Origin of the sequence: Kitasatospora sp. NPDC002040 (assembly GCF_040296785.1) — a bacterium.
Lineage (GTDB): Bacteria > Actinomycetota > Actinomycetes > Streptomycetales > Streptomycetaceae > Kitasatospora.
Genome location: NZ_JBEOXV010000001.1, coordinates 1 through 57,671 on the forward strand (window position 1 = coordinate 1; position 57,671 = coordinate 57,671).

General features: G+C 71.5%; 49 protein-coding genes (1 of these 49 running past the window's edge). 29 read left to right on the plus strand and 20 right to left on the minus strand.

The window, feature by feature from the left end:
• Positions 1-444: 444 nt before the first annotated feature.
• The 3 genes from ABT118_RS00005 (at position 445) to ABT118_RS00015 (ending at position 4,155) form a co-directional block, all read left to right on the plus strand.
• The gene (locus ABT118_RS00005; RefSeq protein WP_350643840.1) at positions 445-1,830 is read left to right on the plus strand and encodes a phosphomannomutase/phosphoglucomutase; all 1,386 of its coding nucleotides are present in this window, start codon (positions 445-447) and stop codon (positions 1,828-1,830) included.
• 97 nt (positions 1,831-1,927) lie between these two features.
• Positions 1,928-3,124 carry a mannose-6-phosphate isomerase, class I gene (manA, locus tag ABT118_RS00010; protein WP_350643841.1) on the plus strand — a complete coding sequence of 399 codons (1,197 nt, stop codon included), beginning with the start codon at positions 1,928-1,930 and terminating at the stop codon, positions 3,122-3,124.
• Positions 3,125-3,261: 137 nt separating this feature from the next.
• A complete protein-coding gene (locus ABT118_RS00015; protein WP_350643842.1) occupies positions 3,262-4,155 on the plus strand; it encodes an NADP-dependent oxidoreductase in 894 nt (297 codons plus the stop codon).
• 13 nt (positions 4,156-4,168) lie between these two features.
• Here ABT118_RS00015 and ABT118_RS00020 read toward each other — a convergent pair whose 3' ends face one another.
• A complete protein-coding gene (locus tag ABT118_RS00020; protein WP_350643843.1) occupies positions 4,169-5,137 on the minus strand; it encodes an LPXTG cell wall anchor domain-containing protein in 969 nt (322 codons plus the stop codon).
• 246 nt (positions 5,138-5,383) lie between these two features.
• Between ABT118_RS00020 and ABT118_RS00025 the strand changes: the two genes are divergently transcribed.
• Both ABT118_RS00025 and ABT118_RS00030 read left to right on the plus strand, forming a co-directional pair.
• Positions 5,384-5,989, plus strand: coding sequence for a GDSL-type esterase/lipase family protein (locus ABT118_RS00025; protein WP_350643844.1), 606 nt, complete (start codon positions 5,384-5,386; stop codon positions 5,987-5,989).
• A gap of 103 nt (positions 5,990-6,092) precedes the next feature.
• On the plus strand, positions 6,093-7,313 hold the full coding sequence (locus tag ABT118_RS00030) for a GNAT family N-acetyltransferase (RefSeq protein WP_350643845.1): 1,221 nt from the start codon (positions 6,093-6,095) through the stop codon (positions 7,311-7,313).
• A gap of 44 nt (positions 7,314-7,357) precedes the next feature.
• Here the strand turns inward: ABT118_RS00030 and ABT118_RS00035 are convergent, their stop codons facing one another.
• The gene (locus ABT118_RS00035) at positions 7,358-7,804 is read right to left on the minus strand and encodes an anthrone oxygenase family protein (RefSeq protein WP_350643846.1); all 447 of its coding nucleotides are present in this window, start codon (positions 7,802-7,804) and stop codon (positions 7,358-7,360) included.
• A gap of 92 nt (positions 7,805-7,896) precedes the next feature.
• On the opposite strand from ABT118_RS00035, the gene ABT118_RS00040 reads away from it, so the two are divergent.
• Positions 7,897-8,475 carry a TetR/AcrR family transcriptional regulator gene (locus ABT118_RS00040; protein ID WP_350643847.1) on the plus strand — a complete coding sequence of 193 codons (579 nt, stop codon included), beginning with the start codon at positions 7,897-7,899 and terminating at the stop codon, positions 8,473-8,475.
• A 30-nt stretch (positions 8,476-8,505) separates the two neighbouring features.
• Here ABT118_RS00040 and dnaB read toward each other — a convergent pair whose 3' ends face one another.
• Complete coding sequence (dnaB, locus tag ABT118_RS00045; protein ID WP_502884472.1) at positions 8,506-10,071, minus strand: replicative DNA helicase; 1,566 nt, start codon at positions 10,069-10,071, stop codon at positions 8,506-8,508.
• A 448-nt stretch (positions 10,072-10,519) separates the two neighbouring features.
• Here dnaB and ABT118_RS00050 point away from each other — a divergent pair, with 448 nt between their 5' ends.
• Complete coding sequence (locus ABT118_RS00050; RefSeq protein WP_350643849.1) at positions 10,520-11,848, plus strand: MATE family efflux transporter; 1,329 nt, start codon at positions 10,520-10,522, stop codon at positions 11,846-11,848.
• A gap of 75 nt (positions 11,849-11,923) precedes the next feature.
• Here the strand turns inward: ABT118_RS00050 and rplI are convergent, their stop codons facing one another.
• The 4 genes from rplI to rpsF all read right to left on the minus strand — a co-directional run bounded on the left by rplI (position 11,924) and on the right by rpsF (position 13,714).
• Positions 11,924-12,370 (minus strand): 50S ribosomal protein L9, encoded by a 447-nt coding sequence (rplI, locus tag ABT118_RS00055; RefSeq protein WP_350643850.1) that lies wholly within the window; start codon positions 12,368-12,370, stop codon positions 11,924-11,926.
• A 17-nt stretch (positions 12,371-12,387) separates the two neighbouring features.
• Positions 12,388-12,624, minus strand: coding sequence for a 30S ribosomal protein S18 (gene rpsR, locus ABT118_RS00060; protein WP_030270170.1), 237 nt, complete (start codon positions 12,622-12,624; stop codon positions 12,388-12,390).
• 67 nt (positions 12,625-12,691) lie between these two features.
• Positions 12,692-13,321 carry a single-stranded DNA-binding protein gene (locus ABT118_RS00065; protein WP_350643851.1) on the minus strand — a complete coding sequence of 210 codons (630 nt, stop codon included), beginning with the start codon at positions 13,319-13,321 and terminating at the stop codon, positions 12,692-12,694.
• Between the two features lie 102 nt (positions 13,322-13,423).
• Positions 13,424-13,714 carry a 30S ribosomal protein S6 gene (rpsF, locus tag ABT118_RS00070; RefSeq protein WP_057228543.1) on the minus strand — a complete coding sequence of 97 codons (291 nt, stop codon included), beginning with the start codon at positions 13,712-13,714 and terminating at the stop codon, positions 13,424-13,426.
• A 296-nt stretch (positions 13,715-14,010) separates the two neighbouring features.
• Between rpsF and ABT118_RS00075 the strand changes: the two genes are divergently transcribed.
• The 3 genes from ABT118_RS00075 (at position 14,011) to ABT118_RS00085 (ending at position 16,690) form a co-directional block, all read left to right on the plus strand.
• Entirely contained in the window at positions 14,011-14,316 is a 306-nt protein-coding gene (locus ABT118_RS00075) for a hypothetical protein (protein WP_350643852.1), read from the plus strand.
• Between the two features lie 203 nt (positions 14,317-14,519).
• Positions 14,520-15,638: a lipid II:glycine glycyltransferase FemX gene (locus tag ABT118_RS00080; protein WP_350643853.1), complete on the plus strand. Its 1,119-nt coding sequence runs from the start codon at positions 14,520-14,522 to the stop codon at positions 15,636-15,638.
• Between the two features lie 29 nt (positions 15,639-15,667).
• On the plus strand, positions 15,668-16,690 hold the full coding sequence (locus ABT118_RS00085; protein WP_350643854.1) for an alanine racemase: 1,023 nt from the start codon (positions 15,668-15,670) through the stop codon (positions 16,688-16,690).
• A gap of 21 nt (positions 16,691-16,711) precedes the next feature.
• Here the strand turns inward: ABT118_RS00085 and ABT118_RS00090 are convergent, their stop codons facing one another.
• Positions 16,712-18,268, minus strand: coding sequence for a glycosyltransferase family 87 protein (locus tag ABT118_RS00090; RefSeq protein WP_350643855.1), 1,557 nt, complete (start codon positions 18,266-18,268; stop codon positions 16,712-16,714).
• A 115-nt stretch (positions 18,269-18,383) separates the two neighbouring features.
• On the minus strand, positions 18,384-20,975 hold the full coding sequence (locus ABT118_RS00095) for a transglycosylase domain-containing protein (RefSeq protein ID WP_350643856.1): 2,592 nt from the start codon (positions 20,973-20,975) through the stop codon (positions 18,384-18,386).
• Between the two features lie 322 nt (positions 20,976-21,297).
• Between ABT118_RS00095 and ABT118_RS00100 the strand changes: the two genes are divergently transcribed.
• The 3 genes from ABT118_RS00100 to ABT118_RS00110 all read left to right on the plus strand — a co-directional run bounded on the left by ABT118_RS00100 (position 21,298) and on the right by ABT118_RS00110 (position 24,620).
• Positions 21,298-21,963: a PadR family transcriptional regulator gene (locus ABT118_RS00100; RefSeq protein ID WP_350643857.1), complete on the plus strand. Its 666-nt coding sequence runs from the start codon at positions 21,298-21,300 to the stop codon at positions 21,961-21,963.
• A gap of 133 nt (positions 21,964-22,096) precedes the next feature.
• Positions 22,097-23,179 carry an inositol-3-phosphate synthase gene (locus tag ABT118_RS00105; RefSeq protein WP_350643858.1) on the plus strand — a complete coding sequence of 361 codons (1,083 nt, stop codon included), beginning with the start codon at positions 22,097-22,099 and terminating at the stop codon, positions 23,177-23,179.
• Between the two features lie 133 nt (positions 23,180-23,312).
• The gene (locus ABT118_RS00110) at positions 23,313-24,620 is read left to right on the plus strand and encodes an MFS transporter (RefSeq protein WP_350643859.1); all 1,308 of its coding nucleotides are present in this window, start codon (positions 23,313-23,315) and stop codon (positions 24,618-24,620) included.
• Positions 24,621-24,700: 80 nt separating this feature from the next.
• Here the strand turns inward: ABT118_RS00110 and ABT118_RS00115 are convergent, their stop codons facing one another.
• Both ABT118_RS00115 and ABT118_RS00120 read right to left on the minus strand, forming a co-directional pair.
• Complete coding sequence (locus tag ABT118_RS00115; protein ID WP_350643860.1) at positions 24,701-25,417, minus strand: restriction endonuclease; 717 nt, start codon at positions 25,415-25,417, stop codon at positions 24,701-24,703.
• 295 nt (positions 25,418-25,712) lie between these two features.
• On the minus strand, positions 25,713-27,134 hold the full coding sequence (locus ABT118_RS00120; protein WP_350645064.1) for a CCA tRNA nucleotidyltransferase: 1,422 nt from the start codon (positions 27,132-27,134) through the stop codon (positions 25,713-25,715).
• Positions 27,135-27,416: 282 nt separating this feature from the next.
• Here ABT118_RS00120 and ABT118_RS00125 point away from each other — a divergent pair, with 282 nt between their 5' ends.
• The 7 genes from ABT118_RS00125 (at position 27,417) to trxA (ending at position 37,318) form a co-directional block, all read left to right on the plus strand.
• A complete protein-coding gene (locus ABT118_RS00125; protein ID WP_350643861.1) occupies positions 27,417-29,729 on the plus strand; it encodes a DUF6049 family protein in 2,313 nt (770 codons plus the stop codon).
• Positions 29,730-29,773: 44 nt separating this feature from the next.
• A complete protein-coding gene (gene murJ / locus ABT118_RS00130; RefSeq protein WP_350643862.1) occupies positions 29,774-32,023 on the plus strand; it encodes a murein biosynthesis integral membrane protein MurJ in 2,250 nt (749 codons plus the stop codon).
• A 232-nt stretch (positions 32,024-32,255) separates the two neighbouring features.
• A complete protein-coding gene (locus ABT118_RS00135) occupies positions 32,256-34,166 on the plus strand; it encodes a protein kinase family protein (RefSeq protein ID WP_350643863.1) in 1,911 nt (636 codons plus the stop codon).
• Between the two features lie 16 nt (positions 34,167-34,182).
• The gene (sigM, locus tag ABT118_RS00140; RefSeq protein WP_350643864.1) at positions 34,183-34,890 is read left to right on the plus strand and encodes an RNA polymerase sigma factor SigM; all 708 of its coding nucleotides are present in this window, start codon (positions 34,183-34,185) and stop codon (positions 34,888-34,890) included.
• Positions 34,887-35,726, plus strand: a complete 840-nt coding sequence (locus ABT118_RS00145) for an anti-sigma factor family protein (RefSeq protein ID WP_350643865.1) — start codon at positions 34,887-34,889, stop codon at positions 35,724-35,726. The genes sigM and ABT118_RS00145 overlap by 4 nt, the downstream gene beginning before the upstream one ends.
• Before the next feature lie 168 nt (positions 35,727-35,894).
• Entirely contained in the window at positions 35,895-36,860 is a 966-nt protein-coding gene (trxB, locus tag ABT118_RS00150) for a thioredoxin-disulfide reductase (protein ID WP_350643866.1), read from the plus strand.
• 131 nt (positions 36,861-36,991) lie between these two features.
• Positions 36,992-37,318, plus strand: coding sequence for a thioredoxin (trxA, locus tag ABT118_RS00155; RefSeq protein WP_350643867.1), 327 nt, complete (start codon positions 36,992-36,994; stop codon positions 37,316-37,318).
• A 104-nt stretch (positions 37,319-37,422) separates the two neighbouring features.
• Here trxA and ABT118_RS00160 read toward each other — a convergent pair whose 3' ends face one another.
• The 9 genes from ABT118_RS00160 to rpmH all read right to left on the minus strand — a co-directional run bounded on the left by ABT118_RS00160 (position 37,423) and on the right by rpmH (position 44,100).
• Entirely contained in the window at positions 37,423-38,052 is a 630-nt protein-coding gene (locus tag ABT118_RS00160) for a GNAT family N-acetyltransferase (RefSeq protein ID WP_350643868.1), read from the minus strand.
• A gap of 131 nt (positions 38,053-38,183) precedes the next feature.
• Positions 38,184-39,266, minus strand: a complete 1,083-nt coding sequence (locus ABT118_RS00165; protein WP_350643869.1) for a ParB/RepB/Spo0J family partition protein — start codon at positions 39,264-39,266, stop codon at positions 38,184-38,186.
• A complete protein-coding gene (locus tag ABT118_RS00170) occupies positions 39,263-40,318 on the minus strand; it encodes a ParA family protein (protein ID WP_502884473.1) in 1,056 nt (351 codons plus the stop codon). The genes ABT118_RS00165 and ABT118_RS00170 overlap by 4 nt, the downstream gene beginning before the upstream one ends.
• 158 nt (positions 40,319-40,476) lie before the next feature.
• Complete coding sequence (gene rsmG, locus ABT118_RS00175) at positions 40,477-41,262, minus strand: 16S rRNA (guanine(527)-N(7))-methyltransferase RsmG (RefSeq protein ID WP_350643872.1); 786 nt, start codon at positions 41,260-41,262, stop codon at positions 40,477-40,479.
• Between the two features lie 185 nt (positions 41,263-41,447).
• Entirely contained in the window at positions 41,448-41,966 is a 519-nt protein-coding gene (locus ABT118_RS00180; protein ID WP_350643873.1) for a Jag family protein, read from the minus strand.
• 81 nt (positions 41,967-42,047) lie between these two features.
• Positions 42,048-43,199 (minus strand): membrane protein insertase YidC, encoded by a 1,152-nt coding sequence (gene yidC / locus ABT118_RS00185; protein WP_350643874.1) that lies wholly within the window; start codon positions 43,197-43,199, stop codon positions 42,048-42,050.
• Positions 43,200-43,202: 3 nt separating this feature from the next.
• The gene (gene yidD / locus ABT118_RS00190; protein ID WP_350643875.1) at positions 43,203-43,517 is read right to left on the minus strand and encodes a membrane protein insertion efficiency factor YidD; all 315 of its coding nucleotides are present in this window, start codon (positions 43,515-43,517) and stop codon (positions 43,203-43,205) included.
• A complete protein-coding gene (rnpA, locus tag ABT118_RS00195) occupies positions 43,514-43,942 on the minus strand; it encodes a ribonuclease P protein component (RefSeq protein ID WP_350643876.1) in 429 nt (142 codons plus the stop codon). The genes yidD and rnpA overlap by 4 nt, the downstream gene beginning before the upstream one ends.
• Before the next feature lie 20 nt (positions 43,943-43,962).
• On the minus strand, positions 43,963-44,100 hold the full coding sequence (gene rpmH / locus ABT118_RS00200; protein ID WP_035799375.1) for a 50S ribosomal protein L34: 138 nt from the start codon (positions 44,098-44,100) through the stop codon (positions 43,963-43,965).
• A 504-nt stretch (positions 44,101-44,604) separates the two neighbouring features.
• On the opposite strand from rpmH, the gene dnaA reads away from it, so the two are divergent.
• The 9 genes from dnaA to ABT118_RS00245 all read left to right on the plus strand — a co-directional run.
• The gene (gene dnaA / locus ABT118_RS00205) at positions 44,605-46,554 is read left to right on the plus strand and encodes a chromosomal replication initiator protein DnaA (protein WP_350643877.1); all 1,950 of its coding nucleotides are present in this window, start codon (positions 44,605-44,607) and stop codon (positions 46,552-46,554) included.
• A 1,022-nt stretch (positions 46,555-47,576) separates the two neighbouring features.
• Positions 47,577-48,707, plus strand: coding sequence for a DNA polymerase III subunit beta (gene dnaN, locus ABT118_RS00210; protein WP_350643878.1), 1,131 nt, complete (start codon positions 47,577-47,579; stop codon positions 48,705-48,707).
• A gap of 136 nt (positions 48,708-48,843) precedes the next feature.
• The gene (gene gnd / locus ABT118_RS00215; RefSeq protein ID WP_350643879.1) at positions 48,844-49,719 is read left to right on the plus strand and encodes a phosphogluconate dehydrogenase (NAD(+)-dependent, decarboxylating); all 876 of its coding nucleotides are present in this window, start codon (positions 48,844-48,846) and stop codon (positions 49,717-49,719) included.
• A 30-nt stretch (positions 49,720-49,749) separates the two neighbouring features.
• Positions 49,750-50,883 (plus strand): DNA replication/repair protein RecF, encoded by a 1,134-nt coding sequence (gene recF, locus ABT118_RS00220; protein ID WP_350643880.1) that lies wholly within the window; start codon positions 49,750-49,752, stop codon positions 50,881-50,883.
• A 49-nt stretch (positions 50,884-50,932) separates the two neighbouring features.
• Positions 50,933-51,445: a DciA family protein gene (locus ABT118_RS00225; protein ID WP_184916473.1), complete on the plus strand. Its 513-nt coding sequence runs from the start codon at positions 50,933-50,935 to the stop codon at positions 51,443-51,445.
• A gap of 273 nt (positions 51,446-51,718) precedes the next feature.
• Positions 51,719-53,719, plus strand: a complete 2,001-nt coding sequence (gene gyrB / locus ABT118_RS00230; RefSeq protein ID WP_350643882.1) for a DNA topoisomerase (ATP-hydrolyzing) subunit B — start codon at positions 51,719-51,721, stop codon at positions 53,717-53,719.
• Between the two features lie 50 nt (positions 53,720-53,769).
• The gene (gyrA, locus tag ABT118_RS00235; protein ID WP_350643883.1) at positions 53,770-56,361 is read left to right on the plus strand and encodes a DNA gyrase subunit A; all 2,592 of its coding nucleotides are present in this window, start codon (positions 53,770-53,772) and stop codon (positions 56,359-56,361) included.
• A gap of 147 nt (positions 56,362-56,508) precedes the next feature.
• Positions 56,509-57,249, plus strand: a complete 741-nt coding sequence (locus tag ABT118_RS00240) for a DUF3566 domain-containing protein (RefSeq protein ID WP_350643884.1) — start codon at positions 56,509-56,511, stop codon at positions 57,247-57,249.
• Positions 57,250-57,462: 213 nt separating this feature from the next.
• Positions 57,463-57,671, plus strand: the beginning of a protein-coding gene (locus tag ABT118_RS00245) for a class I SAM-dependent methyltransferase (RefSeq protein WP_350643885.1). It continues 1,165 nt past the right edge of the window; 209 of the gene's 1,374 nt are visible here — the first part of the coding sequence; the start codon lies at positions 57,463-57,465; the stop codon falls past the right edge of the window.

Genomic DNA, 57,671 nt, shown 5'->3' on the forward strand with positions numbered 1-57,671 from the left:
GCGGTGATCCGCTCGACGTTCTCCGCCTCGTTGTACGTCGGAATGATCACCAGCACCTCACCGAGATCGGCGAAGGAGCTCTCCTGGTCAGCCGTGGTCACGTCTCTGATGCCTTTCGGGGTACAGCAGGTCAGCAGCGAGCCCGGGCGGTCGCTGTCCGGGGCCTCGGGTCCGCAGAAGTACATCGTAGAAGTACCGGAATAGCGCATGCTACGACGGCCGGGGCCCCCACGGGTCACCGGGCGCTGATCCGCCCGCCGCACCGGATAGTCTTCCTGTTCAACTTGCACACCCGTGGGTCGCGAAGCAGCCGGTCGCTCGCGTCCGCCTCGCCGCCCGCCCGCGCGCCCCTGCGCTGGTCGGAGCACCCGCGAGGTCGGACCTTGCCCGCCGGTGTCGACCGATCACGTGCGGCCCGGCCGCACTCAAGCAGGTGGAGTGGTTGTGCGGGACCTGAAGCAGCTGGTGAAGGCGTACGACGTTCGTGGTGTGGTGCCGGATCAGTGGGACGAGTCGTTGTCGTTCGCTTTCGGTGCGGCGTTCGTGCGGGTGGTGGGTGCTTCGGCGGTGGTGGTGGGGCACGACATGCGCCCCTCCTCGCCCTCGCTGTCGCGGGCGTTCGCTGAGGGTGCCGCGGCGTCGGGTGCGGATGTGGTGGAGATCGGGCTGTGCTCGACCGACCAGCTGTACTACGCGTCGGGGTCGATGGACCTGCCGGGCGCGATGTTCACCGCCTCGCACAACCCGGCCCAGTACAACGGCATCAAGCTGTGCCGCGCCGGTGCCTCACCAGTGGGCCAGGACACCGGCCTGACCGAGATCCGCGAACTCGTCGAGTCCTGGACCGCCGCGGACGACACCGTCACCGTGCCCGCCCTGGACGTGAAGCCGGGCGGGCTGTCGGCGGCGGACAGCCTGCGTGGTTACGCCGACCATCTGCTGGGGCTGGTGGACCTGAGCGCGATCCGCCCGCTGAAGGTGGTCGTCGACGCGGGCAACGGCATGGGCGGCCACACCGTCCCCACCGTCTTCGCCGGACTCCCGCTGGACCTGATCCCGATGTACTTCGAGCTGGACGGGACGTTCCCCAACCACGAGGCGAACCCGCTGGACCCCGCCAACCTGGTCGACCTGCAGGCCAAGGTCGTCGAGACCGGCGCCGACCTCGGCCTGGCCTTCGACGGCGACGCCGACCGCTGCTTCGTCATCGACGAGCGCGGCGAGCCCGTCTCCCCCTCCGCGATCACCGCCCTGGTCGCCGCCCGCGAGATCGCCCGCGCCCAGGCCGCCGGCGAGGCGAACCCCACCGTCATCCACAACCTGATCACCTCCCGCACCGTCCCCGAGGTCGTCCGCGAACTCGGCGCCACCCCCGTCCGCACCCGCGTCGGACACTCCTTCATCAAGCAGGAGATGGCCGAAACCGGCGCCGTCTTCGGCGGCGAGCACTCCGCCCACTACTACTTCCGCGACTTCTGGCGCGCCGACACCGGCATGCTCGCCGCCCTCCACGTCCTGGCCGCCCTCGGCCACCAGGACCACCCCCTCTCCGCACTCACCACCCGCTACAACCGCTACACCGAATCCGGCGAGATCAACTCCACCGTCACCGACCAACAGGCCGCGACCACCCTCGTCGCCGACCACTACGCCGACCTGCCCCACACCACCACCGACACCCTCGACGGCCTCACCATCACCACCCCCACCTGGTGGCTCAACCTCCGCGCCTCCAACACCGAACCCCTGCTACGCCTCAACGTCGAAGCCGACGACGCCACCACCATGGCCACCGTCCGCGACACCGTCCTCACCCTCATCCGCGCCTGACACCCTGACCGTTCGTCAACCGACCCAGCCGACCGGCCGCCGCCCGCCGGTCGGCTAAGGTCGGTCACTCCCGTACCACACCGAACAGGACGTGCCCATGGACCGGCTCGCCAACACCGTCCGTCCCTACCCCTGGGGATCGCTCACCGCCATCCCCGAGCTGCTGGGTGTGGAAGCGACCGGCGAACCCCAGGCGGAACTCTGGATGGGCGCCCACCCGGGCGACCCGTCGCGGGTCGACCGCGGTGAAGGGCCCGTCGCCCTGCACCGGGTGATCGAGGCCGATCCGCAGGGCGAGCTGGGTGCCGAGACGGTGGCCAGGTTCGGCCCGACCCTGCCGTTCCTGCTCAAGGTGCTGGCGGCCGGCGCGCCGCTCTCCATCCAGGCCCACCCCACCCTGGACCAGGCCCGGGCCGGGTACGCCGCCGAGGAGGCCAGGGGCATCCCGCTGAACGCCCCCGAGCGCAACTACAAGGACACCAACCACAAGCCCGAACTCATCTGCGCGCTGGACGAGTTCGAGGGGCTGTGCGGCTTCCGGCCGCCGGCCGAGACCGCCGCGCTGCTCGCCGCACTGGACGTCCCGGAGCTCACCCCGCTGGTCGAACTCCTGCACAACAAGCCGGAGTCGGAGGCGCTCAGCGAGGCCCTCCGCACCATCCTGTCCATGCCCGCCGAGACCGCCGCCACCGCCGTCGCGGCCACCGCGGCCGCCGTCGAGCGGGCCGCCGCGACCGACGACCCGACCGGCCAGTTCGCCGGATACGCCTACGCCGCACGGGAGTTCCCGGGCGACACCGGGCTGCTGACCGGGCTGCTGCTGAACCACCTGGTGCTCCAGCCGGGCGAGGCGCTCTACCTGGGCGCCGGGGTTCCGCACGGGTACCTGCGCGGCACCGGCGTCGAGATCATGGCCAACTCCGACAACGTGCTGCGCTGTGGGCTGACGCCCAAGCACGTCGACGTGGCCGAACTGCTCAAGGTGGTCGAGTTCCGGGCCGAACGGCCGGACGTGCTGCGGCCGGTGGCGGACGCGAACGGCGAGGAGCTCTACCCCGTACCGATCGACGAGTTCCGGCTCTCCCGGTACGTTCTCGACGGCACCGCGCGGGTGCTCGACGGCCGGGCCCCGCAGATCCTGCTCTGCACCCAGGGCAGCGTCCAACTCACCGGTGCGGACGGCACGTTGCTCACGCTGGCCCGCGGCGAGTCGGCCTTCCTCCCGGGGACGGGGACCGACACCGTGGTGACCGGCTCCGACGCGACCGTCTTCCGGGCCACCGTCACGCTCTGACCGGCCGGGCCCCGCCACCCGCCCGCCCCGCAGCCTGGGATCGGCGGTCCCAGGGTGAACGGTGCTCTGCCGCCCGGCTCCGGCCGGTGGAAGTCTCCTCGGTGTCAGCAGCACACCCGCACCGAGGAGTTCCCACCATGCGCGCAGTCACCGTCCGCACCTTCGGCGCCCCCGAGACCATCGAGCTCGCCGACCTCCCGCTCCCCCAGCCGGGCCCCGGCGAGCTGCGGATCCGGACCCTGGCCACCGGCGTGCACCCGGCCGACCTGGCCGTCCGCTCCGGCGCCGTGGCGCAGTACCTCCCGCCGCAGCCCTTCTACCCGCTCGGCTGGGACCTGGCGGGCGAGGTGGACGCCGTCGGCGCGGACGTGACCGGCTTCCGGCCCGGCGACCGGGTGATCGGGCTCTCGCACTGGTTCGCCACCCGCAACGGCGTCCAGGCCGAGTACGCCGTACTCGCCGCCACCGCCGTCGCCCCGGCCCCGGCCGGCGTCCCGACCGCCGTCGCGGCCGCGCTCCCACTGAACGGGCTGGCCGCCCTCCAGGCCGTCGAGGCCACCGGCCTGACCCGGGGTCAGACCCTCCTGGTGACCGGAGCCGCAGGCAACCTGGGCGGGCTGGTGATCCAACTCGCCGCCGCCCGGGGCCTCCAGGTGATCGCACTGGCCCGCCCCGAGGACCACGCGTTCGTCACCCGGTACGGCGCCCGGCACACCGATGCGGTCACTCCCGCCGAGGCGGACGCGGTGATCGACACCGCACTGCTCGGCGCGGCCGTCCTCCCCGCCCTGCGCGACGGGGCCGCCTTCGTCGCCGTCCGCCCGGGCCCGCCGATCGTCGAGCGCGGCATCCGCCACACGGTGGTCGACGTCCGTCCCGACGGAGCCCAGCTCGCCGACCTGGCCGCCATGGTGGCCGCCGGACGGCTCACCGTCCGGGTCGCCGCCGAGCACCCCTTCACCGAGGCGGCCAAGGCCCACGCCCGGCTGGAGGAGGGCGGTCTGCGGGGCGCCGTGGTCCTGGCCTTCTGACCCTCCGGTGGGCTCAGCCCTCCCCGTCGCCCCGACGCCGCCTGGCCACCACCAGGGCGCCGACGCCCAGCGCCATCGCCGCGCCGCCGGCCACCGCGATCACCGGGGCCACCGTGGAGGCACCGGTCTCGGCGAGCTCGGCGGTCCCGGTGGCCGCACTCCCCGGGGCCGGGGTCGGAGCCTGGGTCGGCACTGCGGCGGCGGCCGGGGTCCCGGCCGGGGTCTCGGCCTGGATCACGGTCGAAGCGGCGGTCGCGGTCGCCACGGTCGACGGGCTCGCCGACGGCGTGACAGCGGCGCTCGCGCCGGCACCACCGGCCGGGGTCGGCGTACCGACCGTGCTGGGTACGGCAGTTGCGGTCGGGGTGCCGACCGTCTCCCGGGCCGCGGCCGCCCGCCCCTCGGCCAGTGCCCGGTCCGCCCCCTGCTTGGCGGCGAGCGCCTGCTCCACGGCCTTGCGGGACTCACCGAGCCGACGGACCACGCCGACCCGCCAGTCGTCCACTGCCCGCTTCGCCGCCGCGTTCTCCTGCCGGGCCGGGACCAGGGCTCCCTCGGCAGCCCGGACCGCGAGGTCGGCCCGGTTCAGCTCGCGCAGCGCGGCCACCCGCTCCTCCTCGCCGCCGGTGGCGAGCACGGCCTCGACCACGGCGTAGCGGTCGGCCCGGACCCGGTCCGCAGCGGCCTTGCCGGCCTCCGCGTCCCGGAGCGCAGCCGTCGCCGTGGTCAGCCGGTCCTGCAGCGACTGCGGCACCGGGCCGTGGTCGAGCAGGGCGCCCAGCTCCAGCTCCAGGGTGCTCTGCTCGGCCTTGACCGCCTGGTACGCGGCGTCCGCCTCGGCGGCGGCCCGCTCCAGCTGGGCGACGGTGCTCTGGGCCCGGACCGCCCCGGTGGTCCCGGCGAAGGCGGGGGTGACCGAGATCGCGACCGGTGCCGAGACGGCGAGCACGGCGACTGCGGCGAGGGTGGAACGGAACTTCACGGGAGAGACCTTCTGAAGGGGGTGGAGGCAGGCAGCGGGCACTGCCCGAGGTGGGCGGCGAGGAAGCCGGCCGGGCCCGGCCCGGTGGCCGCGATGTCGGCAGGGGCAGAGCTGCACGAGCTTACGGGACGTATACAACCGATCAAAACGGGCAACGCCTCCTCGCTCCCGCCGACGGCGCCAACTGACTGTCCACGGAGCGGAATTCCGGGCATCCGACCCCGCAGTACTGCCAGGATCGCGGCCATGATCCACAATCTGCGCATCTGCTTCGTCGGCGACTCCTACGTGGCCGGCGTCGGCGACCCCCGCTTCCTGGGCTGGGCCGGGCGGCTGGCCGCCCGCACCATCAGCGCCGGACAGCCGATCACCGGCTACAACCTCGGTGTCCGGCGCCAGACTTCGGCCGACATCCTGAGCCGGTTCGAGCAGGAGTGCGTCCCCCGGCTGGAGATCGCCGACGACCCCCGGGTGGTGCTCTCCCTCGGCACCAACGACGCCACCCACGAGGACGGCCGCCCCCGGGTCGCCCCGGCGGAGTCGGCGGCCAATCTCGCGCTGCTGCTCGACCGGGCCGCCGCCCGGGGCTGGGCCACCCTGGTGGTCGCCCCGCCGCCGGTCGCCGACCTCGACCACCGGGCCCGCACCGCCCTGCTCGACGCGGAGTTCGTCGGCGTCTGCCGGGCCGCCGGCGTCCCGTACATCCAGGTCCACCAGCCGCTGAGCACCAACCCGGTCTGGCTGGAGGAGATCCGCCTCGACGACGGCGCCCACCCGGGCGCGGCCGGCTACGACGAGATCACCGCCCTGATCGCCCCGCACTGGGACACCTGGCTGGCCTCCGGCCGCTGACCGCCGCCGGGGCCAATCCGCTTGACCGGGCCACCGGTCGGCGCTGCACTGGGCGGGGCGCCACGGGGCGTGGTGCCGGTTTCGCGGGGAGGCAGCGGCAGCCATGGAGATCCGTCCAACGACCGAGCAGGACCGCGAGCTCTTCGTCGACACGATGCACGCCGCGTTCGGGCGCTTCCCGGACGCCCCGGCCGACGGCGGCGGGGGCTGGTGGTCGGCGTTCGAGATGGACCGCAACCTGTTCGCCGTGGCGGCGGACGGGCGGCCCGTCGGCACCGCGGGTGCGTACTCCTTCGAGCTCACCCTGCCCGGCGAGGTGCTGCTGCCGGTCTCCGGGGTGACGGCCGTCGGCGTGCTGCCCTCGCACCGGCGCCAGGGCGTGCTGAGCGCGATGATGCGGCATCAGCTCGCCGATCTGCGGGCCCGCGGGGAGGTCCTCTCCGTCCTGCTGGCGTCCGAGGCCCTGATCTACCGCAGGTTCGGCTACGGCCCCGCGACCTACACCCAGCGGCTCACGGTGCCGCGCCACCGGGCCGCCTTCGCCCTCCCCCGGGCCCGCGGCACGGCCGGGACTCCGGCGACCGGCTCGGTCGAGGTGCTGCGGCGGGCCGAGTGCAACGAGCTGCTGGAGCAGGTCTACGACCGGTACCGCCGCGCCCAGCCCGGCGCGCTGTCCCGGCCGCACCGCTGGTGGGCCGCCGGCGCGGGCCAGCCCCCGATCGCTCCGGCGCCGCGCTACGTCGCCGTCCACCGCGACGCCGACGGCGTCCCGGACGGCTACGCCAGCTACTCGATCGGCGAGTCCGAGACCCTGACGGTCGATGAGGCCATCGCCGCCGACGACACCGTCCTCACCGCCCTGGCCCGGTTCGTGCTCGGCCACGACCTGGTCAGCCAGGTCGTGTTCAAGCACGTCCCGCCGGAGCACCCGCTGCGCTGGCAGCTGGAGGACTTCCGGGCCGGCCAGGCGGGCGGTGACACCGACTGGCTCTGGGTACGGCTGCTGGACGTTCCGCAGGCGCTGACCGCGCGCGGCTGGTGCACCGACGGCGAGCTCGTCCTGGACGTCGACGACCCGTTCCTCGGCGAGCACGGCCGCCACCTGCTGACCGTCCGGGACGGCAAGGCCGACTGCGTCCCGACCGACCGGGAGCCCGACCTGTCCCTGGACATCAGCGACCTGGGCTCGGTCTACCTCGGCGGCACCGCCCCGAGCACGCTCGTCCGGGCCGGCCACGTCAAGGCGCACCACCCCGGCGCGGCCGCCCTCGCCGACGCCCTCTTCCGCGCCGAGCGCCCCCCGCACTGCCTGCACTGGTTCTGACGCCGGTTCTGACCGGTAGGCCCGTGCTGCCCCGGCCCGCGGGCTCAGACGAGGGCGGCGGCCAGCAGGGCGAAAGCGGCGACGATGACGGCGACGCGAAGGTAGTGGAAGCGGTCCCAGCGGTTCATCTGCTCCTTCCAGTCGGCGGGCCGGTTCTCGGGGGTCCACGCCTTGCTCCGGTTGTTGATCGGGACCAGCAGCAGGATCGACATGATCACGCTGAGGACCAGCAGGACGGCGGCGGTGACGACGAGGCCGGCCCCCTGGCCGGGCCAGCCGGCGACGGCCCAGACCCCGGCGAGGACGAGCGAGCCGATGTACCAGAACGGCATCACGGCGCCGAGCATCCGGCCCCCGTGAGCACGGCCGAGCTGGCCGCTGTCCTCGGGGAGGGCGCTGAAGATCCGGTTCATGACGAAGGCGACGGAGAACTCCACCCCCACCATCACTCCGACGACCACGACGGTGACGACCTTGAGCGCGTCCAGCATGACGACCCCTCCTGTTTTCTAGCGTTGCTAGGTGATGGAGACAACGCTAGTACTACTGCCGCTCTCTTGTCTAGCAGTGCTAGAATCGAGTCATGTCGGTACAGGAACGAAAGCAGCGCGAACGGGCGGGCCGCGAGCGCCTCATCGTGGCGACGGCCCGCGAACTCGCCGAGCAGCAGGGCTGGGAGGCGGTCACCACCCGCCGGCTCGCCGAGCGGATCGAGTACAGCCAGCCCGTCCTCTACAGCCACTTCCGCGGCAAGCGCGAGATCATCGGCGCCGTCGCCCTCCAGGGGGCCGCCGAGATGGCCGCCGCGGTGCGGGCCGCGACTGCCGCCGCGACCGGCCCGCGCGACCGGGCCGGCGCCCTCGCCCGCGCCTACCTCCACTACGCCGAGAACAACCCGGCGGTCTACGACGCCATGTTCCACCTCGACGGCGGCCTGGCCTTCGCGGAGGAGGACACCCCGGAGCCACTGAAGGACGCCTTCGCCGCCCTGCTGGAGAGCCTCACCGCCGTCGCCGGGGCCGGCGTCCACCCGGGCCTGTTCACCGAGGTCTTCTGGGCCGCCCTGCACGGACTGGCCACCCTGACCCGGGCCGGACGGCTCCCCCCGGCAGAGGCCGGCCGAAGGGTGGACCTGCTGGTCGACCGGCTCGCCGTGGTCTGACCCACCGTCCGCCCGGGCCGACGGGTCAGGTCAGGTCACGTCCCGGGTCATGTCGACGAAGCGGGAGTAGTGGCCCTGGAACGCCACCGTGATGGTGGCGGTGGGGCCGTTACGGTGCTTGGCGACGATCAGGTCGGCCTCGCCCGCGCGGGGGGACTCCTTCTCGTAGGCGTCCTCGCGGTGCAGCAGGATGACCATGTCGGCGTCCTGCTCGATCGAGCCGGACTCGCGGAGGTCGGAGACCATCGGCTTCTTGTCGGTGCGCTGCTCGGGGCCACGGTTCAGCTGGGAGAGCGCGATGACCGGCACCTCCAGCTCCTTGGCGAGGAGCTTGAGGTTTCGCGACATGTCGGAGACCTCCTGCTGTCGGTTCTCAGCCCGCTTCGAGCCGCCGGACTGCATCAGCTGGAGGTAGTCGATGACCACCAGCTTGAGGTCCGCACGCTGCTTCAGCCGGCGGCACTTGGCCCGGATCTCCATCATCGACAGGTTGGGCGAGTCGTCGATGTAGAGCGGTGCGGCCGTCACGTCCGGCATCCGGCGGGCGACCCTGGTCCAGTCGTCGTCCGTCATGTTGCCGGAGCGCATGTGGTGCAGGGCCACCCTGGCCTCGGCGGAGAGCAGGCGCATGGCGATCTCGTTCCGCCCCATTTCGAGCGAGAAGATCACGCTCGGCAGGCCGTTGGTGATCGAGCAGGCCCGGGAGAAGTCCAGCGCCAGGGTCGACTTGCCCATCGCGGGGCGGGCCGCGATGACGATCATCTGGCCGGGGTGCAGGCCGTTGGTGAGCGCGTCCAGGTCGGCGAAGCCGGTCGGGACGCCGGACATCTGGCCCTGGCGGGAGCCGATCGCCTCGATCTCGTCGAGGGCGCCCTCCATGATGTCGGCGAGCGGGGCGTAGTCCTCGCTGGTGCGCTGCTCGGTGACGGCGTAGATCTCGGCCTGGGCCGCGTTGACGATCTCGTCGACGTCGCCCTCGGCGGCGTAGCCCATGCCGGCGATCCGGGTACCGGCCTCGACCAGGCGGCGGAGCACCGCGCGCTCGTGCACGATCTGGGCGTAGTACTCGGCGTTGGCCGCCGTCGGGACGGAGTTGACCAGGGTGTGCAGGTAGCCGGGGCCGCCGACCCGGACCAGCTCGCCGCGCTTGGTCAGCTCGCTGGCGACGGTGATCGGGTCGGCCGGCTCACCGCGGGCGTAGAGGTCGAGGATCGCGCTGTGGACCAGCTCGTGGGCCGGGCGGTAGTAGTCGTGCGGCTTGAGCACCTCGACCACGTCGGCGATGGCGTCCTTGGACAGCAGCATGCCGCCCAGCACGGACTGCTCGGCCGCGAGGTCCTGCGGGGGCACCCGCTCGAAGGCGTCCGAACCGGCCCGCTCCTCGGCGGACTCGCCGGAGTCCTTGCGCTTGCTGCCGCGCTGGAAGTCGCCCTTGCCGAAGCCGCCCTTGCCGAAGCCGCCACCGCCCCCGCCCCCGCCGCTCTCGCTCTTGCGGGAGACCGGGAGCCGGTCGCCGGGGCCGTCCGGGAAGTCCGCCGGGCCCGGCGGGAAGGCGTCGTCGGACGGCTGCCAGTCGTCCTCCGGCGGTGGGGGCACGTCGTGGTCGTCGTACTGGGGGCCGGTCACGCGTCTTCCCCGATCAGCAAGTGGTGCGAATTGTTGCCAGGCGGAGCGAGTGGGGGTGGTCCTCCTTCTTACGCCACCGCACCGACAAATCGCCCGGGAGCGACCCACGCTAAGGTGCCGGAGGCCGATCGGCCAAGATGGTTATCCACAGGGGGTGTGGATGACGGGCCCATACCTGTGGAGAACTCCCGCAATCCTGTGCACAACTCTGTGGACCCCGCTGTGGACAACCCGTACGACTGTCCACTGCACCCGCCCTGACCTGGGACGACCCCTATCGGCGGCTGTGCATGAGAAATTCTTCACACAACCGCCCGGACGGCGGCCGAACGGTTCGATCCCACCACTCGCTCACCGTTGCGAGTAAGAGATCAAAGGGTCTTGCAGCCCTTACCTGTGGATGAGTAGCCTTACTGGAATGAAACCCGCCGCCGTCACCCGCCGCCGACACGACCGGGAGATCCTCGCCCTGGCGGTCCCCGCGTTCGGCGCCCTGGTCGCCGAACCGCTCTTCCTGATGGCCGACTCGGCCATCGTCGGCCACCTCGGCACCGCCCAGCTGGCGGGTGTCGGCGTCGCCACCGCCGTGCTCTCCACCGCCACCGGGGTCTTCGTCTTCCTCGCGTACGCGACCACCGCCGCGGTGGCCCGCCGGATCGGGGCGGGCGACCGCCGCGCGGCCGTCCAGCAGGGCATCGACGGCATCTGGCTGGCCCTGCTGCTCTCGGTCGGCGTGGTCGCCCTCACCCTGCTCCTGGCCCCGCAGGCCGTGGACGCGCTCGGCGCCTCGGCGACCGCCGCCCCGTACGGCGTCACCTACCTGCGGATCAGCGCCCTGGGCATCCCGGCGGTCCTGCTGGTGATGGCCGCCACCGGCGTGCTGCGCGGCCTGCAGGACACCCGGACCCCGCTCCGGGTCGCCATCGGCGGCTTCGCGGCCAACCTGCTGCTCAACCTCGGCCTGGTCTACGGCGCCGGCCTCGGCGTGGCCGGCTCGGCCTGGGGCACCGTGCTGGCACAGACCGGCATGGCCGGGGTGTACGTGCTGGTGGTGGTCCGCGGCGCGCGCCGGGAGGGTGCGGGCCTGCGGCCCGACCTGCCCGGCATCCGCGCCTGCGCGAAGGCCGGCGGCCCGCTGATGGTCCGGACGCTCAGCCTGCGCGGGGTGCTGATGGTGGCGACCGCGGTGGCCGCCACGCTGGGCGACGTGGAGGTGGCGGCCCATCAGATCGCCATGACCATCTGGATCTTCCTGGCCTTCGTGCTGGACGCGATCGCCATCGCCGGGCAGGCCATCATCGGCCGCTACCTGGGCGCCTCCGACGTCCCCGGCACCAGGGCGGCCACCCGCCGGATGATCGAGTGGGGCCTGTGCGTCGGCGTGCTGCTCGGGCTGCTGCTGGTCCTGGCCCGGCCGCTGTACGTCCCGCTGTTCAGCTCCGACCCGGTGGTCCGCCAACAGCTCTCGGACGTGCTGCTGCTGGTGGCGCTGACCGAGCCGGTGGCCGGGGTGGTGTTCGTGCTGGACGGCGTGCTGATGGGCGCCGGGGACGGCCGCTACCTGGCCTGGGCGATGCTCGGCACCTTCGCCGCGTTCGCCCCGGTGGCCCTGCTGGTGCCGGTGCTGGGCGGCGGTCTGGCCGGGCTCTGGTGGGCGATGAACCTGTTCATGCTGGTCCGGGCGGCGTTCCTCTGCCTGCGGATCAGGACCGGGCACTGGCTGGTCACCGGAGCCGTCCGGGCCTGACCGCCCGGGCCCCGGCACGCAGAGCGGCCCGGCTCCCCCGAGGGGGAACCGGGCCGTTCGGTGCTACTGCGTGGTTCAGGCAGCGACGACGGCGACGTCGAGGTTGGCCTGGACGTCGGCGTGCAGCTTGACCGAGACCTTGTGGGTGCCCACGGTCTTGATCGGCGAGCCGATCGCGACCGAGCGCTTGTCCACGGACGGGCCGCCGGCAGCCTTGACGGCAGCCACGACGTCGGCCTGGGTCACCGAGCCGAAGAGGCGGCCGGCGTCGCCGGAGCGAACGGCCAGCTTGACCTGAAGGCCCTCGAGCTGACCCTTGACCGCAGTGGCGGCCTCGATGGTCTGGATCTCGTGGATCTTGCGGGCGCGACGGATCGCGTCCACGTCCTTCTGGCCGCCCTTGGTCCAGCGGATGGCGAAGCCACGCGGGACCAGGAAGTTGCGGGCGTAGCCGTCCTTGACCTCGACGACCTCACCGGCACTGCCGAGGCCGGGGACCTCGTGAGTGAGGATGATCTTCATTCTTCGGTCACCCTCTCTTAGCGCGTGGTGGAGGTGTAGGGCAGCAGCGCCATCTCACGGCTGTTCTTCACGGCCGTGGCGACGTCGCGCTGGTGCTGGGTGCAGTTGCCGGTGACCCGGCGGGCGCGGATCTTCCCGCGGTCGGAGATGAACTTGCGGAGCAAGTTCGTGTCCTTGTAGTCAACGTAGTTGACCTTGTCCTTGCAGAAGACGCAAACCTTCTTCTTAGGCTTGCGAGCAGGCGGCTTCGCCATCATGTGCTCCTGTGGGTACGAAATCTGTCAGCATGACCGGGCTTCCGAGGGCCCGGTACGCACCGCTTTAGAACGGGGGCTCTTCCGAGAAGCCGCCGCCACCGGCCGGGGCACCCCAACCGCCGCCGCCACCCTGGTTTCCACCAGGGGCCGGAGCGCTGGAAGCCCACGGGTCGTCGGACGGAGCCGACTGGCCGCCACCGGAGTTTCCACCCCAGTTGCCGCCGGACTGGCCGCCACCGGAGTTTCCACCCCAGGAGCCGCCCTGGCCGCCGCCGCCACCCTGCTGGCCGCCGCCACCGAAGCCACTGCCGCCGCCGGGACCGCCGGAGCGGTTGGCGCGGGTGACCTTGGCGGTCGCCGAACGCAGGCTGGGACCGACCTCGTCGACCTCGACCTCGAAGACCGTCCGCTTCTCGCCTTCCTTGGTCTCGTAAGACCGCTGGCGCAGTCGGCCCTGCACGATCACGCGCATGCCGCGCTGCAGCGATTCGGCCACGTTCTCCGCCGGCTGACGCCAGACGTTGCACGTGAGGAAGAGGCTCTCGCCGTCCTTCCACTCGTTCGTCTGACGGTCGAAGGTGCGCGGGGTGGACGCGATACGGAACTTCGCGACCGCCGCACCCGACGGGGTGAAGCGCAGCTCGGGGTCGTCGACGAGATTGCCGACGAGGGTAATGACGGTCTCGCCTGCCATGGTGGTGGTGACCTCTCGGAAAGAAGTTCTGCGGTGCTCGTCCGCTGTTTCACGTGAAACAGCGGGCGTGAGCCACTGACGCCTAGGGCGTCAGAGCGTGGCTCAGTGGGTGTCCGGGCGCAGGACCTTGGTCCGCAGAACCGACTCGCTCAGGCTGAGCTGGCGGTCGAGCTCCTTGACGACCTCAGGCGTGGCCTTCAGGTCGATGACCGAGTAGATGCCCTCGGACTGCTTGTTGATCTCGTACGCCAGGCGACGACGACCCCAGGTGTCGATCTTCTCGACCTTGCCGCCACCGGTGCGGACAACGTTGAGGAAGTTCTCGATCAGCGGGGCGACAGCGCGCTCCTCGACCGAAGGGTCGAGGATGAGCATCAGCTCGTAGTGACGCATGGGTAACCCACCTCCTTTGGACTCAGCGGCCACGGTCTCTCCGTGGCAGGAGGGTTGTGCAGCGTCGGCACCGATGCGGTGGTGCCGTACCGAGAACGTAGCCCTCGGCACTGACAACCGGCCCCCAGCCCGGTGAAGGGCAGACGGGGGCACAACTACACCAGTGCAGACCGCACAGCCTACCCGCACCCGTACGGCCCAACAAAATTTAAGGGGCAAAACGCATAGGGGTTGTGATCCACCCCTCATCACCGCAATCTGGACAGAACGGCTCTTCCACCCGGGAGGTGGGCTCCATGGCACAGACCGTCCGCCGTACTCCGCCGTTCACCCTCAACACCGACGGCCACCCGCACCCGCGCGAGAACACGCTGGTCGGGATCGCCGCCGTGCTCGGCCTGCTGGCCTTCACCACCGCGTTCTTCCACAACCTGCACCTGCTCAGCTCATGGGCCGGCCTGTTCGGCATCGTGGCCGCCCTCTGGGGCCAGTTCATCTCGGTCACCACGGCGGAGCGGTTCGTGCTGATGGTGTCGCTCGGGATGGCCGGGGTCGGCTTCTATCTGGGCATGGCCCACGGCGGCCTCTACGGGGGCGTGTGAGCGGCCCCGCGCGCTGATCCGTCGGAAACGGATCCGCCCGCGCGCGTAACCTCCGGTGCCCCCGTCGCGTACATACCTGTGCACACCTTCGCGACGGGGGCACCACCATGCCTCCGGGCGGACACGGACATCCGGCCCCGAAACGGACCATTCGGGCGATAGGGTCACCACTGGACCGGCCGACCTAGGAGGAGCACCCCCGCATGAGCCTGCGCCTGAGGACGATCACCCGCGAGGAACACCTGGCGTTCATCCGGACGCGCCCGTCCGCGAGTCACATGCAGGTGCCGTCCTGGGGCGACGTCAAGTCCGAGTGGCGCACCGAGAGCATCGGCTGGATCGACGAGTCCGACCAGCTGGTCGGGGCCGGCCTGGTGCTCTACCGCCAACTGCCCAAGCTGAAGCGGTACCTGGCGTACCTGCCCGAGGGCCCGGTGATCGACTGGTTCGACCGGGACCTGGACCAGTGGCTCGAACCGATGCTGGCGCACCTCAAGTCGCAGGGCGCGTTCTCGGTGAAGATGGGCCCCCCGGTGGTGATCCGCCGGTGGAACGCGCCCACCATCAAGGAGGCGATCGCGGCCAAGCAGGCCAAGCGCCTGCGCGACCTGGAGCCGGACTGGTACGAGCCGCGCGCCTTCGAACTGGCCGACCGGCTGCGCAAGTCGGGCTGGCTCCAGGGTGAGGACGGCGGAGCCGGGTTCGGCGACGTCCAGCCCCGGTACGTGTTCCAGGTGCCGCTGGCCAACCGCTCGCTGGACGACGTGCAGAAGGGCTTCAACCAGCTCTGGCGCCGCAACATCAAGAAGGCCGAGAAGAGCGGCGTCGAGGTGGTCCAGGGCGGCTACGAGGACCTGGCGGTGTTCCACAAGCTGTACGTGGTGACCGCCGAGCGGGACCACTTCACCCCGCGTCCGCTCTCCTACTTCCAGCGGATGTGGACGGCCCTCACCGACGAGGACCCGAACCGGATGCGGCTCTACCTGGCGTACCACGAGGGCGAACCGCTGGCCGCCACCACGATGCTGACGGTCGGTGAGCACGTCTGGTACTCCTACGGCGCCTCGGCCAACCACAAGCGCGAGGTCAAGCCGTCCAACGCGGTCCAGTGGCGGATGATGCGGGACTCCTACGCGCTCGGCGCGAGCATCTACGACCTGCGCGGGATCAGCGACACGCTCGACGAGGACGACCACCTGTTCGGGCTGATCCAGTTCAAGGTCGGTACCGGCGGCCAGGCCGCCGAGTACGTCGGCGAGTGGGACTTCCCGCTCAACAAGCTGCTGCACAAGGCGCTGGACATCTACATGTCCCGCCGCTGACCGACCGCCACACCCTCGGGGAGAAGCCGATGACCTTGTCGCTGAATCTGGACACCGCCAGATGGCGGGCCCACCAGCAGTCCGTGCTGGCCGAGTACCCCGGCCTGGTGCCGGTGGCCAAGGGCAACGGCTACGGGCTCGGCAACGCCCGGCTGGCCGAGGAGGCGAACCGGCTCGGCACCGGTCTGCTGGCGGTCGGCACGGCCGACGAGGCGCGGGCGGCGGCCGGGGTCTTCGACGGCGAGCTGCTGGTGCTCACCCCGTACCGGACCGGCGAGGAGCCGCTGCCGCTCGGGGTGATCCGCACCGTGGCCCACCTGGAGGCGGCCCGGGCGCTGCCGGCCGGCTCCCGGGTGGTGGTGGAGTGCATGACCTCGATGCGGCGGCACGGCATCGCGCCCGCCGACCTGGCGCACCTGCCGACCGAGGGGATCGTGCTGGAGGGCTTCGCCCTGCACCTGCCGCTGGACCGGCCGGACGGCACCGACCCGGTGGCCGAGGTGGCCCGGTGGGTGGACGCGATCGCGGCCGCCGGGCTGCCCACCGGCACGGTCTACCTGAGCCACCTCGGCCCGGCCGACCTGGCCCGGCTGGCGCAGCGCTACCCGGCCACGGTGTTCCGGTCCCGGATCGGCACCCGGCTCTGGCTCGGCGACCCCGGCGCCCTGCAGGCCCGGGCCACCGTGATGGACGTGACCCCGGTGGCCAAGGGCGACCGGTACGGCTACCGGCAGCACCGCGCCCCCTCGGACGGGCACCTGCTGGTGGTCTCCGGCGGCACCGCGCACGGCGTCGGACTGGAGGCGCCCAAGTACGTGCACGGGATGGTGCCCCGCGCCAAGGGCCTGGCCCGGGCCGGCCTGGCCACCGTCAACCGGACGCTCTCGCCGTACTCCTGGACCGGCCGGCAGCTCTGGTTCGCCGAGCCGCCGCACATGCAGGTCAGCATCCTGTTCCTGCCCACCGGCGGCAAGCCGCCGGTGATCGGGGACGAACTGGCGCTGAACACCCGTCACACCACCACCCACTTCGACCGGGTGGTGGACGGCTAGGGCCTTTCCGGCGGACAGGCCCTAGGAGCTGTGCGGCTGCTCCTTCTGCAGGGACGGCTGCTCGGGCAGCCAGTCCGCCTCGGGGAGCTCGTACTCCTGGTACGTGCGCTCCTCCCGCAGCCGGCGCGCCTGGCCGAGCACGAAGACGTCCGGGGCCTGGTCCAGCACGCCGCCGGACGGGTCGTCACTGCCGTCCCAGCGGACCGGGTCCAGCTCGGGCCGGAGGATGTCGCGCACCACCAGGTAGCAGAGGTACAGGGTGCCGAGCAGGTGCAGCACGATCGCCAGGTGGTACCAGTCCTGGCCGATGCCGTGCTGCTTGGCGTCACCGGTGAAAGCCAGGTAGGACCAGACCCCGAGGAAGTACAGCACCTCGCAGGCCTGCCAGATCAGGAAGTCCCGCCAGCGCGGCCGGGCCAGCGCGGCGAGCGGGATCAGCCAGAGCACGTACTGCGGCGAGTACACCTTGTTGGTCAGGATGAACGCGGCCACCACCAGGAACGCCAGCTGGGCGAAGCGCGGGCGGCGCGGGGCGGAGAGCGCCAGCCAGCAGATCGCCAGGCAGCTCGCGACCAGCAGGCCGCCGATCCAGGTGTTCAGCGTCTCCAGCTGCTTGCCGCGGTCCTGCATGAGGATCAGCCAGAACGAGCCGAAGTCCTCCTTGCGGGTCTGGCTGAAGGTGTAGAAGGTGGCCCAGCCCTTCCAGTTGGCCGCCATCACCGGCACGTTGACCAGCAGCCAGGCGCCGACCGCGCCGCCGGTGGCGGCCCAGAAGGCGCGCCAGCGGCCGGCCCGCCAGCAGAGCACCAGCAGCGGGCCGAGCAGCAGGAAGGGGTAGAGCTTGGCCGCGGTGGCCAGGCCGATGAAGACACCGGCCCAGACCGGGCGGCGGCCGGACCAGTAGGCCATCGCGACGGCGCAGAAGGCGACCGCCAGCAGGTCCCAGTTGATGGTGAAGTTCAGCGCCAGGGCGGGGGCCAGCGCGAACAGCAGCGCGTCCCAGGGGCGGCGGCGGTGGGTCCGGGTGAGCGCCACCACGACGACCACCGCGCAGACCATCAGCATCCCGGCGTTGATCAGCCAGAACAGCTGCTCGCGGGTCTCGGTGCTGCCGTCGCCGGGCGTCAGCCAGGCCGCCACCTGCATGAACAGACCGGTCAGCACCGGGTACTCGAGGTACTGCATGTCCGGGCTGGGCTGCGGCAGCATGTCGACGTACGGCGTCAGCCCGGCGGCGAAGCCGCGCCAGGTGTACAGGTGCGGGATGTCGCTGTAACAGGCGTGGGTGTACTGGGTGGTGGCGCCGCGGAACCAGCCGCCGTCGTAGCAGGGCAGCTTCTGCACCATGCCCAGCACGCAGACCACGATCACCGCGATGGCCAGGAAGCGGGCCGGGATCCACCAGTTGACGCCGAGCAGGGCCCGGCGGCCGGGCGGGCCGCCGAACAGCTCGCTGCCCGCGGCGGAGACCGGGTCCTCGTCCGCAGGGACGACCACCGTGTGGGGCAGCGGCCCGTCGGGGCCTTCCTCCGGCAGCGTGGCCGTGCTGCCGTTCTCGTCACGAGCGCTCGACGTCATGGCGGACATGATGCCGCACCGATCCGGTTCGCAGCAGGTGCCCCCGCCATCCGGTTCCGAACGCACCGGTGGCGGCCCTCCGGGGAGGGCCGCCACCGGTGCTGCCGATCCTGCGTCAGTTCGCGTTGTTGGGCGCGACGCCGTTGGCCGGATCGCTGGTGGGCGGCGTCCCGGTGCCCGTCGCCGTCCCGGTCGGCTTGGGCGGCTTGGTCCTGGTCGAGGACGGCGAGCCGCTCGGGCAGAACGCCGGGATCAGGCACGACTCGGTCGAGCTCGGCGAGTTGGACGGCGAGGCCGGCGCGCTCGGGGTGAGCGACGGGACGGTCGGCGCGATCGTGGTCGGGTCGGGGACCGGTACGGTCGCGCTCGCCGAGGCGGAGGCCGAGGCGGTCGCCGGGGCGCCCGAGGAGTCGACCTGCTCGCCGATCTCGCCCGGCTTCGGGAAGGTCTCCTTCGGCTGGCCGTTCAGGATCGCCTTCATGTAGCGGGTGAAGATGTCGGTCGGGAAGTCACCACCGTGGATCTCGTCCTTGCCCGCGGTGCCGGACAGCGTCATCAGACCGGGCGTGCCCGCCTTCTCCCGCCACATGCCGACCGAGGTGACCAGCGAGGGGGTGTAGCCGACCCACCAGGCCGACCTGCCGCCGTCGGTGGTGCCGGTCTTGCCGGCCACCGGTCGGCCGAGCTCGTTGGTCTTGCTTCCGGTGCCGCTCTTGGCCACGGTCTGCAGCACGTCGGTGACGTTGTCGGCGACGGCCTCCTCCAGCACCTGCTTGGGCGCCGGCTTGACGATGGTCTTCAGCTCGACGCCGTTCTTGACCACCTTGCTGACCGAGTACGGGTCGGTCTGCTGGCCGCGGGCGGCGAACACCGAGTAGGCCGAGGCCATCCGGATCGCGCTGGGCGTGGAGGTGCCGAGCGGGAAGGTGGTGGTCGAGGGGTCGGTCAGGCCGTTGTTCAGGCCCATCGCCTTGGCCAGGTCGCCCACCGTCTTGCCGCCGACGTCCTGGCCGAGCTGCACGAACGGGACGTTGTAGGAGTTCCGCATCGCCTCCCGCAGCGAGACGTAGCCCGGCTTCGACCGGCCGCTGTTCTTCTGGTGGTAGGGCTTGCCGTCCTCCAGCACCGGGGAACCGTCCGGCTTGTGGATCTCCGCCATGTCGTCGGCGAGGTAGCGGCTCTCCGCGTTGATCCGCTTGGGCTTGCCGTCGTTGCCGGTCTCGGTCTGCACACCGGTCTGCATCGCGGCGGCCAGCACGATCGGCTTGAAGGTCGAGCCGACCGGGATGCCCGAGGTGTTGGCGTTGTTGGTGTGGTGGCCCTCCTCGACGCCCTGGCCGCCGTAGATGGCCAGGATCGCGCCGTCGTTGGGCAGCACGGTGGCCGCGCCGATCTGGACGTCCTGGTCCTTCTCCCGCTTGTCCGGCTTCAGGGTGTCGGCCCGGAAGTCGTCCACCGCCTTCTTGAGCGCGTCCACCTTGTCCTTCTGGAAGGTGGTGTGGATCTGGAAGCCGCCCTTGTCGAGCACCGCCTGCGTGACGCTGGTGTCCTTGGCCATCAGGTACGCGTCCGCCATCTCGACCATGTAGCTGACCTGGCCGTTCATGCTGGGCGAGGCCTTCTTGGTGATCGGCATCGGGAACTCGGCGCAGCCGGCCCGCTGTTCCTTGGTGATCGCGCCGGTGGTCACCATCCGGTCGAGCACCTCGTTCCAGCGCTTGACCGCCCGGTCCTTGTTCGCGGGGACGGCGGGGTCGTACAGGGCCGCGCCCTTGAGCAGGCCGGCCAGGAAGGCGCTCTGGCACAGGTTCAGGTTCTTGGCGTCGACGCCGTAGTACGCCTGGGCGGCGGCCTGGGCACCGGTGGCACCGCGGCCGAACCAGCTGGTGTTCAGGTAGCCGGTGAGGATCTTCTCCTTGCCGTCCTCCTGGTTCACCTTGAGGGTGATGAAGAGCTCCCGGACCTTGCGGCTGAGGGTCTGCTCCTGGCTCAGGTAGGCGTTCTTGACGTACTGCTGGGTGATGGTCGAACCACCCTGGGTCTCGCCGCCGGTGGCCATGTTGTAGACCGCCCGCCCGATGCCCTTGGGGTCGATGCCGGAGTCGGTCCAGAAGCTCGCGTTCTCGGTCGAGATGGCCGCGTTCTGCAGGTCCTTGCTGATGTCGCCGAGCTCGACCACCTGCCGGTTGTTGTCGCCCTGGCGGGTCATCTCGGTGTTGTCGGCCCAGTAGTAGATGTTGTTCTGGGTCTGCACGATCTTGTTGAGGTCGGGGATCGGCGTCATCGCGTACGCGATCCCGACCGCCGCCACCCCGCCCGCGAAGAACACCAGGAAGGTGGTGAACTGCAGCTTCCAGGACGGGATCCAGCGCCAGAGGCCGGTCTTGCCGAAGCGCGGGTAGTCGATGAACCGCTTCTTGGCCGGCTTGCCGTTCCGCCCGGTCGGGGGCGCACCGGCACCGCCGCGGCGGCCTCCGCCGTCGCCACCGCTGCCCGCGCCGCCGCCGCCCTTCCGGCGCAGCTCGGCCCGGGTCGGCCGGGGCTGCTGGGCGGTGGGCCGGCCACCGGACGGGCGCTCGCCCGTGCGACCGTACGACGGCGCGCCCTCCGGCGGGCTGCCGTAGGCGTACGGGCGTCCACCGTCGGCCTGGCGGCCCGACGGTTCCTCGCCGCCCGGGTTGGGCGACCTCCGGCGGTGTTCGCTCATCTTCCAGCCACTCCTCGGTCCTCGCGCACGGCCGACAGCCCGTGCACACGCGACAGAGTACGCAGCCGAAATTCGCTACTAATCGGGCATCAGGTATCAACTGCCGCATAACGGCGCCAGATCATTACATGCCCGTTGCCAACCCGGCCCCGGACAGCCCTTGACGCGGGCTCGGCTCCGTCGTCCCGACATCCTGTGATCACATTCACCCGAGTCGCTCTTGCCCGTTCCGTGACCCAGGTTTACTGTTCTCGATATATCGAGCCGATACATCGGAGCGACATAACGCACCGGCATAGCCGGCGGAGGGAGGCGAACGGCAGTGAGCAGGCGCTCGGGAGTGCTGGAGTTCGCCGTCCTCGGCCTGCTGCACGACGCCCCGATGCACGGGTACGAGCTGCGCAAGCGGCTCAACGTGCTGCTCGGCTCGTTCCGTGCGTTCTCCTACGGCACGCTCTACCCCTGCCTGAAGAGCCTGGTCGCCCAGGGCTTCCTGGTCGAGGACAACCCGGACACCGAGTACGTCCCCGCCACCGCGCTCAACGGCAAGCGGTCGAAGATCGTCTACCGGCTCTCGGCCGAGGGCAAGCAGCGCTTCGAGGAGCTGCTCGCCGACTCGGGCCCGGACGCCTGGGAGGACGAGCACTTCGGGGTGCACTTCGCCTTCTTCGGTCAGACCGACCGGGCCGTGCGGATGCGCGTCCTGGAGGGCCGCCGCAGCCGGCTGGAGGAGCGGCTGGAGCGGATGCGAAGCTCGATCGCCCGCACCCGCGAGCGGTTCGACGACTACACCCTCGAACTGCAGCGGCACGGTCTCGAATCGGTGGAGCGCGAGGTCCGCTGGCTCAACGAGCTGATCGAGACCGAGCGGGCCAACCGGACCGGACGACCCGCAGCCGGTGACACCAGTACTTCGGACGGCCGTGGCCAGGAGGCCGGGTCCTCGGACCCGCCGAGGCCACCGCACGACCGCCCGGGGCGTTCCTAGCGGAACGCTGACCTCGCCGCGACCCTCCACAGTGTGCGCGGCGGGACTGGGCGCGACGCGCCCGCCAGAGAACAGAAGTTGAGCGAGAACCGCCCGGAAGGGCGGGCCTCATGATTCAAAGGGAGCAACCGGAATGGGTTCGGTTCGCGTAGCCATCGTGGGCGTCGGCAACTGTGCCGCGTCGCTGGTTCAGGGTGTCGAGTACTACAAGGACGCCGACCCCGCCGGCAAGGTCCCCGGGCTGATGCACGTGCAGTTCGGCGACTACCACGTCCGTGACGTCGAGTTCGTCGCCGCGTTCGACGTCGACGCCAAGAAGGTCGGCTTCGACCTCGCCGACGCCATCGGCGCCAGCGAGAACAACACCATCAAGATCTGCGACGTGCCGCCGACCGGCGTCACCGTCCAGCGCGGTCACACCCTCGACGGTCTCGGCAAGTACTACCTCGAGACCATCGAGCAGTCGGACGAGGCCCCGGTCGACGTCGTGCAGGTCCTGAAGGACCGCCAGGTCGACGTCCTGGTCTGCTACCTGCCGGTCGGTTCCGAGCAGGCGGCCAAGTTCTACGCCCAGTGCGCCATCGACGCCAAGGTCGGCTTCGTCAACGCCCTCCCGGTGTTCATCGCCGGCACCAAGGAGTGGGCGGACAAGTTCACCGAGGCCGGCGTGCCGATCGTCGGCGACGACATCAAGTCGCAGGTCGGCGCGACCATCACGCACCGCGTGATGGCGAAGCTCTTCGAGGACCGCGGTGTCCTGCTGGAGCGCACCATGCAGCTGAACGTCGGCGGCAACATGGACTTCAAGAACATGCTCGAGCGGGACCGCCTCGAGTCCAAGAAGATCTCGAAGACCCAGGCCGTCACCTCCCAGGTCCGCGACCGCGAGCTGGGTGCGAAGAACGTGCACATCGGCCCGTCGGACTACGTCGCGTGGCTCGACGACCGCAAGTGGGCGTACGTCCGCCTCGAGGGCCGCGCCTTCGGCGACGTCCCGCTGAACCTCGAGTACAAGCTCGAGGTCTGGGACTCGCCGAACTCGGCCGGTGTCATCATCGACGCCGTCCGCGCCGCGAAGATCGCGCTGGACCGGGGCATCGGTGGCCCGATCCTGTCGGCGTCCTCGTACTTCATGAAGTCCCCGCCGGTGCAGTACTTCGACGACGAGGCCCGCGACAACGTGGAGAAGTTCATCCGCGGCGAGGTCGAGCGCTGAAGCCTCTGAGCTGACGCACTGTGGGGCCCTGACCACCGGTCAGGGCCCCACAGCCCTTTCCGCGATGCCCCGCCGCTCCGGTCGGGCCATGTTTCACGTGAAACAACGGCGCCGGACGTGGCACCCTTGGCGAGTGGCTCAGACGGGGAACGGCGGCAACTCACTCACCGGCCTGCTCCGGGCTGCCGATTTCCGGCGACTGCTCACGGCCCGGGTGCTCTCCCAGCTCTCCGACGGGGTGTTCCAGGTCTCGCTGGCCTCGTACGTGATCTTCTCGCCCGAACGGCAGTCCAGCCCGGCCGACATCGCCTCGCTGCTGGTGGTGCTGCTGCTGCCGTTCTCGGTGATCGGCCCGTTCGCCGGGGTGCTGCTCGACCGCTGGCGCCGCCGGCAGGTGCTCTACCTCGGCAACCTGGCCCGGTGCGGGCTCGGCCTGGTGACCGGCGCCCTGCTGCTGGCCCGGGTGCCGGACTGGCTCTTCCTCGGCGCCGCCCTGCTGGTCACCGCGCTCAACCGGTTCATCCTGGCCGGCCTCTCCGCCGCCCTCCCCCGGGTGGTCGACCGACCGGACCAGCTGGTCACCGCCAACGCCCTCTCCCCCACCCTCGGCACGGTCGCCGCGGCCTGCGGCGGCGGCCTCGGCTTCGTGGTCCACCTGATCCTGCCGCCGGGGCCCCACGCCGACGCGCTGCTGGTCACCATCGCTGCACTGCTCTACCTCAGCGCCGCCCTGACCGCCCTCCGGATGGCCCCGGACCTGCTCGGCCCGGACCACCACCCCGACCGGCCGCCACTGCGCCGCGCCCTGGCCCTGGCCGGACGTGAACTCGGCAACGGCATAAGGCACTTGGTCTGGGACTGCCGCCCGGCCGCGCATGCGCTGGCCGCCATCACCGCCGCCCGGTTCTGCTACGGGATCCTGGTGGTCGTGGTGCTGATGCTCTCCCGGTACACCTTCAACGACCCCGCCGACAGCGCAGCCGGCCTCACCACCCTCGGCCAGGCGGTCGCCGTCTCCGCCGTCGGCTTCTTCCTCGCCGCCGTGATCAGCCCCTGGTGCACCCGCCGCCTCGGCCTCTCCGGCTGGCTCACCACCTGCGCCGCCAGTGCGGCGGTCTTCGTCCCCGCCCTCGGCCTGACCTTCTCCTTCGCCCCCAGCATGGCCGCCGCCCTGCTGCTCGGCCTGGTCACCCAGAGCATCAAGATCTGCGCCGACACCGTCGTCCAGGAGTCCGTCGAGGACGCCTTCCGCGGCCGGATCTTCGCCATCTACGACGTCCTCTTCAACCTCGCCTTCGTCGGCGCCGCCCTCGTCACCGCCCTCGTCCTCCCCCTCGACGGCCGCTCCGTCCCGCTGATGCTCGGCGTCGCCCTGGTCTACGCCGCCACCGCCGCCCTCTACGCCCGCGCCGCCCGCCGCTCCCCCGTCGTCCTGGCCTGACGCCCCTCGTCGATCGCCCCTCGAACGGCCGGGGGTGGGTACTTCCATTACCCACCCCCGGCTCCCTCAACGGGGCGGGGCTAGACCAGCTCGTCCAGCTCCTCCGCCGACGCCCCCTCGTCGATCGCCCGCAGCAGCCTGAGCCGCCGCCGTGCGGTCGCCTTCTCCTCGTCGTCCAGCACCACCCGCTCCAGCCGGTCGACCCGGTCCGCGACCGCGTCGAGCTTCCGGCTGTTCCGGCCGACCTCCAGCGCCAGCGCGTTCAGCAGCGGCACCACGCTGGTCCCGACCACCGCCCGCACCGCGCGCTCGGCCACCCCGGCGACGGCGGCGTCCACCGACCCCTCGGGGTAGCCGAACCGATTGTCCACAACCCCGTCCCCAGGGTTGTCCACAGCCCGCTGCCGGGACTGCTGCTCCAGGTCGAGCAGGTAGCACCGCACCTGACGTGCGGTTTCGCTGTCCCGCAGCAGCATCGCCACGTTCAGCACCGTCTGCCAGCCGAACAGCGCGAGCGACCTCGCCCGCGACTGGATCCCACTGAGTTGCTTGAAGCAACCCAGTTCGTCGCCGGTCAGCACCTGGTAGCCGTTGCCGATCAGCTCCTGCCGGTGGTCGTGGACCACCGCCTTGATCACCGTCTCCCCCACCTCGAAGTACCGCGCCACCGCGTCGGTGGTGACGTGCACCCCGTCCGGCAGGAAGGCCAGCGCCTTCACCCGGTCGAGCACCTCGACCCGCGCCGCCACGGTCGCCCGCATCGTCGGGGACTCCAACAGAACCTCGTCCACAGCCATCGCTGCGTCCTCTCGCTCCGGAGGGGGAAGGCCCCCTCTCGGATCACCCAACATGACGACTCATCAGCAAGTAACACCTAGCTACTCCGACCACTCAATCGTGCGGATTCGCTAAAGCGACACATGTTCACGCGATCTTGCAATCAGATAATTCGGGCAGACGAATCACGGCCGGACGGCCGTTCCGCCTCCCCGGCAGGCCCCGTCCGGCGCTCCGCCCGTCGACCCCGCGGAGCGCCGGAAACCGCTGAGGGGGCGTCCGAAGGAATACCGGACGCCCCCTCAGCTCGTGCTGCTACTGCTGCTCGGCCCACCACTCGCGCAGGGCCGCCTCCGCCACGTCGGGCGCCATCGGCCCGTGCTCCAGGCGGAGTTCGAGCAGGTGCTTGTAGGCCTGGCCGACCTGCGGGCCCGGCTTGAGGCCGAGCAGCTGCATGATCTGGTTGCCGTCCAGCGCCGGGCGGATGGAGTCCAGCTCCTCCTGCTCCTTGAGCTCGGCGATCCGGGTCTCCAGGGAGTCGTACGTCCGGGAGAGGGCGGCGGCCTTCTTCCGGTTGCGGGTGGTGCAGTCGGAGCGGGTCAGCTTGTGCAGCCGCTCCAGCAGCGGGCCGGCGTCGGTGACGTAGCGCCGGACGGCCGAGTCGGTCCACTCGCCGCCGCCGTAGCCGTGGAAGCGCAGGTGGAGCTCGACCAGGGTGGCGACCTCGTCCATCAGGTCCTTGGAGTACTTGAGCTCGCGCATCCGCTTGCGGGTCATCTTCGCGCCGACCACCTCGTGGTGGTGGAACGACACCCGGCCGTCGGACTCGAACCGCCGGGTCCGCGGCTTGCCGATGTCGTGCAGCAGCGCGGCCAGCCGCAGCACCAGGTCGGGCCCGTCCTGCTCCAGTGCGATGGCCTGCTCCAGCACGGTGAGCGAGTGCTCGTAGACGTCCTTGTGCCGGTGGTGCTCGTCGCTCTCCAGGCGCAGCGCGGGGAGTTCGGGCAGCACGTGGTCGGCCAGGCCGGTGTCGACCAGCAGCCGCAGGCCCTTCACCGGGTGCTCGGCCAGCAGCAGCTTGTTGAGCTCGGCCTGGACCCGCTCGGCCGAGACGATGGTGATCCGCTCGGCCATCGCGGTCATCGCGGCGACCACCTCGGGGGCCGGCTCGAAGTCCAGCTGGGCGGCGAACCTGGCGGCCCGCATCATCCGCAGCGGGTCGTCGGAGAAGGACTCCTCGGGCGTGGCGGGGGTGCGCAGCACCCGGGCCTCCAGGTCGTCCAGCCCGTGGTGCGGGTCGACGAAGCCGCGCCCCGGCAGGTCGACGGCCATCGCGTTGACGGTGAAGTCCCGCCGGACCAGGTCCTGTTCGATGCTCTCGCCGTAGGTCACCTCGGGCTTGCGCGAGGTGCGGTCGTACGCCTCGCTCCGGTAGGTGGTGATCTCGATCAGGAACGAGCCGTCCCCGGTGTCCTTGCGGGCGCCGACGGTGCCGAAGGCGATGCCGACGTCCCAGACCGCGTCCGCCCAGCCCTTGACCAGCTTGAGCACCTGCTCGGGGCGGGCGTCGGTGGTGAAGTCGAGGTCGTTGCCGAGCCGGCCGAGCAGCGCGTCCCGGACCGAGCCGCCGACCAGGGCCAGCCGGTACCCGGCGGCCTGGAACCGCCCCGCGATCTCGTCCGCCACCGGGGACACCCGGAGCAGCTCTTGCAGGCCGAGGGCCTGCGCCTCGCTCAGCCCGGGGGCGGCGGCGCGGGCATCGGGGCTGGACGGACTGGCGCTGGACTCATTGACAGTGGACACGGCTCACAAGGGTACGTGCCCTCCCTCCCCTGCCGCCGCCACCTTTTCCCCAGCCTCTCCACCCGTCAGCCCCCGGCCCGCAACACCACCGCGCCACCGGCCTCGTTACCATGCCGGTGGAGAGATCCCGGCCCGGGCCTTCGGCTGCCGCTGCGGTGTCCTCCCTCCAGCCCCGAATCAGTTCCAACTCGATCCAGAACGGCGAGGTCGAAGCGCGTGGTTGAGCCGGTACGGCAGTCGGACCCGCACACGCCGGCCCGGATCCGATCGGGCCGGACGGCCAGACGGCTGGCCGGCCTGGTGGCCCTCGGCGCGGTCCTGCTCGGCGGCATGCCCGCCGCTTCGGCCGCATCCCCCGGCTTCCCCGCCGCCTCCCCCGCCTACCCGGCCACCGTGGCGATCGACTCGGTCGTGCCCATGGTGGCGGTCCCGGGGGGCACGGTCACGGTCACCGGAGTGGTCACCAACACCGGCCGCGGCGAGCTCAAGGACGTGAGCGCCGGCATCCGGCAGCCGTCCGGCGGCCGGCCGCTGTCCACGCGCAGCAGCCTGGACCAGGTCGCCCGCCGCGGTGACCCCGCCAGTGCGGACGGCACCTCGATCGGCTCCAGCCGCAAGGGCGTGGGCAACCTGGCGGCCGGCCAGAGCAGCCCGTTCACCGTCCAGGTGCCGGTCGCCGACCTCAAGCTGGGCAAGAGCGGGGCGTACGAGCTGGCGGTGGACGTGGCCGGCGGCACCCCCGACGACGACTCGTCGCAGACCCTCGGCATCGCCCGGACCTTCCTCCCGTACCGGAACGAGGCGATCGGGCACCCGACCCAGCTCGCCGTGGTCTGGCCGATCACCCACACCCCCGAGCTGGTCGCCCAGACCCTGCAGGACAACGACCGGGTGCCGGTGCTGCGGGACGACAGCCTGGCCACCGAGCTGGCCACCGGCGGGCGGCTCAACCAGCTGGTGCAGACCGGCCGCGAGGTGCCCGGGCTGACCTGGGTGATCGACCCCGACCTGCTGGACACCGTGTTCGCGATGACCAAGCCGTACCGGGTCCAGAAGCCGGGCACGTCCGGGGAGCCCGCGAAGGAGAGCAACACCGTCGCGGGCACCGGCGGCGACGCCGCGACGGAGTGGCTCAAGCAGCTCAAGACCGCGGTGACCGGCGCCGGCAGCCAGGTGGTCGCGCTGCCGTACGCCGACCCCGACCTGGCCTCGATCGCGCACAACGGCGCCGGTCTGGAGGGGATGGCGGCCGCGCTCCGCAAGGCCGGGACGGCCGGGGAGGTGACGGCGGAGGGACGGCTGTCGACCGATGCCCGCTCCGACGTCGCCTGGCCGTACCAGGGCTTCCTGGACCAGCAGATCGCCGCGACCGCCCGGGCGGCGGGCGAGAACCTGGTGCTGACCAGCAGCGCGAGCCTGCCGGACAACTCGCTGAACTACACCCCGAACGCGGCCCGCCCGATCGGCAACGGCCAGACCGCCGTGGTCGGCGACGCCATCCTCTCCGACCTGTTCCAGGCCGACCTCGGCTCCCCGCAGGCCCGGACCGCGGCGGTGCAGCGCTTCCTGGGCGAGAGCCTGGCGATCAACCGTCAGCTCCCGGACACGCCCCGCACCCTGATGGTGCTGCCGCCCCGGGCGCTGAGCGCCGCCTCCGCCACCGCGCTGGCCGAGGCGGTCAACCTCGCGCAGCAGGGCGGCTGGGTCAAGCTGGTGAACCTCCAGACGGTGGTCTCGGCCGCCGCCGACCCGGAGGCCAACACCTCCGTCCCCGGCCCCGGCGACTACCCGCAGCGGCTGCGCGCGGGTGAGCTGTCCGCCGAGTCGCTCGGCCAGGTGATGGCCATTCAGAGCAAGCTGGACCAGCTGCTGTCCATCCTCACCCAGCCGCAGCGGGTGCGCGGCCCGTTCAGCGCCGCGATGGTCCGCTCGATGTCCACCGGGTGGCGGGACCAGGAGCCGGCGGGCGTCACCTACCGGACCGGGGTGCAGGACTACCTGGGCAGCCTGATCGGTGCGGTCAAGCTCCCCGCCAAGAGCGTGGTCACCCTGGCAGGTGACAGCGGCACCGTGCTGGTCAGCGTGAAGAACGACCTCAACCAGGCGGTCGGCAACCTCCGGTTGGAGCTCGTCTCCAGCCAGCCGAACCGCCTCAACGTGGCCGGCCGGCAGGAAGTGGTGCTGGAGGCCGTCACCAGCCAGACACTGAAGTTCTCCGCCCGGGCCCAGAACAACGGCCCGGTGGCGATGACCGCACAGCTGCGGACCAGCAACGGCCAGCAGTACGGCGCCCCGGTGGTCTTCACGGTCGAGGTCACCTCGGTCACCTCCGGCGTGCTGTACGTCATCGGCGGCGGCGTGGTGCTGATCCTGCTGGCCGCCGTCCGCTTCACCTTCCAGCGGCGCAAGCAGGCCGCCGAGCCGGCGGAGCAGCCGGACGGGGAGCCGGGCGGGCCGGAAGGCGCGGAGCAGGAGTCCGGCGCAGCTGCCGCGGAACACGCCCCCGGTGATGAGAAGGTGGGGCACTGAGCCGCCCTCCCCGGGCGACCGTAGCCGAGCAGCGATGAGGTGGCATGAGCGGGCCGCGCGAGGAGCGAGCACAGGGTCGTGAGCAGGGTCGCGCCACCACCGGCCCGGACGGTGCGGCCGAGCAGCCCGCCGACTGGTACCTGGCGGACACCTACGCCCAGGACCCGTACGCCGCCGACCCGTACCCGACCGGGGCCGGGAAGGACCCGTACGGGCTGCGCGCGGCCCCGGCGGTGCCGCAGCAGCAGCCCGCCCAGGACGACCCGCAGACCCTGCACCTGCGGCCACCGCAGCCGGAGGCGCCGGCCGGGCCCGAGCCGGGCCTGACCGCCCCCGTCCCGCGCTGGCCGGCCGTGGCCGCCGCCGCCTCCGACGCACCGTCAGGGGGCGCCGCGGCCGCCGAGACGGTCCGCGAGGAAAGCCGGTGGAACACCGAGACCACCGAGTACGTCGGGGTGGACGCCCTGATGGCGGAGGCCGGGGAGCCCCGCCCGTTCGTCCCGCCGATCGAGTTCGACCCGCCGCTCTCCGAGGCGGAGACGGCCGGCCCCGAGCTCCCGTCCGGCCCGGCCGACGCCGCGCCGGTGGCAGCGGCTGCAGCGACCGCGGCAGCCACGGCGGAGCGGACGGCCGGAGCGGGCAAGGTCTCCAGCCTGGTCAACTCCAGCGCCATCATGGCCGCCGGCACCCTGGTCTCCCGGGGCACCGGCTTCCTGCGCACCATGGTGATCGCCGCCGCGATCGGCGTCGGCACCATGGGCGACTCGTACAACGCCGCCAACACGCTGCCCACCCTCCTGTACATCCTGATCGGCGGCGGCGCGCTGAACGCGGTGTTCGTGCCCCAGCTGGTCCGCGCGATGAAGCAGGACGAGGACGGCGGCACCGCCTACGCCAACCGGCTGCTGACCCTGGTGATGGTCGGCTTGGCCGGGGTGACCTTCCTGGCCGTGCTGGGCGCCCCGCTGCTGGTCCAGCTGATCTCGCACTCGCTGATGCGGGACCCGGCAAGCGCCGACACCACGGTGGCGCTGGCCCGGTACTGCCTGCCGACCATCTTCTTCATGGGCATCCATGTGGTGATGGGTCAGATCCTGAACGCCCGAGGCCGGTTCGGCGCGATGATGTGGACACCGGTCCTCAACAACGTCGTGGTGATCTCCACCTTCGGGATGTACCTCTGGGTCTTCGGCACCTTCCAGCGCACCGAGGTCACCCCCGCCACCATCTCCCCCGAGGGCATCCGGCTGCTCGGCCTGGGCACCCTGATCGGCCTGGCCCTGCAGGCGCTCGCGATGATCCCCTACCTGCGGGCGGCCGAGTTCCGGTTCCGGCCCCGGTTCGACTGGCGCGGCCACGGCCTCGGCAAGGCCGCCCGGCTGGCCAAGTGGACCTTCCTGTTCGTGCTCGCCAACCAGGCCGGCTTCCTGGTGATCACCCAGCTGGCCACCGCCGCCGGCGCGGCCGCGGAGAAGACCGGCCACCTCGGTGTCGGCCTGGCCGCCTACTCCAACGCCCTGCTGATCTGGCAGCTCCCGATGGCCGTGATCACCGTCTCGGTGATGAGCGCGGTGCTCCCCCGGCTCTCCCGCTCGGCCGCCGACGGCGACGCCGGGGCGGTCCGCGACGACCTCTCGTACGGGCTGCGCACCTCGGCGGTGGCGATCGTGCCCGCCGCCTTCGTCTTCCTCTCCCTCGGCCCGGTGATCGGCAGCGCGATCTACGGCCTGGGCAACGGCGGCGCGGTCGCCCACAGCACCACCGCGGTCGGCTACATGCTCTCCGCCTTCGCTCTCGGGCTGATCCCGTACTCGGTCCAGTACGTGCTGCTGCGCGGCTTCTACGCCTACGAGGACACCCGGACGCCGTTCTCCAACACCCTCTGGGTGGCGCTCTGCCAGGCCGCCACCGCGGTGTTCTGCTGGTTCGTGCTGCCGGCCCAGTGGGCGGTCACCGGGATGGCCCTGGGCTACGGCCTCTCCTACGCGGTCGGCGTCGCGGTGGCGGTGCCCAAGCTCAAGGCGAAGGTCGGCGGGCTGGACACCGGCCGGATCGCCAAGACCTACGTCCGGCTGGCGATCGCCTCGCTGCCCGCCGCCGTGCTCGGCCTCGGGGTCAGTCTGCTGCTGAACGACCTGCTCACCGGCCTGATCGGGGACTGGGCCGGTGCCGTGGTCACCGTGCTGGTCGCGGGCGGACTGCAGCTGGCGGTGTTCACCCTGGTCGCCCGCCGGATGCGGATCGAGGAGCTGAACGCGATGATCGGTATGGTGCGCAGCCGACTCGGCCGCTGACCGGGCGTCAGCCCGTATCTTCCGCTCCCTCAGACCGACTGCCGGTCACCGGAGTCGGGCCGGGGCCGTCCCGGCCGGAACGCAACCGGAACGCAACCGGCGGGCCCGCCCAGCGGTCGTAACAGGGGAGGAAGAGTGGGCACAATTGTCCTGGCACACCGCCGTCCCCAGGGGCCGGGGGGACGGCCGGTTTTCCAGGGCCCGGGGCGACACAAGGGGAGGCAGGACAACGGTGGCTGATGGCACCAAGGAGGTTGTCGGCACGTCCGTGGCGGACGACGAGGCGGCACCGGCCGGCGCGGCCGGGGACACCCCGGCCGAGGGACCGGCGGCGGAGAGCCCCGCCGAGGCCACCGCCCCGCTGTCGGCCGCCGAGATCGCCGCCGAACTCACCAGCCGGAAGGCCGCCCCCGCCGCCGCGGAGCCCGCGGAGCCCGCGGAGCCCGCGGCGGACCCCGCCGACGAGGCCGCCGACCCCGAGCCGGCCGAGGAGGCACCGGACCAGGACGCACCGGCCGGGGACCCGCCCGTCGAGGACGAGGACTTCGACCCGGCCGCCACCCTGGACCAGCCGACCGGCGAACTCCCGCTGCTCCGCCCCGCACCCGACCGGCACAGCGGCGACCGGATCGCCGACCGCTACCGGCTCGAGGAGTGCATCACCCAGTCCGAGTTCTTCAGCAGCTGGCGCGCGGTGGACGAGAAGCTTCGCCGCGCGGTCGGCGTGCACCTGCTCGCCGCCGGGCACCAGCGCGCCCGCGGGGTGCTGGCGGCCGCCAAGTCCGCCGCCCTGCTCGGCGACCCGCGGTTCGTCCAGGTCCTCGACGCGGTCCAGGAGGGCGACCACGTCTACGTCATCCGGGAGTGGCTGCCCGGCGCCGCCGACCTGGCCCAACTGCTCGCCGACGGACCGCTGGAGCCGTACGACGCGTACCAGATGGCCCGTCAGGTCACCGAGGCGATCGCCGCCGCCCACCGGCGCGGCCAGGCCCACCTGCGGCTCACCCCGAGGTGCGTGCTGCGCACCGAGAGCGGGCAGTACCGGATCAACGGCATCGCGGTCGACGCGGCCCTGCGCGGGCTGCCGGACGACGACGCCGCGCTCACCGACACCCGCGCGATCGGCGCCCTGCTGTACGCCGCGCTGACCCACCGCTGGCCCTTCCCCGAGGACCGGTACGACCTGCAGGGGCTGCCCAAGAACCTCGGCTGCGTACCGCCGGACCAGGTCAGGGCGGGCGTGCACAAGGGCCTGTCGGAGATCGCCGCCCGGGCGCTGTGCGAGCACCCGCCGCACCACCAGGACCCGATCACCACGCCGGAGGACCTGGCCAAGGCGCTGGCCCTGATGCCGAAGATCCGCCAGCCCGAGCTGCCGCCGCCGACCTTCGCCCCGCCGCCGCCCCGCCCGCAGCCGCAGCACCCCGCCCGCCCGCAGCAGACCGGGCCGGCCGCGGAGCCGCCCACGTTGGTGACCACCGGGCCCCGTCGGCCCGGGCCGAGCCGCCCCCGGCTGCGCCGCCTGGTCCGGGTGACCGCCTCGGTGGTCGCGCTGGCGGCCATCGGCGTCGCCTCCTGGCAGCTGGTCAGCATCCTCAACAAGCAGACCGACAAGGGCGTCGACGGCCACCAGCCGACCCCGAGCGAGAGCAGCACCGCCACCCCGGCCGCGCCTCCCGGCAAGGCCGTCCCGATCGCCGGGGCGCTGTCCTTCAACGCCCTGGGCGACCAGCCGGAGCACAAGGACGAGACCCAGCTGGCCTACGACGGCAACCCCGCCACCAGCTGGCAGACCGCCGGCTACTACCAGGACCTCGGCGGCGCCTACAAGGCCGGCACCGGCCTGCTGGTCGACCTCGGCTCGGTGCAGCAGGTCGGCTCGGTCCAGGTCCAGCTGGTGGGCAGCACCAAGATCGAGCTCCGGGCCGCCCCGGAGGGCACCACCGCCGCCCCCGCGGTCAGCAAGGCGGGCCTGGACTCGTTCGGCTCGGCCGTCGCGGCCGAGACCGGCAGCACGGTCGAGCTGAAGCCCGGGAAGCCACTGAGCACCCGTTACCTCTTGCTCTGGCTGACCGGTGTCCCCAAGGATGTCTCCGACGAGCAGTACCGCGGCAAGATCGCCGAGGTGAAGGTCACCGGCTGACCGGGAGGGGGTGGCGATGACCGAGCAGATCCCGGACGCCACCCTGCTGGCCCGGCACGCCGCCGGGGACCCGGACGCCTTCGGCGTCCTGGTGCACCGGCACCGGGACCGCCTCTGGGCGGTCGCCCTGCGCACCCTGGGCGACCGCGAGGAGGCCGCCGACGCCCTCCAGGACGCCCTGGTGTCCGCCTTCCGGGCCGCCCACACCTTCCAGGGCCGCTCGGCCGTCACCACCTGGCTGCACCGGATCGTGGTCAACGCCTGCCTGGACCAGGCCCGTCGCGCCGCCAGCCGCCCCGCCACCCCGCTCGACCCGGAGCAGCACCGGCTGGACGCCCTGCTCGGCAGTGCCGAGGCGACCGAGACGCTGGTGGTCCGGGCCGAGCTCCGGCGCGAGGTGGGCGCCGCACTGGCCGCCCTGCCGGTGGAGCAGCGGGCCGCCCTGGTGCTGGTCGACATGCAGGGCTACGGCGTCGCCGAGGCGGCCGAGATGCTCTGCGTGCCGGTCGGCACCGTGAAGAGCCGCTGCGCCCGGGGACGGGCCAGGCTGCTGCCGCTGGTCCGGCACCTGCGCACCGTTTCACGTGAAACAGTGCCGGACGACCCCGGCCCGGCCGACGGTGTTTCACGTGAAACGGTGTCGGGGAACCAGGACGGCCCGGGTTCCGTCCCACCACCGCAACTCCCCGGCCAGGCCCTGAGAGGAGACGTGACACCACGATGACCCCCTCATGGCCCGAGACCGGCCACCCCGACATCGACCTGCTGGCCGACCTGGCCGAGGACCTCGCCGACCCGGCCGGGCTGCCGCTGCTGCAGGCGCACCTGGCCGACTGCGCGGAGTGCACCGACACCTTCACCGCACTGGCCGAGGTGCGCGAGCTGCTCGGCTCGGCCGGGGACGAGCTCCCGCCGCTGCCCGCCGACGTGGCCGACCGGATCGACGCCGCCCTGGCGGCCGAGGCGGCCGCCCCGGTCACCCCCGCCGCCGCGCCGACCACCCCCGTGCCGCTGACCCGCCGTCAGGACGGGCGCACCCACCGGGCCCGCCGCCGGGCCCGGGCCCTGCTGGCGGCCGCAGCCTGCCTCGCCGTGCTCGGCCTGGGCGGCACCCTGCTGGCCCAGCAGCACGGCGCCACCGGCGTGGCCGACACCGCGGCCGCCGGAAAGGCCGCTCAGGCCAGCCCGGCCGGCACCGGGGAGACCGCTCCCGGGGGTACCGGCACCGTCTTCACCGAGGCTGCACTGGCCGGGCAGATCCAGCAGGTGGTGCAGCGCTCCCCCGCTACGGCGTCCGGCCAGTCCTCCCCGACCGCCCCGCCGTCGAAGGAGCCCCCGCTGCTCGGCCCCGGCACCGGGAGCGAGGAGAACTCCGCTCCCCCGCGCAGCTCGCCCTGCCCGGCCGTCGGCACCGGCACACCGGTCGCCACCGCCCCCGGCAGCTTCGGCCCGGACCGGGTCACCGCGCTGGTCTTCCCGCTCGGCCAGGACCGGCTGGACGTCTACCTGGTCACCGCCGACTGCCGGGTGCTGCTGCACCGCACCGTCCCCAACGGCTGACCCGGGCCGCCGCGGACCGGTCCGGGCGTCCCACCGGAGCGCCCACTCTGCGGGCGCCTGCTGCACGTGCCCCTGGGAATGAGCGACACTGGTGAATCGTTGTCCCGGGCGGCGGAGCAGGACCGCCCTCCCCGCAAACGCGGGTCGCGATGCGAACCAGGAGATGCAGTGAGCGACGTCCGTAACGTGATCATCATCGGCTCAGGCCCGGCCGGCTACACCGCTGCCCTCTACACCGCCCGAGCCTCCCTCAAGCCACTGGTCTTCGAGGGTGCCGTCACCGCCGGTGGCGCGCTGATGAACACCACCGAGGTCGAGAACTTCCCCGGCTTCCGCGACGGCATCATGGGCCCCGAGCTGATGGACAACATGCGCGGCCAGGCGGAGCGCTTCGGCGCCGAGTTGGTCCCGGACGACATCGTCTCGGTCGACCTCACCGGTGACATCAAGACCGTCACCGACTCCGAGGGCACCGTGCACCGGGCCCGCGCCGTGATCGTCACCACCGGCTCCCAGCACCGCAAGCTCGACCTGCCGAACGAGGACCGGCTCTCCGGCCGCGGCGTCTCCTGGTGCGCGACCTGCGACGGCTTCTTCTTCCGGGACCAGGACATCGCGGTGGTCGGCGGCGGTGACACCGCACTGGAGGAGGCGACCTTCCTCTCCCGCTTCGCCAAGTCCGTCACGATCATCCACCGCCGGGACAGCCTGCGCGCCTCCAAGGCGATGCAGGAGCGGGCCTTCGCCGACCCGAAGATCGGCTTCGCCTGGGACAGCGCCGTCGAGGCGATCCACGGCGACCCGAAGCTGACCGGCGTCACCCTGCGGGACACCACCACCGGCGAGACCCGCGAGCTGCCGGTCACCGGCCTGTTCATCGCGATCGGCCACGACCCGCGCACCGAGCTGTTCAAGGGCCAGCTGGAGCTGGACGCCGAGGGCTACCTCAAGGTCGAGGCCCCCTCCACCCGCACCAGCATCCCCGGCGTCTTCGGCGCCGGCGACGTGGTCGACCACACCTACCGCCAGGCGATCACCGCCTCCGGCACCGGCTGCTCCGCCGCCCTGGACGCGGAGCGCTACCTGGCCGCGCTGGACGACCTGGAGAGCCGGGCCGCGGCCGTCGCGGTCTGACCCTCCCGCTGCACCGCTCCTGCTCCACCGCTCACCGGTTTCACGTGAAACCGGTGAGCGCCGCAAGAAACAGAACGGCCCCCGCCGTTGTTCTTCTCAGCACCACCTCGTTCTGACCCTTAGGAGCTCCCGTGGCCGGCGCCACCATCACCGTGACCGACGCGACCTTCGACGCAGAGGTTCTCAAGAGCGACAAGCCCGTCCTGGTCGACTTCTGGGCCACCTGGTGCGGCCCGTGCCGTCAGGTCGCCCCGATCCTGGAGGAGATCGCGACCGAGCACAGCGACAAGCTGACCGTCGCCAAGCTCGACGTCGACGCCAACCAGGGCACTGCGGCCCAGTACGGCGTGATCTCCATCCCGACGCTGAACGTGTACCAGAACGGCGAGCTGGTGAAGAGCATCACCGGTGCCCGCCCGAAGGCCGCACTGCTGCGCGAGCTGGCCGAGTACATCTAGTCGTCACCCCCGACGCACGAGCGCACGAGAGCGGGCCCCCGGAGATCCGGGGGCCCGCTCTCGTGCTGTCCGCCTGCTCCGCCTGCCGCTCCGACGGAACGGCGTCAGAACGGCCGCAGCGCCGGCTCCTTCCGCGGCCCGCCCCTGGCCCCGCCGAGCAGCCGCTCCAGGGCCACCTCCACGTCGCCCTTCCAGGACAGCGTGGTGCGCGCCTCCAGCCGCAGCCGGGGGTACCGGTGGTGCGGCCGCACCGTCTTGAAGCCGACCGCCCGCAGATGGTCCGCCGGGAGCAGGCAGCTGGGAACCTCCCGGCCCGCCGCGCCGAACGCCTCGATCGCCTTGAAGCCCCGGGCGACCACGTCCTTCACCACCGTCTGCACCAGCACCCGGCCGATCCCCTGCCGCTGGTACCCGGGCAGCACCCGGCTCACCATCAGCTGCACCGCGTCCGGTGAGACCGGACTGGTCGGGAAGGCCGAGGAGCGCGGCACGTACGCGGGCGGTGCGTAGAGCACGTAGCCCACCGGCAGGTCGTCGACGTACACCACCCGGCCGCAGGAGCCCCACTCCAGCAGCACCGCGGAGATCCACCCCTCCTTCTCCAGTTCCGGCTTGCCGTTCTCCTCGGCCGCCCTGGCACTCACCGGATCCAGCTCCCAGAAGACGCAGGACCGGCAGGGCAGCGGGAGATCCGCCAGGTTGTCCAAGGTCAGCGGAGCGATCCTGCGCCCCATGACTCATCCCTCCTCCGCGGCCCCCCGACGGACCGTCACCACGAGCCGCTCCTCCCCGGAACAGCTTCTCCCCGAACGGCAATGGGTGCATGTTTCACGTGAAACATGCACCCATCGGAACGACCCGCGACTCAGCTCCCGGACAGCCGGAGTCCTTCGTCACCGGGCGCCAGGCTGTCCAGAATCCGGTTCAGGTCCTCGACCGAGGCGAACTCCAGCACCACCTTGCCCTTGCCGAGCTTCCCGTTGCGCTGCGAGACCTCCACCTTGACCCGGGTCTCGAACCGGTCCGAGAGCCGGGTGGAGAGCTCGTTGAAGGCCGGCGACAGCAGCCGTCCCGCCTTCGGTCCGGCCGCCCGCTGCGGCTTCTCGTCCCGGTCCATCACCGCGACCACCTCCTCGGTGGTCCGCACCGAGAGCCCCTCCGCGATGATCCGCCGGGCCAGCTGGTCCTGCCGCTCGGCGTCCGGCACCCCGAGCAGCGCCCGGGCGTGACCCGCCGTCAGCACCCCGGCGGCCACCCGGCGCTGGACGGTCGGCGAGAGCTTCAGCAGCCGCAGGGTGTTGGAGACGTGCGAGCGCGAGCGGCCGATCCGGTCGGCCAGCTCGTCGTGGGTGCAGGAGAAGTCCTGCAGCAGCTGGTCGTAGGCGGCCGCCTCCTCCAGCGGGTTGAGCTCGGCCCGGTGCAGGTTCTCCAGCAGCGCGTCCAGCAGCAGCTTGTCGTCGTCGGTGGCCCGGACGATCGCCGGGATGAGGTCGAGACCGGCCTCCCGGGACGCCCGCCAGCGCCGCTCGCCCATGATCAGCTCGAACCGGTCCGCACCGGTCTGGCGGACCACCACCGGCTGGAGCAGGCCCACCTCCTTGATCGAGGCAACCAGCTCGGCCAGCTTGTCCTGGTCGAACACCTCGCGCGGCTGGCGCGGGTTCGGCGTGATCGAGTCCAGCGGCAGCTCGGCGAACCGGGCCCCCTCCACCGGCGCGAGCGCCTCCTCCAGCACGCCCCGCCGGGGCAGACCCGACTGGTCCCGGGCCAGCTCGGCCGCGACCTTGGCCGCCACCGTGCCCCGGTCCGTCGGCAGCACCGGCACCGCGGCCGGGGAGACCGCACCGACCGTCTGCGCCGGAGCGGCCGTGGCCGTCCCGGTCGCCGACGTCGCCGCCGGAATCAGTGCCCCGAGCCCGCGTCCCAGGCCCCTGCGCCCACCACTCACCGGTTGTCCTCCATCGTGCTGCCGTGCTGTGCCATCGGGGCCGCGGCGCTGCGCTGCTGCCCCACCGAGGCGGGGGCGGGGATGCCGTCCGCCGCCAACCCCGCTGCCCGCAGGGCGAGTTCACGCCCCGCCTCCAGGTAGGAGAGCGCCCCGGTGGAACCCGGGTCGTAGGTCAGCACGGTCTGCCCGTAGCTCGGCGCCTCGGAGATCCGGACCGAGCGCGGGATGGCCGTGCTCAGCACCTGCTCGGCGAAGTGCGTCCTGACCTCCTCGGCCACCTGGGCGGCCAGCCTGGTCCGGGCGTCGTACATGGTGAGCAGGATGGTGGAGACGTGCAGCGTCGGGTTCAGGTGCGCGCGCACCAGCTCCACGTTGCGCAGCAGCTGGCCGAGGCCCTCCAGCGCGTAGTACTCGCACTGGATCGGGATCAGCACCTCCTGGCCGGCCACCATGGCGTTGACCGTCAGCAGCCCGAGCGAGGGCGGACAGTCGATCAGGATGTAGTCCAGCGGCTGCTCGTACGCGGCGATCGCCCGCTGCAGCCGGCTCTCCCGGGCCACCAGCGAGACCAGCTCGATCTCGGCGCCGGCCAGGTCGATGGTGGCGGGCACGCAGAACAGGCCCTCCACGTCCCGGACCGGCTGCACCACGTCGGCCAGCGGCTTGCCCTCGACCAGCACGTCGTAGATCGACGGCACCTCGGCGTGGTGGTCGATGCCGAGCGCGGTGGAGGCGTTCCCCTGGGGGTCGAGGTCGACCACCAGGACGCGCAGTCCGTGCATGGCCAGTGCGGCGGCCAGGTTGACGGTGGTGGTGGTCTTCCCCACCCCGCCCTTCTGGTTGGCCACCACGATCACCCGGGTCGAGGCGGGCCGGGGCAGGCCCTCACCCGCCCGTCCGGCAGCCGCCACCGCGGCCATGGCGGCCCGTGCGATGGGTGTGTCATCGACCTGGTCGATGGTCTCCGAGTCCTGCATGGGGGTCAGTGTTTCACGTGAAACCGGAGCGGCAACAGTCACCGCCCGGCTGCGGCCGAGGATTCCGGAAAGCAGGGAGCGACGTTTCACGTGAAACACGATGCCCGCATTGTCGGAAATCTGACGGTGCGACACTCCGACCGCCCCGGACGCACCGGAGCGGGCACCCGTCCGGGTACCCGCTCCGTCCTCCCACTGGACCACTCAGCCGCAGCTCAGGGGCACCGCTGCGGTCAGCGCCGCCGCCGCCCGGCCGCCCGGCCCGCCTCGGCGGGCTTGGTGCCGCGGCCGGCCCGGGCCGCCTTGGCCCGCCTGGTCGCCGCCTTCACCCCGCCGGGGCTCTCCCCCACCTCCACCCGGATCACCCGGGTCGAGGTCTCCAGACTGCCCTCGCCGACGGCGAGCACGGACCACTTCACCGCGCCCAGCTTGGTCAGCGCCGACCGGGTGTCGGCCAGCTCCTGCTCGGCACTGTCGCCCTTGAGCGCCAGCATCTGCCCGTACGGCCGGAGCAGCGGGAGGCCCCAGCCCGCCAACCGGTCCAGCGGAGCCACCGCGCGGGCGGTCACGATGTCCACCGCGAGCTTGCCGATCATCTCCTCGGCCCGGCCGCGCAGCACGGTGACGTTCTCCAGCCCGAGCTCACGGACCACCTCCTCCAGGAAGGTGGTCCGGCGCAGCAGCGGCTCCAGCAGGGTCACCGAGACGTCCGGGCGGGCCAGCGCCACCGGGATGCCGGGCAGCCCGGCGCCCGAACCGACGTCGCAGAGCGAGGCGTCCGGCGGCAGCAGCTCGGCCAGCACCGCGCAGTTCAGCACGTGCCGGTCCCAGAGCCGGGGCACCTCCCGCGGACCGATCAGACCGCGCTGCACCCCCGCCGTGGCCAGCAGCTCGGTGTAGCGCACGGCCATCGGGTAGCGGTCCCCGAAGATCTCCCGGGCCACCGCCGGGGCCTCCGACGGGCCCTGCGGCCTGCCCTCCTCGGGGGTGCCCTCGGTCTCCACGCCGTCCGTGTCCATCTCTGCCTCTCCGCTCACCGTCTCGCCAGCCCACGCTCGCAACCACTGTGTCACGCAGGAGCCGTTTCACGTGAAACAGCGCACTCATGACGCTCACTCAGCCCGTTCGTCCGACGGGCCGGAGAGGACGACGACCCCGCACGCACGAGGCGGGCGGGGTCGTCGGACCGATCTGCTGCGGCGCGTCAGCGCGGCAGCACGACCACGCAGCGCTGGGGCTCCTCGCCCTCGGACTCACTGCTCAGGCCCGCCGCGGCCACCGCGTCGTGGACCACCTTGCGCTCGAACGGCGTCATCGGGCGGAGCTTGACCTGCTCGCCGGTGGACTTCGCCTGCTCGGCCGCCTTGGCGCCCAGCTCCGCCAGTTCCGCCCGCTTGCGCGCCCGGAACCCCGCGATGTCCAGCATGAGGCGGCTGCGCTCGCCGGTCTCCCGGTGCACGGCCAGCCGGGTCAACTCCTGCAGCGCCTCCAGCACCTCGCCGTCCTGGCCGACCAGCCGCTGCAGGGAGCGGTCGTTGCCCTCACCGACGATGGACACCAGGGCCCGGTCGCCCTCGACGTCCATGTCGATGTCGCCGTCCAGGTCCGCGATGTCGAGCAGACCCTCCAGGTAGTCGGCCGCGATGTCGCCCTCCTGCTCCAGGCGAGCGTCGAGGGTGTCGGCGGACGAGGTCTCGGCGGCGGCGGTGGTGCCTTCCGTCACTGGTGGACTCCTTCTGGAATGGGCCCTCGGGTGGGGCCGAGAACGAAGATCAGTGGCCGTTACGGCCGGGAACGGGGCCGGTCAGGACTTCTTCTTCGGCCGCTGGCCGCCCTGCGGCCCGCCCCGCTTCGGCTGCTGCCGCTGCCCGCTCCTGGCGGCGGCGGGCTTGGCCGCGGCCGGCTTCGCATCGGCCGGGCCGGACTTCGCCGGTTCCGCCTTCTCCAGGCTCGGCCCGGTCTCCTCGGCCTCGACCTCGGCCGTCGCCGACCCGGCCGCGCCCTGCTGGCGCTGGGACTTGGTCAGCTTCTTCGGCTGCTGCCGGCGGACCTGCACCGCCTCCTGGACCGCCTGCTCGGCGGACGCCGTCGAGCTCTTGCCGCCACCGGAGACCAGGGCCAGCAGACCGGCCTTCTTGATCGAACCGTCCGGGTTCAGCCGGCCGGCCTTCTTCAGCCGGGTCTGCCGCTCGTCCCAGGCCTTGCTGCCCGGCGTCGGGTTGTTGCGGATGACGATCAGCTGCTGGCCCATCGACCAGACGTTGGTGGTCAGCCAGTAGATCAGCACACCGACCGGGAAGTTGACGCCCATCACGGCGAACATGATCGGGAAGACGTACATCAGCATCTTCTGCTGCTGCATGAACGGCGTCTTGACCGTGAGGTCCATGTTCTTCGTCATCAGCTGGCGCTGGGTGATGAACTGCGACAGCGACATCAGGACGATCATGATGCCGGTGACGATCTGGACGTTCAGGTCGCTGCCCCAGAACTTCGCCGACAGCGGGGCACCGAAGATGTGCGCCTGCTGGGCACTGGCGAGCAGCGTGGGGTTGATGACGCCGATGGTCTTGTCGGCCGCGACCGAGGCGAGCACACCGTAGAGCGCGGTGAAGAACGGCGCCTGCACGAGGATGGGAAGGCAGCTGGAGAACGGGTTGGTACCCGCCTCCTTGTACAGCTTCATCATCTCTTCGGACTGGCGCTGCTTGTCGTTCTTGTAGCGCTCCTGGATGGCCTTCATCTTCGGCTGGATCGCCTGCATGGCCCGGGTCGCCTTGATCTGCTTCACGAAGAGCGGGATCAGGCAGATCCGGATCACGACCACCATCGAGGCGATGGCGAGACCCCAGGCCCAGCCGCCGTCCGGATCGAAGACGTGGCTGTACAGCGAGTGGAACTGGACGATGATCCAGGACACCGCTGTGTAGAGGGGGTTCAGGAACGAGAAGGTCACCGGTCAGGCTCCTTGGACATCGGGCTCGGCCACCGGCTCAGGCCCGGCGGTTCCACTCTTCGGGCTCAGCAGGTCGCGCAGCCGACGGTGCCAGACCGGGTGCTTGCGCGGCGGTACATGGTCGACCCCTCCGGGCGACCACGGATTGCAGCGCAGGATGCGCCAGGCGGTCAGTCCACTGCCCTTGATCGCGCCGTGGCTGCGTACCGCCTCGTACCCGTAGTGCGAACACGAGGGGTAGTAACGGCAGACCGGGCCGAGCAAGGGACTGATGGTCCACTGGTAGAGCCTGATCAGCCCCATCAGCAGGTACTTCATCGCCCTGCTCCCGTCGGCGCGCTGCCGGTCGGCTCGGACCGGAGCAGCCGTCGTAGCGCTGCGTCCAGGTCCTGCTCGAGTTCGAGGTACGTGGCCGCCCCTGCGGGGGGCAGTGCTCGCACCACGATCAGGCTACCTTCGGGCAGCCTGGACAGACGGTCACGGACCAGGTGGCGCAGACGACGCTTCACCAGATTGCGCACGACCGCCGGACCGACGGCCTTGCTCACGACGAAACCCGCACGCGCCGAAGGAAGCCCCTCGGCGACGTGCGGGCGGGAGTCGCTGTTCCGGTCGACCGGCCCCTGTGGCTGTCCGTCTCTGTTGAGATGGACGACCAGCAGGGGCCGACCGGCCCGGCGACCGCGTTTCACCGCGGTCGCGAAGTCCTGGCGCCGCCGCAGCCGATTCTCGGAGGGCAGCACTGCAGTCCCTTAGATGCGAATCAGGCGGAGATGTTGGTACGGCCCTTGGCGCGGCGGGTCGCCAGGATGGCGCGGCCGGCGCGGGTACGCATCCGCAGCCGGAAGCCGTGGGTCTTCGCGCGACGACGGTTGTTCGGCTGGAAGGTGCGCTTGCTCACTCGGGGGCTCCTGGGGTGAATCGTAGGATGACGGGGAATCGCTTGGCCGTCACCGTGCGTCCGCGTGATCTCCCCTGGATGGGAAATCCGGCCTCAACATCCCAGGTCGGCTGGGGGTTGAGGTAATCCACGGCGCCCGTGCTGCGCGCCTTATGGATGCGGGCGGACCCGCGGACATGCGGCAGCGGCCATCGACAACTCGACCTGGTTACGGTACGCGCGGCGAGGGCAAGGGGTCAAACCGGGTGCTTGTCACCGGTCCGCCGGAACCCCCCTCGGCAGCTGTCCGATCATGATAGAGGCCAAGTGCCGCAAGGCTGTCACCGACACCGCCCGGCCCGACCCGATCATCGGGCCGCCCTGCCCACAGCCTGTGGACAACAACTTGAATCAGCCCAGTCGGCTGACTACCGTTGCAGGACTTGTCGGGTTTGTTCGTCTGGATCGGACCGGTACCCGAGTCCTTTGAGACCCCCGCTCCGGGGAACGAGAAAGCGTGCACCAGTGGCTGATGTCAACAGCGATCTCGTCGCAGTCTGGGCGAGGGTCGTCGAGCGGCTGGTCAACGACCCGGACGTCGGGGACAGCGACAAGATGTGGCTGCGGCGCACCCAGCCGATGTGGATGATGCACGACACCGCGCTGCTGGCGGCCCCGAACGAGCGGGCCAAGCAGGTGCTGGAGGGCCGGCTGCTGCCGCCGCTCACCGAGGAGCTGAGCCGGGGCTTCGGCCGGCCGGTCCGGATCGCCGTGATGGTCGACGCCAACGCCGTGCCGCCGCCCGCTCCGCAGGGCCCGTCCGAGCAGGGCCCCGAGCAGGCCCCGGTCGAGGAGTGGCCGCCCCGGCCGCAGTACCGCGACGAGCCGGCCGGGTACGACGGCCGCCCGACCGAGCCCGGCCGCTGGGCCGATCGCGGCCAGGACCGCGGGCAGGACGGCTACCAGCCGCAGCAGGACAGCTACCAGGCGCCGGAGGAGTACTCCCGCCCCTACGAGGCACCGTCCGAGCAGGGCTACGAGCGCGGCCGGTACGACACCGCCGGCTACCAGCAGCGCCCCGCCCCGTACGGGGGCGGCGGCGGCGAGCAGCAGCAGTCCTGGTCGGCCGAGTCGGCCGGGCCGGAGAACCGCGGCTGGGACTCCGGCTACCCCGGCCGGGAGTCCGGTCAGGACGACCTCTTCGGCGGCGCCTACAGCGCGCCGGCGCAGGGCGCCCCGGTCCGCCGCAACCCGCCCAGGCCGCCGCTCGGCCAGCCCGAGCAGGGCTCCCAACTCCCGGACGTGCGACCGCAGTCGGGCCCGCCCGGCCGGGGCGGCATGTCCGAGCGGGGTGGCGGCATGCCCGAGCGCACGCCGAGCCCCGGGGTGCCCGCACCGCCCGGCGCCCCGCCGGCCGGCGGCAGCTCGCGCAAGGACGAGCCGGCCGCCCGGCTGAACCCCAAGTACCTGTTCGACACCTTCGTGATCGGCGCCTCCAACCGGTTCGCGCACGCCGCCGCGGTGGCCGTGGCCGAGGCCCCGGCGAAGGCGTACAACCCGCTCTTCATCTACGGCGAGTCCGGGCTGGGCAAGACCCACCTGCTGCACGCCATCGGGCACTACTCGCGCAGCCTGTTCCCGGGCACCCGGGTCCGGTACGTGAGCTCGGAGGAGTTCACCAACGAGTTCATCAACTCGATCCGGGACGGGAAGGCGGACGCCTTCCGCAAGCGGTACCGGGACATGGACATCCTGCTGGTCGACGACGTGCAGTTCCTGGCGTCCAAGGAGTCGACCCAGGAGGAGTTCTTCCACACCTTCAACACCCTGCACAACGCCAACAAGCAGATCGTGCTCTCCTCGGACCGGCCGCCCAAGCAGCTGATCACGCTGGAGGACCGGCTCCGGAACCGGTTCGAGTGGGGGCTGATCACCGACGTCACCCCGCCGGAGCTGGAGACCCGGATCGCGATCCTGCGGAAGAAGGCGATCCAGGAGCAACTCAACGCTCCCGCCGACGTGTTGGAGTTCATCGCGTCCCGGATCACCCGGAACATCCGGGAGCTGGAGGGCGCCCTGATCCGGGTCACCGCCTTCGCCAACCTGAACCGGGCGCCGGTGGACCTGGAGCTGGCCGGGATCGTCCTGAAGGACCTGATCCCCGGCGGCGACGAGGACGCGGGTCCGGAGATCACCGCGCAGGTGATCATGCAGCAGACCGCCGCCTACTTCGGCCTCGGTGTGGAGGACCTCTGCGGCTCCTCCCGCAGCCGGGTGCTGGTGACGGCCCGCCAGATCGCGATGTACCTCTGCCGGGAGCTCACCGACCTGTCGCTGCCGAAGATCGGCGCACAGTTCGGCGGCCGGGACCACACCACGGTGATGCACGCGGACCGGAAGATCCGCTCGCTGATGGCCGAGCGCCGCTCGATCTACAACCAGGTCACCGAGCTCACCAACCGCATCAAGAGCTGAGCCCGGGGCGGTACCGGGCGACTGAAGGGGAGTCAGCAGGCGCTGGCTCCCCTTTCGCGCACCCGCGGCCGGTACGGCCCGGAGGGCCCCGTCCTGCGCCCGTCCGGCGCCGGTCCTGCGCCCGTCCGGTCCCCGGGCAGCGGCCGTACGGGGGTAGCGGTGGCAATCGGAGGTGTGGAGCGGTGCCGGGCCGGGCAGTAATCCACCGACTGACGCTCCGCCAGGCCGGCTGCCACGCCGAACAACTGACCAGCTATTCGAACAAGTCAGAGCCGGGGAGCCGCAATCCACAGGATCGGGTGGTTTTTCCCCGTCCACAGCCTGAGCAGCCCGAAGTTATCCAGAATTCCTCCACAGGCCGGCCGCCGCTACGCTCTTCGACGCAGGTCAGGCCCCTGTGTACTTGTGCACAACAGTTATCCACAGGATGTGGACAGTTGACGGACCGCCAGAGGGCCAAATGGGTTATCCACCGCTTGTCCCCAGGACCAGGGCAGTTATCCCCAGGTTCTCCACAGCGACGTCCACAGTTCGACAACATTGGCGGCCCGTTCACCGGGCGGTGTGAAAGGCGTCACGTGATGTTGACCGGGCCCCGTGGATAACCGGTCCATGATCTGGGGACGGACCTGGGGATAACCTGTGGATACTCAGAGTGCCCTGTGGGTAACGCTCGGTCGTCCACAGCAGGGCCTGGTTGTCCACACTCCGGGTCCACAGGACCTGTGGACAGAAAACCGGGTCTGACCTGCGAAAACAAGGTTATCCACGGTATCCACAGGCCCTACTACTACCACTACACCTATAGACCCCTGAACATGCTTAATCGTGGGGTGGGCCGAAATCTGTGGACAACCGGATCGCGACATCTGTTCGGGTTGCTGCCGCCCGTGTGCCCCGACTGACGGTGGAGTACGTCAGACTGTTCTCCGGCAACCGGAGCCGAGGGGCTGAGCCCAGCGGGTCCGGTCAGCCAGACGATCAAGACGCTGACAACAGCAGGACCCAGGAGGCGGTTACCGGTGAAGTTCCGGGTGGAGCGTGACGTCCTCGCGGAGGCGGTGGCCTGGGCTGCCCGCAGCCTCCCGGCGCGGCCGCCGGTGCCGGTGCTGGCCGGCCTGCTGCTGACGGCCCAGGAGGGCAGCCTGGCCCTCTCCGGCTTCGACTACGAGGTCTCGGCCCGGGTCGAGCTGGCGGCCGAGGTCGAGGAGGCGGGCACGGTGCTGGTCTCCGGCCGCCTGCTCAACGACATCTCCCGCAACCTGCCGAACCGGCCGGTGGAGATCTCCACCGACGGCATGCGGGTCACCGTGGTCTGCGGCTCCTCGCGGTTCACACTCCCCACCCTCCCTGTGGACGAGTACCCGTCGCTGCCGCAGATGCCCACCGCGACCGGCACCGTCTCCGGCGAGGTCTTCGCCTCCGCCGTCAGCCAGGCCGCCGTCGCGGCCGGCCGGGACGACACCCTGCCGGTGCTCACCGGTGTCCGGGTGGAGATCGAGGGCGACAAGATCACCCTGGCCGCCACCGACCGCTACCGCTTTGCGGTCCGCGAGCTGATGTGGAAGCCGGAGCAGGCCGACATCTCGGCCGTCGCGCTGGTGCCCGCCAAGACCCTCCAGGACATCGCCAAGTCGCTCGGCAGCGGCGACACGGTCTCCATCGCGCTCGCCTCCGGCGGTGCCGGTGAGGGCCTGATCGGCTTCGAGGGCGCCGGCCGCCGCACCACCACCCGGCTGCTGGAGGGCGAGTTCCCGAAGTTCCGCAGCCTGTTCCCGACCGAGTTCAGCGCGGTCGCCGCGATCCAGACCCAGCCGTTCCTGGAGGCGCTCAAGCGCGTCTCGCTGGTGGCCGAGCGGAACACGCCGGTCCGGCTGAGCTTCGAGCAGGGCGTGCTCACCCTGGAGGCGGGCTCCGGCGACGACGCCCAGGCCACCGAGCGGGTCGAGGCCGACCTCGAAGGTGACGACATCTCGATCGCCTTCAACCCGGGTTACCTGGAGGAGGGCCTCAAGGCCATCGACTCCGCGTACGCCCAGCTGAGCTTCACCACCTCCACCAAGCCGGCCCTGCTCAGCGGCCGCCCGGCGGTGGACGCCGAGGCGGACGAGGCGTACCAGTACCTGATCATGCCGGTCCGCCTCTCCGGCTGATCCGGTCTCCACAGGCTGTGGACGGCCTCCCCCGACCGGCCGCGGTCAGGGGAGGCCGCGCTGGTTCCCGGCGTAGGCTCAGCCTGTGCGGCAACGGCGCCGCCGTCAGGCACGTCACCACAGGTAAGGACTTGTCATGGAGCTCGGCCTCATCGGTCTCGGCAAGATGGGCGGCAACATGCGCGAGCGCATCCGCCGCGCAGGGCACACCGTCATCGGCTTCGACCGCAACCCGGAACTCGCCGACGTGGACAGCCTCGAGGAGCTCGTCAACAAGCTCCAGGCGCCGCGCGTGGTCTGGGTGATGGTCCCGGCCGGCGGCCCGACCCAGGACACCGTGGACCAGCTGGCCGAGCTGCTCTCCCCCGGTGACGTCGTGGTCGACGGCGGCAACTCGCGCTGGACCGACGACGTCAAGCACGCCGAGACGCTCGCGGAGAAGGGCATCGGCTTCGTCGACTGCGGCGTCTCCGGCGGTGTCTGGGGCCTGGAGAACGGCTACGCGCTGATGTACGGCGGCGACGCCGCCGACGTCGCGAAGGTGCAGCCGATCTTCGAGGCGCTCAAGCCCGAGGGCGAGTTCGGCGGCGTGCACGCGGGCAAGGTCGGCGCCGGCCACTTCGCCAAGATGGTCCACAACGGCATCGAGTACGCGATGATGCAGGCGTTCGCCGAGGGCTGGGAGCTCCTGGAGGCGGCCCCCGAGGTCACCGACGTGCGCGAGGTCTTCCGCAGCTGGCAGGAGGGCACGGTCATCCGCTCCTGGCTGCTCGACCTGGCCGTCCGCGCGCTGGACGACGACGAGCACCTGGCCAAGCTCAAGGGCTGGGCCGCCGACTCGGGCGAGGGCCGCTGGACGGTCGAGGCCGCGATCGACCACGCGGTGCCGCTGCCCGCGATCACCGCCTCGCTGTTCGCCCGCTTCGCGTCGCGTCAGGACGACTCCCCGCAGATGAAGATGATCGCCGCGCTCCGCAACCAGTTCGGCGGCCACGCGGTCGAGTCCAAGTAACTCCCCAGAAGGCGAGCGCAGTTCACACCCATGCATGTCGCGCATCTGTCGCTCGCCGACTTCCGTTCGTACGCCGGGGTCGAGGTCGCCCTCGATCCCGGCGTGACGGCCTTCGTGGGCCCGAACGGGCAGGGCAAGACCAATCTGGTCGAGGCGGTGGGCTACGTCGCCACCCTCGGCAGCCACCGGGTGGCCACCGACGCCCCGCTGATCCGGCTCGGCGCCGAGCGGGCGGTGGTCCGCACCAGCATCCTGCGGGACGCCCGGTCGACCCTGGTCGAGCTGGAGATCACCGCGGGCAAGGCCAACCGGGCCCGGATCAACCGCTCCGACAACGTCCGGCCCCGGGACGTGCTGGGCCTGCTCCGCACCGTGCTGTTCGCCCCCGAGGACCTCGCCCTGGTCAAGGGCGACCCGGGTGAGCGCCGCCGCTTCCTGGACGAGCTGCTGACCGCCCGCGCGCCCCGGCTGGCCGGGGTCAGGTCCGACTACGAGCGGGTGCTCAAGCAGCGGAACGCCCTGCTGAAGACCGCCGCGGCGGCCCGCCGGGGCGGCGGCGGCAAGGGCGCCGACCTCTCCACACTGGAGATCTGGGACGGTCATCTGGCCCGCGCCGGTGCCGAGTTGACGGCTTTTCGGCTGCAACTGGTGGCCGCCCTGCAGCCCTTGGTGGCGCAGGCGTACGAGCAGCTGGCGCCCGGCGGCGGGGAGACCGTGCTGGAGTACCGCAGCTCCTTCGAGGGCGCGCTGCCGACCAGCCGGGACGAGGCCGAACAGCAGCTGCTGGCGGCCCTGCTGGCGGCCCGTCCGCAGGAGGTGGCCCGCGGCCTGACCCTGGTCGGCCCGCACCGGGACGAGCTCGGGCTCCGGCTGGGCCCGCTGCCGGCCAAGGGGTACGCCAGCCACGGCGAGTCCTGGTCGTACGCGCTGGCGCTGCGGCTGGCCTCGTACGAGCTGCTGAAGGCGGACGGCGGCGAGCCGGTGCTGATCCTGGACGACGTCTTCGCCGAGCTGGACGCCCGCCGCCGGGACCGGCTGGCCGAACTGGTGGCCGGGGCCGAGCAGGTGCTGGTCACCGCAGCCGTTCCGGAGGACGTGCCGAAGGCGCTCGCCGGCGTCCGCTACGCGGTGGCGGACGGAACAGTGACCCGACTGGACCCGTAGCCGTACTCTGGGAACTTCATCCACAGCCTGGGGAAAAGGGAGTGCCGCCATGGGCGAGACACCGGAGCTCTCGGGCGTGGACCTGGCCCGGGTCGCGCTGCGCGCGGCGAAGGAGCAGGCCAGGCAGCGCGGCGAGCAGGTCCGGGAGAAGCGCGAGGCGAAGCGGCACGGGCTGCGCAGCGGGGCGCGCGCGGACGGCCGCGATCCGGTCCCGCTGGGGGCGGCGCTGAACCGGCTGATCACCGAGCGCGGCTGGGAGGCGCCGGCCGCGGTGGGCGGCGTGATGGGCCGCTGGCCGCAGATCGTCGGCCCGGACATCGCGGCGCACTGTGTGCCGAAGGAGTACGCGGAGGCCGAGGCGGTGCTCACGGTGCAGTGCGACTCGACCGCATGGGCCACCCAACTCCGGTTGCTGGCACGTCAGTTGGTGGCCCGGCTGAACCACGAGCTGGGGCACGGCACGGTCAAGGTGATCAAGGTGCTGGGCCCGGCCGCCCCGCAGCGCGGGTACGGCCGGCTGCGGGCGCCGGGCAGCAAGGGTCCGGGCGACACCTGGGGGTAGTCCGGGTGCCGAAGGGAACCCGATCCTCCGGAACCGCTGACGGCCCTTTTGAGCGCTCTGAGCCCCCCTGGCAAGTATGGGGAGATGTCCGAAGGGGGTTCAGGGCGGCACATCTGCCTTCTGAGGCTGCCAAACGGCCATCTCTGTCAGTCCTACCGGTAGACTAAGAGTCAAACACTGTTGCGCGTAGCAACCGAGTAGAAACGCCGTGGTCGCAGGCTCGCCCGTCCGAGGGCAGGCCGGCGGCCCGCGCTGTGCCAGAGAGGGCGCTTCGTGGCCGATTCCGGCAACTCCAGCCAGACCCCAGACCCCACCGACCAGTCCGGCAACAAGGCCTACGACGCCAGCGCGATCCAGGTGCTCGAGGGTCTCGACGCCGTGCGCAAGCGCCCGGGCATGTACATCGGCTCGACCGGTGAGCGAGGCCTGCACCACCTGGTGCAGGAGATCGTGGACAACTCCGTCGACGAGGCGCTGGCGGGGCACGCGGACACCATCGGGGTGACCATCCTGGCCGACGGCGGCGTGCGCGTGGTCGACAACGGCCGCGGCATCCCGGTCGGCATCATGCCGGGCCAGGACAAGCCCGCCGTCGAGGTGGTGCTGACCGTGCTGCACGCGGGCGGCAAGTTCGGCGGCGGCGGCTACGCGGTCTCCGGTGGTCTGCACGGCGTCGGCATCTCCGTGGTCAACGCGCTCTCCACCCGGCTGGCGGTGGAGATCGACACCGAGGGCCACCGCTGGACGCAGGAGTACAAGGCGGGTGCCCCGACCGCCCCGCTGGCCAAGCACGAGGCGACCGAGCGGACGGGCACCACGGTCACGTTCTGGGCCGACCCGGACATCTTCGAGACCACCGTCTACTCCTTCGAGACGCTCTCCCGGCGCTTCCAGGAGATGGCCTTCCTGAACAAGGGCCTCTCCATCGCGCTGACCGACGAGCGCCCCGAGCACGCGGACGACGAGGGCAAGCCGCTCTCGGTCACGTACAAGTACGACGGCGGCATCGCGGACTTCGTCACCCACCTCAACTCCCGCAAGGGCGACGTCATCCACCCCTCGGTGATCGACTTCGAGGCGGAGGATAAGGAGAAGACGATCTCGGTCGAGATCGCCATGCAGTGGAACAGCTCCTACACCGAGAGCGTCTACTCCTTCGCCAACACCATCCACACGCACGGCGGCGGTACCCACGAGGAGGGCTTCCGCGCCGCGCTGACCGGGCTGGTCAACCGCTACGCGCGGGACAAGAAGCTGCTCCGGGAGAAGGACGACAACCTCTCCGGCGAGGACATCCGCGAGGGTCTGACCGCGATCATCTCGGTCAAGCTCGGCGAGCCGCAGTTCGAGGGCCAGACCAAGGACAAGCTGGGCAACACCGAGGTCAAGACCTTCGTCCAGCGGGTGGTGCACGAGCAGCTGAACGACTGGCTGGACCGCAACCCCACCGAGGCCTCGGACATCATCCGCAAGTCCATCCAGGCGGCCACCGCCCGGGTCGCCGCCCGCAAGGCGCGCGACCTGACCCGGCGCAAGGGCCTGCTGGAGTCGGCCTCGCTGCCGGGCAAGCTGAGCGACTGCCAGTCCAAGGACCCGTCCGAGTGCGAGATCTTCATCGTCGAGGGCGACTCGGCCGGCGGCTCGGCCAAGCAGGGCCGTGACCCGCGGATCCAGGCCATCCTGCCGATCCGCGGCAAGATCCTGAACGTCGAGAAGGCCCGGATCGACAAGGTGCTGCAGAACACCGAGGTCCAGGCGCTGATCTCGGCCTTCGGCTGCGGCATCCAGGAGGACTACGACGAGTCCAAGCTCCGCTATCACAAGATCGTCCTGATGGCGGACGCCGACGTCGACGGGCAGCACATCCGCACCCTGCTGCTCACCCTGCTGTTCCGCTTCATGCGGCCGCTGGTCGAGGGCGGGTACGTCTACCTGGCGATGCCGCCGCTGTACAAGATCAAGTGGGGCAAGGACGACTTCGACTACGTCTACTCCGACCGCGAGCGCGACGCCACCATCGCGGCGGGCGTGGCGGCCGGCCGCCGGTTGCCCAAGGACGACGCGATCCAGCGCTTCAAGGGTCTGGGCGAGATGAACGCCGAGGAGCTCCGGATCACCACCATGGACCAGGCGCACCGACTGCTGCAGCAGATCACGCTGGAGGACGCGGCCCGTGCCGACGACCTGTTCTCGGTCCTGATGGGCGAGGACGTGGAGGCCCGCCGGTCCTTCATCCAGCGCAACGCCAAGGACGTCCGCTTCCTGGACGTGTGACGCTCCGCCGTCTCATGTACCGGTCACACGTGAAAGGAAACTGACCAGCAGTGGTCGACGAGAACCGTCCCGACGGCGAACAGCCGGAGAACGCCCCCTTTGTCACCCGGGTCGAGCCGATCGAGCTCGAGACCGAGATGCAGCGCTCGTACCTCGACTACGCGATGAGCGTGATCGTCAGCCGTGCGCTGCCCGAGGTCCGCGACGGCCTCAAGCCGGTGCACCGCCGGGTGCTGTACGCGATGTACGACGGCGGCTACCGGCCCGAGAAGGGCTACTACAAGTGCGCCCGCGTGGTCGGCGACGTGATGGGCAACTACCACCCGCACGGCGACACCTCGATCTACGACACCGTGGTCCGCCTCGCCCAGCCCTGGTCGCTGCGGATGCCGCTGGTCGACGGCAACGGCAACTTCGGTTCCCCGGGCAACGACCCGGCCGCCGCGATGCGGTACACCGAGTGCAAGATGATGCCGCTCGCGATGGAGATGATGCGCGACATCGACGAGGAGACCGTCGACTTCGCCTCCAACTACGACGGCCGCTCGCAGGAGCCGACCGTCCTGCCGGCCCGCATCCCCAACCTGCTGATCAACGGTGCCACCGGCATCGCGGTCGGCATGGCCACCAACATCCCGCCGCACAACCTCCGCGAGGTCGCCTCCGGCGCGCTCTGGGCGCTGGAGCACCCCGAGGCCTCCAACGAGGAGCTGCTGGAGGCGCTGATCGAGCGGATCAAGGCGCCGGACTTCCCGACCGGCGCGCTGATCGTCGGCCGCCGCGGCATCGAGGACGCGTACCGGACCGGGCGCGGCTCGATCACCATGCGCGCGGTGGTCGAGGTCGAGGAGATCCAGGGCCGCCAGTGCCTGGTGATCACCGAGCTGCCGTACCAGGTGAACCCGGACAACCTGGCGCTGAAGATCGCCGACCTGGTGAAGGACGGCCGGGTGGCCGGCATCGCCGACGTCCGGGACGAGTCCTCCAGCCGGACCGGCCAGCGCCTGGTGGTCGTGCTCAAGCGCGACGCGGTCGCCAAGGTGGTGCTGAACAACCTCTACAAGCACACCGACCTGCAGACCAACTTCGGCGCCAACATGCTGGCCCTGGTCGACGGGGTGCCGCGCACGCTGTCGCTGGACGCCTTCATCCGGCACTGGGTCAGCCACCAGGTCGAGGTCATCGTCCGCCGGACCACCTTCCGGTTGCGGAAGGCCGAGGAGCGCGCGCACATCCTGCGCGCCCTGCTCAAGGCGCTGGACCAGATCGACGCGGTGATCGCGCTGATCCGGGCCTCCGACAGTGCGGACTCGGCCCGCAGCGGCCTGATGGGCCTGCTCGACATCGACGAGCTGCAGGCCAACGCGATCCTGGAGATGCAGCTGCGCAGGCTGGCCGCGCTGGAGAGCGCGCGGATCCTGAGCGAGCACGACGAGCTGCAGGCCAAGATCAACGAGTACAACGCGATCCTGGCCTCGCCGGCCCGCCAGCGGGAGATCATCTCCGAGGAGCTGACCGCGATCGTCGAGAAGTACGGCGACGAGCGGCGCTCCACGCTGATCCCCTTCGACGGCGACATGTCGGTCGAGGACCTGATCGCCGAAGAGGACATCGTCGTCACGATCACCCGGGGCGGCTACGTCAAGCGCACCCGCTCGGACCTCTACCGCTCGCAGAAGCGCGGCGGCAAGGGCGTCCGGGGTGCGCAGCTGAAGCAGGACGACATCGTCGACCACTTCTTCGTGACCACCACGCACAACTGGATCCTCTTCTTCACCAACAAGGGCCGGGTCTACCGCGCCAAGGGCTACGAGCTGCCGGACGCCGGCCGGGACGCCCGCGGCCAGCACGTGGCCAACCTGCTGGCCTTCCAGCCGGAGGAGCACATCACCCAGGTGATGGCGGTCCGCACCTACGAGGACAAGCCCTACCTGGTGCTGGCCACCCGGGGCGGTCTGGTGAAGAAGACCCCGCTCAAGGACTACGACTCGCCCCGTTCCGGCGGCCTGATCGCGATCAACCTCCGGGAGATCGAGGACGGCCGGGACGACGAGCTGATCGGCGCCGAGCTGGTCTCCGCCGAGGACGACCTGCTGCTGGTCTCCCGGAAGGCCCAGTCGATCCGCTTCACCGCGACCGACGAGGCGCTCCGGCCGATGAGCCGGGCCACCTCCGGGGTGAAGGGCATGGCGTTCCGCGAGGACGACGAGCTGCTCTCGATGAACGTGGTCCGGCCCGGCACCTTCGTCTTCACCGCCACCGACGGTGGGTACGCGAAGCGGACCGGCGTGGACGAGTACCGTGTCCAGGGCCGGGGCGGGTTCGGCACCAAGGCGGCCAAGATCGTCGAGGGCCGGGGCTCGCTGGTCGGCGCCCTGGTGGTCGAGGAGACCGACGAGATCATGGCGATCACCCTCTCGGGTGGTGTCATCCGGACCAGGGTTTCCGGAGTTCGTGAAACCGGACGTGACACGATGGGCGTCCAACTGATCAACCTCGGAAAGCGCGACGCGGTGGTGGGCATGGCCCGCAACGCCGAAGCGGACGACGAGGAGGTCATGGAGGACGAGGGCACCGCTCTCGAAACCTCCGAGGTGGCCGACGGTGTGACCACGGCTGACGACGTGGCCGAGCAGGCCTGATCGCAAGCCCTGGTGGCCGGTGCCCGACCCTTCGCGGACGGGCACCGGCCACTGACCAGTACCGGGCAATCCGGCCGGGCGCTGGACGAGTACGACGAGCAGGGCGGTGACCACCCGTCCTGACGGGTGAGTTGCGGGAGGACCAGGGTGAGTGGATCCACGGGTGCTGCGGGCGGTACCGGAGGCGGACTGCCGGGCGGCGGTTCGTACGGTGGCGCCGGCGGCGCGACCGGTGGACTGCCCGGGGTGCCGCCGCGCCCGGCCGGTGCGCCGCCGGCGGGTGAGCACGGCGCCTCGACCTCGGTGATGCCGCCGGTCGCCGCCAACGGCGGCGGGTACGGCTCGCCGCAGCCGCCCGCGGCCCCGCCGCAGCCGGCCGGAGCGGGTTTCTCGCAGCCGACCACGTACACCAAGGGGCAGCCCACGCCGCCCCGCGGCACCCGGACCAGCGGGGTCGGCCCGGCCGCCCCGGCGGGCCAGGCCGCCCGCAAGCCGGCCCCGGCCGGTCCGGTCGGCCGGGTGCGCAAGGCCAGGCTGCGGATCACCAAGGCCGACCCCTGGTCGGTGATGAAGGTCAGCTTCCTGCTCTCGCTCGCCGTCGGCGTGGTCATCATCGTGGCCACCGCGGTGCTCTGGATGACCCTGGACGGGCTCGGGGTGTTCGACTCGCTGTCGAGCACGCTCAAGGAGATGACCGGCAACGAGTCGGCCGGTGCCGTCGATCTGATGGACTACGTCGGCTTCGGCAAGGTCATGATGTTCACTGTCCTGATCGCGGTGGTCGACGTGGTGCTGATGACGGCCCTGGCCACCCTCTCCGCCTTCATCTACAACACCGCAGCCGGTTTCACCGGCGGCATCGAGTTGACGCTGGCGGAAGAGGACTGACGCTCCGTCGGCTGTTTTGAGCCACCTTCGACCAACTGTTCGGCGGTCGGAATCCGCGGGCCCCGAAGGCTGTTGCAGCCTCCGGGGCCCGCTGCATTCGAGTGACAGCCGTTTCGGTCCCGGCGTGCCGCACCAGGGGTGGCGGGCCGGGCTGTGTTGGCTGGCCGCGAGGCGGGGGCCGGCAGAGGCGATACGGCGGTCGGAGGCGTGGCCATGGCTCAGCTCGCAACACAACTGTTCGGCGCGGTGGAAGACCTGCTCGGGGCCAGGATCCCGCTCCGGGCCCGGCTCTGGGACGGCAGCGAGGCAGGCCCCTCGGGCGCCCCGACGGTGGTGCTGCGCAACCGCCGCGCCCTGCGCCACCTGATCTGGCAGCCCGGCGAGCTGGGCCTGGCCCGGGCGTACGTCTCCGGCGACCTCGA

Bases quoted from the DNA above. Each gene is read 5' to 3' on its own strand.
- rpsR (WP_030270170.1), bottom strand. From the start codon at position 12,624: ATGGCGAAGCCGCCTGCTCGCAAGCCTAAGAAGAAGGTTTGCGTCTTC.
- ABT118_RS00050 (WP_350643849.1), top strand. From the start codon at position 10,520: ATGAAACCCGCCGCCGTCACCCGCCGCCGACACGACCGGGAGATCCTC.
- ABT118_RS00080 (WP_350643853.1), top strand. From the start codon at position 14,520: ATGAGCCTGCGCCTGAGGACGATCACCCGCGAGGAACACCTGGCGTTC.
- ABT118_RS00040 (WP_350643847.1), top strand. From the start codon at position 7,897: ATGTCGGTACAGGAACGAAAGCAGCGCGAACGGGCGGGCCGCGAGCGC.
- yidD (WP_350643875.1), bottom strand. From the start codon at position 43,517: ATGAAGTACCTGCTGATGGGGCTGATCAGGCTCTACCAGTGGACCATC.
- ABT118_RS00085 (WP_350643854.1), top strand. From the start codon at position 15,668: ATGACCTTGTCGCTGAATCTGGACACCGCCAGATGGCGGGCCCACCAG.
- ABT118_RS00035 (WP_350643846.1), bottom strand. From the start codon at position 7,804: ATGCTGGACGCGCTCAAGGTCGTCACCGTCGTGGTCGTCGGAGTGATG.
- ABT118_RS00025 (WP_350643844.1), top strand. From the start codon at position 5,384: ATGATCCACAATCTGCGCATCTGCTTCGTCGGCGACTCCTACGTGGCC.
- sigM (WP_350643864.1), top strand. From the start codon at position 34,183: ATGACCGAGCAGATCCCGGACGCCACCCTGCTGGCCCGGCACGCCGCC.
- rpsF (WP_057228543.1), bottom strand. From the start codon at position 13,714: ATGCGTCACTACGAGCTGATGCTCATCCTCGACCCTTCGGTCGAGGAG.
- murJ (WP_350643862.1), top strand. From the start codon at position 29,774: ATGAGCGGGCCGCGCGAGGAGCGAGCACAGGGTCGTGAGCAGGGTCGC.
- ABT118_RS00105 (WP_350643858.1), top strand. From the start codon at position 22,097: ATGGGTTCGGTTCGCGTAGCCATCGTGGGCGTCGGCAACTGTGCCGCG.
- rplI (WP_350643850.1), bottom strand. From the start codon at position 12,370: ATGAAGATCATCCTCACTCACGAGGTCCCCGGCCTCGGCAGTGCCGGT.
- ABT118_RS00015 (WP_350643842.1), top strand. From the start codon at position 3,262: ATGCGCGCAGTCACCGTCCGCACCTTCGGCGCCCCCGAGACCATCGAG.
- ABT118_RS00065 (WP_350643851.1), bottom strand. From the start codon at position 13,321: ATGGCAGGCGAGACCGTCATTACCCTCGTCGGCAATCTCGTCGACGAC.
- recF (WP_350643880.1), top strand. From the start codon at position 49,750: ATGCATGTCGCGCATCTGTCGCTCGCCGACTTCCGTTCGTACGCCGGG.
- gnd (WP_350643879.1), top strand. From the start codon at position 48,844: ATGGAGCTCGGCCTCATCGGTCTCGGCAAGATGGGCGGCAACATGCGC.
- manA (WP_350643841.1), top strand. From the start codon at position 1,928: ATGGACCGGCTCGCCAACACCGTCCGTCCCTACCCCTGGGGATCGCTC.
- rsmG (WP_350643872.1), bottom strand. From the start codon at position 41,262: ATGGACACGGACGGCGTGGAGACCGAGGGCACCCCCGAGGAGGGCAGG.
- ABT118_RS00075 (WP_350643852.1), top strand. From the start codon at position 14,011: ATGGCACAGACCGTCCGCCGTACTCCGCCGTTCACCCTCAACACCGAC.
- ABT118_RS00160 (WP_350643868.1), bottom strand. From the start codon at position 38,052: ATGGGGCGCAGGATCGCTCCGCTGACCTTGGACAACCTGGCGGATCTC.
- ABT118_RS00030 (WP_350643845.1), top strand. From the start codon at position 6,093: ATGGAGATCCGTCCAACGACCGAGCAGGACCGCGAGCTCTTCGTCGAC.
- ABT118_RS00095 (WP_350643856.1), bottom strand. From the start codon at position 20,975: ATGAGCGAACACCGCCGGAGGTCGCCCAACCCGGGCGGCGAGGAACCG.
- ABT118_RS00115 (WP_350643860.1), bottom strand. From the start codon at position 25,417: ATGGCTGTGGACGAGGTTCTGTTGGAGTCCCCGACGATGCGGGCGACC.
- ABT118_RS00225 (WP_184916473.1), top strand. From the start codon at position 50,933: ATGGGCGAGACACCGGAGCTCTCGGGCGTGGACCTGGCCCGGGTCGCG.
- ABT118_RS00145 (WP_350643865.1), top strand. From the start codon at position 34,887: ATGACCCCCTCATGGCCCGAGACCGGCCACCCCGACATCGACCTGCTG.
- ABT118_RS00090 (WP_350643855.1), bottom strand. From the start codon at position 18,268: ATGACGTCGAGCGCTCGTGACGAGAACGGCAGCACGGCCACGCTGCCG.